Here is a 57,671-nt window from a genome sequence, read left to right on the forward strand (position 1 = left end):
ACTGGTCAAGTAAACCGGTTTCCCTTTCACCTGAACACTACTTGAGCGAATACAGGACAAGCCATGAAGGCACGTATCACGGTAACCCTGAAAAACGGTGTCCTTGACCCCCAGGGCAAGGCAATTCAGAACGCACTTGGCAGTCTCGGTTTCGACGACGTCAACGGCGTTCGTCAGGGCAAGGTTATTGATCTCGACCTGGCCGATATGGACAAGGCCACCGCACAAACCCGCATCAGCGACATGTGCGAGAAGCTTCTGGCCAACACGGTCATCGAAAACTACGCAATCGAGCTGGTCGACTGATCGGGCAAGCATGATGGACAGGCCTCCTGCACAGGATGACAGCGGACGCATTATCCGCTTCCTTCTGATCCAGGCGGCTGTTTTCATCATCCTTCCTCTTGGTCTCACCGCTCTGGCTGTCATTCTGTATTTGTGAGGGCTCTCCGGATGAAATCTGCCGTAATCCTCTTCCCCGGCTCCAATCGCGAACGCGACATGCTTTACGCGCTTGAGCAGATCTCAGGCCACAGGCCGCAGACGGTCTGGCACACGGAAACCGAAATCCCGGATGTGGATCTGATCGTTCTCCCAGGCGGTTTCTCCTATGGGGACTATCTCCGCTCCGGCGCTATTGCAGCCCGCTCTCCGGTTATGGATGCCCTGCGCGCCAAAGCGGATGCAGGCGTCCGCGTTCTCGGTGTCTGCAACGGGTTCCAGATGCTGACAGAAGCAGGCCTTCTGCCAGGCGCTCTGATGCGCAACAAGGATCTGAAATTTGTCTGCCGGGAAGTGAAACTGGAAGTCGCCAATGCCGACACCCTGTTCACCCGAAGCTACACGCAAGGCCAGATTCTGCGTTGCCCGGTTGCCCATCACGATGGCAACTATTTCGCTGAAGATGACATCATCAGACAGCTTGAAGATCAGAACCGCGTTGCCTTCCGTTACGCAGACGGCACCAACCCGAATGGATCAATCAACAATATTGCCGGCATTCTCAATGAACGCGGCAATGTGCTCGGTATGATGCCGCATCCGGAAAACCTGATTGAAGACCTGCAGGGTGGCACTGATGGCCGCGGCCTGTTTGCCAGCGCTCTGGACGTGGCTGCCTGACCAATCAAAGGCATAAGAACGTTTCGAGGGACAGCATCATCTGCTGTCCCTTTTTTTTGTTGAGCTCTAGGTTCAATCGACATTCAGTCTTCCCAAGTTGGGTACAGATGTGATTCATAGGTTTCCAGATTCGATGAACTGGAGATGCTTTGATGCCCAAGCGCTATGAATTGACGGTTTCGCAATGGCGTAAGATTGAAGGGGTTTTGCCGGGCAAGCCTGGAGATCCAGGACGTAGCGGCAGAGATAACCAGCTGTTCGTAAACGGTGTTTTGTGGGTTCTACGATCCGGGGCGCACTGGCATGATCTTCCTGAACGCTACGGCAAATGGAAGACAGTGCATAAACGCTTCACTCGCTGGGCCGAGGCGGGCGTGTGGGAACGGGTGTTCGAGCATCTGATCAAGGACCCTGATAACAGCTACGTCTCGCTCGACAGCAGCCTTGTGCGCGCGCATCAACAGGCGGCGACAGGCAAGGGCTCAAAAGGGGGGACCAGGCTTTGGGGCATTCCCGAGGTGGTCTGACGACAAAGATCCACCTCGCGACGGATGCTCTTGGCCGTCCTCTGCGTATCATCCTGACGCCAGGCCAGCGTGGAGATGCACCGATTGCACCTGATCTTCTGGACGGCCTGACACCGAAGCGTGTGCTGGCGGACAAAGCCTATGATTCCAATGCGATCCGTGCTTTGATCCGCGCAATGCGGGCTGAGCCGGTGATCCCGTCTAACCCGACACGAAAACATCGCATCCCCTACGACTTCGAAGCTTATAAAGTCCGTAATACGGTGGAGCGATGCTTCAACAAGCTCAAGCACTTCCGACGTATCGCAACACGCTTCGACCGAAGGGCCATATACTTCCTCAGTTTCGTCCAAATCGCAGCTGCAATACTATGGATGAGATGAATGTCGATTCAGCCTAGAGCATTTTGCGATGAACAGGATTCATACGCATGCTCTCTGTCTTTGATGACGCGAGTTGTTTGTCGCCAAACCGGTCCCCACTTAGGCGCAACACGCTCTAAACTGCTGCGGAACGGCGTGCACGACGTTCCTGAACCAGCGGGGCCAATTGCACCAGAAGGATGGCAAAAAGGATAGCCACACAGCCAAACCAGCCCTGTAGTGGCAGTCTCTCTCCCAGAAGGATCATCGCTGACAGAGCAGCAAACAGGCTCTCGGACGACAGCAGAATGGCAGCATCTGCTGCGGGTGTATACCGCTGGGCAATCGCCTGCAGGGTAAAGGCAACCCCGCCCGAAATGACGCCGGTATAGACCAGTTCAAACCAGGTGTCAGAAATTGAAGCAAATGAAACCGGCTCGAACATCAGACCGAAGGCAGTGCCAAGAACCGCCACCACGGCAAACTGCAAAGCCGCAATGACGATCGCAGCAGAAAGTTCAGCGATGATAATCCCAAGCAGGATCACCTGAAGAGCCCAGAACAGAGCGCTGAGGATCGTCAGAACATCTCCCCAGTTCAAGCCTGACAGCGCATGCCCCAGAAGCCAGGCACCCGCCAGAGACAGTGCGGCCGCAGGCCAGACAGCGATATGGACAGACTGACGGAAGATAAACAGCGCCACAAGCGGCGTGAACACCACATAAAGTGCTGTCAGAAAACCGGAATTGGTCACCGTTGTGTAGAGCAGGCCGACCTGCTGCAATGCCAGGCCAAGAAAGAAACAAACACCCGTTGCCAGGATCAGCCACACATGGCGCGGTTTGATTTCAGGGCGCAGGCGCCGGTATTCCAGATAGGCCAGAGGCGCAACAGCCAGCGTCGCCAGAACAAAGCGCAGACCAGTGAACGTCAGAGGCCCCATTGTATCCATGGCTGTGGACTGAGCCACAAAAGCAGAACCCCAGATCAATGCTGCAAGCAACAGCAATCCGTTTGCAGAAAACCGCGTCATTGTCATTCTATCCCGGCAGGAAATCAGGGGCACGACTATCGCAACCCGAAGCAACTTGCCTTATCAAGCCCCTCCAGATGTGTAAAGGCTAATCGAGGGTGAAGTAAGGCAACTACAATTCGTCTCCATCACCCGCTTTGGCCATCCCTGTGATATCATCATCCAGAAGCGGTAACACACCACCCGCAAGCGCTGCACCTGCAGCCAAACCCGCCGGTGACTGTTTCTGCGCAGGTTCATCGCCTTCTTCATCGGGGGAGGCCAGCCTGACCGTTACCTGACGGTGAGCGAACTTGATGTCTTCCTTCTCAAACAGCTCACGGATCTTGGCGTAAACATGCTTGCGGACCATGAACTGATCGCCTGGCTTGGTCATGAATTTGACCCGGAGGATCATGGCGGACTCCTCCATTTTATACACACCCTGCGATTTGAGCGGCTGCATGAACATGTGGCCGATGGCCTCATCCTCAAGCAATTGCTGGCCGAGCTTCTTGATGAGTTTCCGAACCCGCTCCACATCCGTGTCATAGGTCACACGCAGTGGCAGTTTCATCATCACCCAGTCGCGAGAGAAATTGGTCAGCTGCTTGATCTCACCAAACGGGATTGTGTGCAGCGGTCCATTATGATGGCGAAGCTGGAAAGAGCGGATAGAGATTTTCTCAACCGTACCCTTGACGCCACCAAGATCAATATACTCGCCCTTCCGGAATGCATCATCGAGAAGGAAGAAGAAACCGGAGAAAACGTCCCGGATCAGGGTCTGTGCCCCAAAACCGATGGCGAGGCCGACAACACCAGCACCGGCAAAGAGCGGACCGATATCAACGCCCATTTCTGACAGAACGATCATGCCAGAAATCGCAACGATGGTGACGACCAGGAAGTTCCGGAAAATCGGCAGGAGTGTCGCGAGACGGGACGCCCCCTGACCCATCATCTCTTCCATGTCCATGCCAGGCTGCACAGGGTCCTCCTCCGCTATCTGGCGGTCAATCCAGGTCTGCACCGCCCGATAGGCGAGATGAGCAAGGAACAGAACGATTGCGATATCGAATGTCCGAACAAAGATGCTGTCGCTCCGCTCCAGATCCACACCCCAGGACAGGGCCACATACCCGGCCCAGCACGCAAAAGCCACAACGCCAGCGGCATGATCGAACACTTCTTTGAACAGAGGCTCCTGTGGTTCCTGTTCGTCCTCAACAGAAAACCCGTCTTCGGTAATCATCTCCTCATCAGGCTCGCTGGAAAGCTCACGCGCCTGTGCCATCCTCGATGCATAGACACGGTCGATAATCAGCAGCAGAACAGCATAAAGACCGAGCGCGAGGAAAATTCCGTCAACGGGCGCTGTCACCAGCCCGAACGCATTCGGCAATTCCAAAACGAGACGGACAATACTCGCAGCACCGGCAGAGATGAAATAGACAATAGCCAGGCTCTCCCAGAAACGCCCGAGAAGGCGGACCGGAAGCCAGACCTGGCTTTCTGGCTTTCCACCATAAATCGCCTGACGAATAGGCTCGCGATGCCGCCAGGCAATCCAGCTCAGCCCAAAGGTGGTCAGAACAATAGCAATGATCAGCGTCAGCGCATGCGCCAGTTCATCAAGCCCCAGGAAGCCCATCCAGACGCAGATCCCGATAGCCAAAGCTGAGACAGCCAGAACACGGATCTGATCTCTGTAAAGGGCGCTTGCCGAATGATCATCCATAGCAATCATGCGATGGGATGGCGCGTCAGGTGCCAGCACATTCAGAAAGATAATCCGTCCCAGACGGAAACCAACAAACGTCAACAAGGCCACAACCATGGTGGTTCTGGACGGCGGGTGTCCCCAGTCCGCGATCAGCATCACAAGCCCTGCAGCAAACAGGAAACCGAACGTGTTGATCCCCATCAGCACGGTTCGGCTGAGGAGATACGCAATCTTGTCAGCACGGGTCGCCGGGTTGGGATTATAGAGACCCGCAAATGTCCGCCGCCCCCATTGATCGCACTTGGCCTGGACATATCGCCCGACAACAAAGGCAATCGCGATTGCCAGAACCGCATAGAGCAGCCAATAAAGGCCACCTTCCGGGCCGAGTTTCTGCAGTGTTGTTATAATTTCGGACGGGTAATCAGGGGTTTTGCTGAATATATGGACAAGGGCAGCCCGAGCGGGCAGCAGAATATCGGTGATGAATCCGCCAATATCAAACCCGGCCTCAGTCTCGGTCGCAGCCTTTTCTGACGGGTCAATGACAACAATCGTGGCGCCGCTCTCTCTTGCTGTATCCAGCACCGGTTCAAGCGTTTCCAGCACAGAGGTCTGATTCGTATCTGCCCCACTCTCCTGAGCCTGCACCGGCAACGCAAACCAGAGTGCCGAAACCAGCAGCAGTGAAAGGGCTTTCCCCCAGTTCAAAACAGTAAATGCACTGAAAAACCGGAACGCGGACATCACCTACCCCCAAAAGTGAACCAAACAGAGCGCCACTATAGCGAAACCGCGGGCAACTGCTATCTTATACCAAAGGAACTTAATATTGACCCGTGTGACCGAGATTTATCCGCGTTCTGACAAGGAGCAGTTGGTGATGTGGTATGGATACCATAAGCCAAATGCAACGCTGCTCAGAACGCGTAGAAATCCGGCCTTCGGTGTCTTTCAGTCGCCCACTGGACTGCGTTGTTCTTCTTGGCTGATGTACCAACATCACCCTTCGAAAAACGCCTTGCCAGCAGCCGCCTGAAAGGCATCACATGCGTCAATATTAAGTTCCTTTGGTATAATCATTGACGTTGAGGCTGTGGGGAACTAATTCCATAGCACAAAGACAGGGAAAGAGCGCCTGTGCGCTCGCATTATGACAGCGGATTTCCATGACCTTCGTAAACGATATCGAGATCACGCCGGAGCTCATCGCCGAACATGGCCTGAAGCCGGATGAATATCAGCGCATTCTGGACCTGATCGGACGCGCGCCGACCCTCACCGAGCTCGGTATCTTCTCGGCGATGTGGAACGAGCACTGCTCCTACAAGTCATCCAAGAAGTGGCTCCGTACCCTGCCGACCAAAGGCCCTCGCGTCATCCAGGGACCAGGCGAGAATGCCGGTGTCGTCGATATTGGTGATGGTCAGGCAGCCGTCTTCAAGATGGAAAGCCACAACCACCCATCCTATATCGAGCCGTATCAGGGTGCCGCAACCGGTGTTGGTGGTATTCTGCGTGATGTGTTCACAATGGGTGCCCGTCCGATTGCCTCTCTCAATGCTCTGCGCTTCGGCGAGCCGGACCACCCAAAGACGCGCCATCTGGTTTCCGGCGCGGTCGCAGGCATTGGCGGCTACGGTAATTCCTTCGGCGTGCCGACCATTGGCGGTGAAGTGAACTTCCATGCCCGCTACAACGGCAACATCCTGGTCAACGCCATGGCGATTGGCCTTGCGGATGCCGACAAGATCTTCCTGTCAGAAGCCAAGGGCGTTGGCCTTCCTATCGTTTACCTCGGTGCCAAGACCGGTCGCGACGGCATTCACGGCGCGACCATGGCATCTGCCGAATTTGACGATGACACGGACGAAAAACGGCCAACCGTTCAGGTTGGCGATCCATTCACTGAAAAATGCCTGCTGGAAGCCTGCCTTGAGCTGATGAAAACCGGCGCGGTCATCGCCATTCAGGATATGGGCGCTGCCGGCCTCACCTGCTCTGCTGTCGAGATGGGTGCCAAGGGCAATCTGGGCGTTGAGCTCGATCTTGAAAAGGTCCCGTGCCGCGAAGATGGCATGACACCATACGAAATGATGCTGTCGGAAAGCCAGGAGCGCATGCTCATGGTTCTTCATCCTGAAAAGGAAGCAGAAGCAGAAGCCATCTTCGTCAAATGGGGTCTCGACTTCGCCATCTGCGGCAAGACCACCGATGACCTCCGGTTCCGTATCCGGTTCCATGGTGATGAAGTTGCCAATCTGCCGATCAAGGAACTGGGCGACGAAGCGCCTGAATATGACCGTCCATGGGTCGAAACGGCACCGGCAGACACCGTTGAAGCCAGCAATGTCGCAGAACCATCCGACATGGCACAGACCATTCTGAACATGGTTGGCTCATCAGAGCTGTGCTCACGGCGCTGGATCTGGGAACAGTATGATCACCTCATCCAGGGCAATTCCATGCAGATCCCGGGCGGCGATGCCGGTGTTGTCCGCATTGACGGAACCAGCAAGGGGCTGGCTGCTACGGTCGATGTAACCCCGCGTTATTGTGAAGCCAATCCCTATGAAGGCGGCAAGCAGGCTGTGGCTGAATGCTGGCGAAACCTGTCAGCCGTTGGTGCAGAACCATTGGCCGTGACTGATAACCTCAATTTCGGCAATCCGGAGCGTGAGGAAATCATGGGCCAGCTTGTTGGTTGCATCAAAGGCATTGGTGATGCCTGCAACACGCTGGACTTCCCCGTCGTATCCGGCAATGTCTCTCTCTATAACGAGACAAACGGTCAGGGCATTCTGCCCACACCGGCTATTGGTGGCATCGGCCTTCTGCCAGATGTTACACGCATGGCCCGCGTGGCCTTTGCCAATGAAGGTGAGCGTGTTTTGCTTGTTGGCGGTCATGGATCTCATCTGGGCCAGTCCTCCTATCTGCGGATTGCGGAAGGGCGGGAAGAAGGCGACGCCCCTCATATCGATCTGGCTCTTGAGAAAAAGAACGGCGACTTCGTGCGCAGCCAGATCCGGGATGGCAAAGTTGCTGTCTGTCATGATGTGTCAGATGGTGGTCTCGCCATTGCATTGGCGGAAATGGCTCTGTCCGGTTCCATGGGAGCGGACATTTCAATCGACGCCGCTCAGCCGCATGTGGCACTCTTTGCTGAAGATCAGGCCCGTTATGTCATTGCAGTCTCTGAAGACAGTGTTGATGCGGTCCTTGAAGCCGCCAGCACCGCTGGTGTTGTGATCGTCAAACTGGGCAAAACGGGCGGTGCGGAATTGAAACTGGGGTCAACCTGTTCCATATCCGTAAAAGACCTTGTCAACGCCCATGAGAACTGGTTGCCTGATTACATGGCAGTTGCCTGAGATTACGAGACACAGCCATTTTAACAGATGGCAGGCCCTGAGCCGGGAGACTTGACGAATGCCAATGGATGCGCGCGAAATTGAGACTATGATCCGGGATGCTCTTCCCGACGCCACTGTCGAGATCAAGGATCTTGCCGGTGACGGAGACCATTATGCTGCGATCGTGGTATCGGAGCAGTTTCGTGGCAAAACCCGCGTGCAGCAGCACCAGATGGTCTATGAGGCACTCAAAGGTAATATGGGTGGAGCCCTTCATGCACTTGCCCTTCAGACAAGTGCACCCAGTTAGCATCACCTGACTGGCACGACATTATTCGAACCCCGCCGCCTTGAACGGTCGGTTTCACAAGGAGATAGACTATGAGCGAAGTCCAGAGCTGGATCGACAACGCTGTCAAGAATCACGATGTGGTGCTCTTCATGAAAGGCACACCGAGCTTCCCGCAATGCGGTTTCTCAGGACAGGTTGTCCAGATTCTTGATTATATCGGCGTTGAATATCAGGGCGTCAATGTTCTGGAATCCGATGATCTGCGCCAGGGCATCAAGGACTATTCCAACTGGCCGACCGTGCCTCAGCTCTACGTAAAGGGTGAGTTTGTTGGCGGCTGCGACATTGTCCGCGAAATGTTCCAGGCTGAAGAGCTGCAGAGTTACATGGCCGAGAAAGGCATTTCTGCGGCATCCTGACAGCAAGCGGCAGAGTGACACTTTTGTGACGGCAAGCATTCCAATGCTTGCCGTTTTCTTTTATAGCAGAGCCGTACGATCAGAACGCTTTTAGCGGTTCATGCCTACAATCAATAACTTGGACTGAAGATCTGATGCTCAATCATTCAGAACCTTTGCGGCTTTCATCTCACAAGCCGCTCTCTCATGGTTCAGAGAGCACTGTTTATTATTACCCGGAAAACCCGGACTGGCTTGTCAAGGTGATGGTGCCCAGTCGGCAGAATGCCGGCAAAGACAAAGCCAAGAAATGGTACAAACGCTTTCGAAGAGATCAGACTCACCGCTATGCACTCAGGCAGGTCAATGAGTATCTGTCTTACCAGTACAGGGGCAAATCTCACCTGAGGATATTCGCGGACTTCGTTGGGTTTGTGGAAACCGATCTCGGGTTTGGGCTGGTCGTTCAAAGAGTTCAGAACTTCAATGGAGAAACCTCGGAAACCCTTGAAGAGGTTGTCCGCCGTGAAGGTATCACTCCGGATATCCTTGAGATCATAGATACATATTGCGCAATTCTGTCTGAGCATCAGATTGTCATGGTGGACATCCGCGCCCGCAATCTCATGGTCGTCGTAGCAGAAAACGGCCAGCGCCGCCTCGTTGCCATTGACAGCTTCGGTGAACGCAATCTGATCCCGATGGCCACCAATATCAAATGGTGGAACACGCGCCATATCCAGCGACACAGGCAGCAACTGATGGACGAGCTGGCCCGACTTGCCCTTTAGGGCACCCGGAACGCGTCCAGCATCGCGTCCACCGCATTACAGCCGTCAGCTTCATCGAGCTCTTTTGACGGAGTGAGATTCATAAAGTCAAACAGAGACCTGTCCAGGAGATGGGCAGGCCTTGTATTCGTCAGTGCCCTGAAAATCACCTGAGAGCGCCCCGGAGCCTGCCTCTCCCACTCCTGAAGCATGGCCTTGACCTGTTGACGCTGCAGGCCGTCCTGAGAGCCACAGAGATCACATGGAATAATCGGGAATTCCATGGCTTGGGAAAATTTCTCCAGATCCTGCTCCGCGCAATAGGCAAGCGGCCGCAGGACCAGAAGATCCCCCTCCTCATTCAACAGTTTCGGAGGCATCGCAGCCAGTCGCCCGCCATGGAAAAGGTTGAGGAAAAACGTCTCAACAATATCATCCCGATGGTGGCCAAGAACAATTGCATCGCAGCCCATTTCCCGGGCAACCCTGTAAAGGTGCCCTCTCCTGAGCCTCGAACACAGGGAGCAGTATGTCTGACTTTCCGGGATCTTCGAGGTGACAACCGAATATGTATCACGGCGTTCGATATGATACGGGATCCTGTAACGCTCAAAAAACTCAGGCAGTACATGAGACGGGAAACCGGGCTGGCCCTGATCCAGATTAGCGGCCACCAGATCGACCGGCAGGAGTCCCCGCCATTTCAGGTCGAGCAGTACAGACAAAAGGCCAAAGGAGTCCTTCCCTCCCGACATGCAGACCAGCCACTTTGAACCTGGCTTGACCATGCCATAATCATCGAGAGCCTGGCGCGTCTGCCGAACCAGCCGTTTGCGGAGTTTCTTGAAGCCAACACTGTCGGGCGTTTCGACAAACAGCGGATGACAATCATCCTGCGTTACGACTGCATCGGCCATTGTGAGCTCCTAGGACCAGGACCTAAAGTATGTTGTGCTGAAAGGGCATCACACAACATGCTCTGTATTTTTGCTGAAGCGCGCTGTTCTCGCCAAACCGGTTCCCGCTTTGACGCAACGCGCTGTAGAATTTGTTGCTGCGCGAGCTTTTACCTGCAACAGGACAGATAACAGAAAAGGCCGCCGGCAAAAAGCGCGGCGGCCTTCTCAAAAATCGAAAGAGAACCTTAGCGGGAGTAGAATTCGACCACCAGGTTTGGTTCCATCACAACCGGATAAGGAACGTCGTTCAGCTGCGGTACACGGCTGAAGGTTGCGACCATTTTGTTGTGGTCTGCATCAACGTAATCCGGAACGTCACGCTCGGCACTGGCAACAGATTCCAGAACGATAACGAGCTGCTTGGATTTTTCGCGCACTTCGATGACATCACCAACGCGGCAACGGTAGCTGGCAATGTTGACCTTGCGGCCATTGACCATGACGTGACCGTGGTTGATGAACTGACGGGCAGCAAACATTGTCGGAACGAATTTCGCACGATAAACGATCGAATCCAGACGGCTCTCCAGCAGACCAATCAGGTTTGCAGGTGTATCGCCTTTAAGACGGACAGCTTCATCATAGATCTTGCGGAAAGATTTCTCGAGGATGTTGCCGTAATAGCCTTTCAGCTTCTGCTTGGCACGCAGCTGGATACCGAAGTCCGACAGCTTGCCGCGGCGACGCTGACCATGCTGGCCCGGGCCGTATTCACGACGGTTGGCTGGGCTCTTCGGACGACCCCAGATATTTTCGCCCATGCGGCGATCAAGTTTATACTTAGCACTATGGCGCTTTGACATCGCGTATGATCCTATCAATCAAGAAGGTTACACGCCCTCCTAGGCCCCGAGGAGCCGACAGAAACAGAGCGAGGCGCCCGCCTGTTTCACGGGTGTGCGAAAAAACATACGGGCCCGAAAGCCCGCATGGCGCGTTGCTATAACCTCATGCTTTGAATGTCAACTATTGACGCCTCAAAATCACGCATAACTGCGGCATTTTCCGGGAAAACTGTCAATCAGTCCAAACCGGCATCGATGAGATGGCTTTCTCTAACAAAACATCCAGCTTCACCAGACGCCAGAAACAGTCACAGTCACAGTCACAGTCACAGTCACAGTCACAGTCACAGGCTGTATATCACCAAGCAAACCACGTAAACAGTTCAGGAAATCTGCCCAACCGCCTAGATAATAATCATAATTATCCAAAAACACCCTAAGGCACCACACCCTAAAATCTATATTAACTGTATTACAAACAAAACCCGCGCTCTTCATCTATTAAGCTGCTGATATTCCAACCATTAACCTGTTACCGGGATACTACCTCCTGCGTCACGCGAGTAAGCAATTACTCAGACGCAGTGCGGGCAATGGGGCGGCGTTAACATGCAGAAGTGGGTAAAACGGCAGCCAGGTGGTGGCGCTGCGGCGAACAGCGTTCTTGAGCTGACTTTCGATATTGAGGAACCGGTTGCCTTCAGCAGGCTGTTTCTCGAAGAAATTCTGTCCGCTACAAATTATGCATTACAGCCAATCGTGGATGTCAATACAGGCGCAGTATACGCCTATGAAGCTTTGCTGCGCGGCCACCAGGCACTCGGTTTCAACCAGATTTCCGAAATCTTCGACACCGCCTATGAACATGACTGTCTTGTGGAGCTGGAAATCGGTCTGCGGAAGAAGGCCGTCAGCAAATATGCTGACCTTCCTAACGCGAAAGACCTCAAACTCTTTGTCAATCTGGACGGGCGGGTACTCAATGCGCCCAACCGGCTGCATATAGAAACAACGCGCATGCTGGCGGCACATAACCTCCCGAAGTCCGCTTTATGTGTCGAGTTGTCGGAACAGCACAAGAACTCAGAAGCCAACAATGCACAGGATCAGATGGACCTGATGCGGGAAAACGGCTTCCGTTTGGCACTTGATGATTTTGGACAGGGCTTTTCAGAACTGAAGCTCCTCTATGACATTGAGCCGGATTATGTGAAAATCGACCGGTTTTTCATAAAGGATATCCATACCACATCACGCAAGAAGCTGTTTGTGGCAACTGTTACCAATCTCGCACATGTTCTGGGTGCCAGCGTGGTGGCAGAAGGTGTTGAAACAGCCGAAGAGTTTCTCGCCTGCCGACAGATCGGCTGCGATCTCATCCAGGGTTATTTCGTTGAGCGGCCATTCCTCGATACAGACCTGGCCATGAAGAGCTATCATCATGTACGCCTTGCCACCCGGTCCGAACGACGGGGCAAGGAAAGTGATTCCCAGCTTATCCGCGAGGAAATGAGTTGGGTAAAACCGATCACAGATACTGCTGAAATCGCTGATGTCTTTGACCAGTTCAGGGAGAGCAAAGCAGAGCCCTGTGTCCCGATTGTCGACCAGCATGGCGAGCCGCGGGCCATCATCCGTGAAGCCGACATGAAGCACTATATCTATTCCGAGTTCGGTCGCGATCTTCTGATGAACAAGGGTTTGGGGAAACCTCTGCAGCGTTTCCAGTCCCGCTGTCCCGTGGCCGATATCAACAGCGATGTGGATACAATGCTGGAGATCTTCGCGAACAACGCAATCGAGACAGACGGCATCATCCTGACGGATCATGGGCAATATGCAGGCTTGCTGTCTGCCCAGTCGCTGCTCAAAATCATTAACGAGAAGCGCTTCAAGCAAGCGCAGGACCAGAACCCGCTGACCAAGCTGCCGGGCAACCAGTCCATTCATGATTTTGTAGCCTCCTCTTCGGAGCAGGCCGATACAGATCGGGCCTATTGCTATTTCGATTTCAACAATTTCAAACCATTCAACGATCGCTACGGATTCCGTCAGGGTGACCGGGCGATCATCCTCTTTGCTGACCTGCTCAAGAAGGCCTTTGGCCAGGGTGCGTTCCTGGGTCATGTGGGTGGAGATGACTTCTTTGCTGGCTTCAAGAATGCCGATCAAGCCCTGATCCGCCAGCAGGTTGAGACGCTCCTGACCACTTTTGAGCAGGACATCAAGTCCTTCTACGATCCGGAGGATCGGAAAGCGGAATATCTGGAAGGCCAGGACAGATCAGGACGCCCTGCCCGTTTCCCGCTGATGCGGTGCTGTGGTGCTATCCTGACCATTTCAAAAGGGGTACCGGTTCATGCCACCAACCACCTGTCACAGGCGATTGCAGAACTGAAGTCTATCTCGAAGCTGTCCGAGAACGGTCTTGCGATCAGGGACTACAGTCCTGCCCCGAACGCGGATGACAACTGACGGAAATTACGCACCTGCAACCGCATCGAGCCAATCAGGTCCATCACCTGAGCAGGTGGCTGCCTTCCGCTTGTGGCAGTAAACAGGCTCTCATCCTCACTCTTCCAGTCAGACAGGCCATGATAGATGATCAGATCCTTGACCCGCCTTGCTATGGCATCTGACGGATCGATCCAGATCACAGGCCAGGGCGCCATATCGGCCATAGGTTTCAGCAGAAACGGATAATGGGTGCAGCCAAGAACCACTGTATCGGTTCTTTTGCCATCCAGTTCGACAAAGCAGGGCCTGATTTCCTCAAGCAGGGCTTCTGTCTGAACCTCACCGCCTGTGACATAGTTTTCAGCCAGACGCGCGAGACCTGATGCCCCCACAAGACTTATCCTGATATCAGACGCAAAGTCCCGGATAAGATCGAATGTATAGTCCCGTTTGACGGTTCCCGGGGTTGCCAGAACACTGACCATACCTGTCCTGGTCTGCTCTGCCGCAGGCTTAATCGCAGGGACGGTTCCAACAAAAGGAACATCAAACCGCGACCGCAGGGCGGGCAGAACCAGCGTAGACGCGGTATTGCAGGCGATCACCACGCAATGGGGCATGAACAGCGCGATGGCTTTTTCCATGATCCGCACAATGCGGTTGGTCAAAGCAAGTTCGCCCCAGTCCCCATAGGGAAAACCGGCATCATCCGCCAGATAGGTCACAACAGCTTCCGGCATTTCAGCTCGAATAGACCGCAGCACGGACAGGCCGCCAATACCAGAATCGAAGACAAGGAGGCGGGGATTCGCCATCCCAGGGTCAAAACTCATTGCTCACGTCCATTCTGCGATAGTCATTTTTTCGTCCGGTGCGGCGGGGGTCCACAGGAAACCTTCCGGTTTTCAAGAATCTCCAACAAAGCCGGGCGGAAAAATGACCCCGCCTTTCGGGTTCATCCGGGAAGCTCAGCCTAACCACAAAGAACAGCTTGAATAGGTCCACCTGCCCGGCGCTCTTGTTTCTGCCCATTCTGAACTTCCCTGATGAACAGAATGGCCGTGAGCAATGAGACTTGACCCTAGTCAGCGCTCTCGTCGGATTTCTGCGCAGACGGTCTGGTTTCCCGTTTCTCAAGAGCCGCAATCACACCGCGCAGGGTCCGGATTTCCTGCTCGGAGAACTGCGCGCGTTGCAGCATGGTTCTGAGGTTCCGAACGATAGATGGTTTCTTTTCAGGTGGTCTGAAGAAATTCACCGCATCCAGTGCACGTTCCAGATGTTCGAACATCCGGATCAGATCAGCTTTCGGTGCCGCCTGGATAGCATCCGGCGTGGAGAACGGCGTCACCTCCTCCTCACCCAGAACCACCTTGCGCCATTCATAGGACATGACGAGCACAGCCTGTGCAATATTCAGTGACGCAAATTTCGGATCGACCGGCAGCGTGACGATTTCATCAGCCAGCGCCACTTCCTCATTGGTCAGCCCCCACCGTTCACGACCAAACAAAAGCCCCGTTCGCGATCCGGCCTGCTCATAACCGGCCAGGATGGATGTCGCCTCAACCGGTCCACGAACCACTTTCAACATATCCCGCTCCCGACGGGTGGTGGCCATGACAAATGAGAGATCCGCTACCGCCTCTTCCGTGGTGTCATAGACACGCGTACGGTCAGTGATATGCGTTGCACCACTTGCAGACGCTATGGCGCGCTCATTCGGCCATCCATCGCGCGGGTTGACCAGACGCAGGTCCACCAGACCAAAATTCGCCATGGCACGGGCTGCCGCACCAATATTCTCGCCCATTTGTGGTTCAACAAGAATAATTGCAGGAGACTTGGTCAATCCGGAGGGTGATACAGGTTGGGCCATGACAGATCCGATAGTCGATGTTTCAGCCAACTTGTGCCGGGTTCATCACCGGAAAGCAAGCCCGCAAGCACGATCAGATCTGGGGACAAGTCGCAAAACATTCCCCTCTCTTGTCTCCATACGACGTTCACGTCGTTTTCCGCGGCTTAAGGCAGGCTGTTTCAGATAGCATCACCCGGACAGGAGAAAAGGCGATGTGGCAGGCTATCAGGTCCTCGTGGACTCTTTTTATCGGCATGATCTTTCTGATGGTCAGTAACGGGCTTCTTGCCACACTACTGACTTTGCGCGCGGGCGAGCTTGGCTTCTCAGATACAATGATTGGCCTGATGCAGTCAGCATATCCCGTGGGAGCGTTTGCGGGCTGTGTTATTGCGCCGCGTCTGGTTATCAATGTGGGCCATATCCGTGCCTTCGCAGCTCTTGCCTCACTCGCCAGTATCGCGGCTCTGATCCACCTCGTGACCAGCGACATAGCGAGCTGGACCCTTATGCGCATTCTGGCAGGTTTCTGCTATTCCGGCCTTTATATTGTTGCCGAAAGCTGGCTGAACGGTCGCGCCACCAATGAAAACAGAGCCAGCCTTCTCTCAATCTACTTTCTGATCCAGACCGGAGGGGCAGCGCTCGGACAGGTTTTCCTGAACCTGTCCACGCCAGATGGAATCTTCCTCTTCGTTCTGGTCTCTATTTTTGTATCCCTCTCACTTATCCCTATTTTGACCTCATCCAGTGCCTCACCGCCGTTTGAGCTGCCAGAGCGCATCTCGATCAGAGAGCTGTTCAAACTGACGCCAATGGGGCTGACCGGGAGCTTTCTGAATGGCATCTCCCAGAGCGCGCTTTACATATCCCTCGCGCTTTACGGAAAGGGTATCGGCCTTGCTCCTGGAGAAATCGGCGGCCTGATCGGTGTCGCGACCCTGGGCGGCATGGTCTTCCAGTTTCCCATCGGGCGACTCTCAGACAGAATTGACCGTCGTCTTGTGATTACGGGGGTTGCGTTGCTGTCAGTGCCAATCTCACTGTTCATTTTCATGCTTGGCAGCCAGCCCGGAAACCTGCTCTGGGTCTATGCTGGCGTATTCCTGATCGGCGGCACGGCTTTCCCGATCTATTCTGTCTGCGTGGCTCATATGAACGATCATCTGCGCCCAAGCCAAATTGTGGCTGCCAGCGGCACCCTGACACTGGTCCTTTATACAGGCGTCATCATCGGCCCCAGCCTCAGTGCCATTGCCATAGATCAGCTCGGACACACGGCCCTGTTCATGTTTGTTGCGATCACTCAGGCACTCACAGTAACAACCGCCCTCTTCCGGTTCTGGAAAGGCAAGAGTGCCCCTGATGAACGGGGAACAGCCATGGCAGTGGCACAGTCGGCAACCCAGATGGCAGCGCACCTGAATCCGGAAGCAGAACGACCATATGCGGATGATAAATTATACGATTCTGCCGAAAAACAGGATCTGAGGCAATAAGGCACCTGTTAAACCTTCGGCCCCTATGCGAAGGCTTCCGGCAATGCTATACCGGCGCCGAACTTTCATGAAACACGCATGTGTGCGGCACAATCAGCCCTGTACCAAAGCCCCCATGCGAGCGAACGAGGTCAATACCCAATGGCAAAAATCAAAGTGGCCAACCCTGTTGTGGAGCTTGACGGCGACGAGATGACCCGGATCATCTGGCAGTTCATCAAGGACAAGCTCATCCATCCCTATCTCGATATTGATCTGAAATATTACGACCTCGGTATTGAAAGCCGCGACGCAACCGATGACCAGATCACCATTGATGCAGCACATGCAATCAAGGAACATGGCGTCGGCGTCAAATGCGCGACCATCACTCCGGATGAAGCCCGCGTTGAGGAATTTGGCCTCAAGAAGATGTGGCGCTCACCGAACGGTACCATCCGTAACATTCTTGGTGGTGTGATCTTCCGCGAGCCGATTATCTGTGAAAACGTTCCACGTCTGGTACCGGGTTGGACCCAGCCGATCATCGTTGGCCGTCATGCCTTCGGCGACCAGTACCGTGCGACTGATTTCAAATTCCCCGGCGCTGGTACCCTGACCATCAAATTCACCGGCGAAGATGGCGAGACTATCGAACATGAAGTCTTCCAGGCTCCGGGCTCCGGTGTTGCCATGGCCATGTATAACCTTGACGAATCCATTCGTGATTTCGCCCGCGCATCCATGAACTACGCTCTGCAGCGCAAGGTTCCCTGCTATCTGTCCACCAAGAACACCATCCTGAAAGCCTATGACGGCCGTTTCAAGGATGTGTTCCAGGAAGTCTATGAAGCCGAGTTCCAGGAAAGATTTGAAGCCGCTAAGATCTGGTACGAGCACCGTCTGATCGACGACATGGTCGCCTCTGCCCTGAAATGGTCCGGTGGTTATGTCTGGGCCTGTAAGAACTATGACGGTGACGTTCAGTCCGACACCGTTGCCCAGGGCTTTGGCTCCCTTGGTCTGATGACCTCGGTTCTGATGACACCGGACGGCAACACGGTTGAAGCCGAAGCCGCCCACGGCACAGTGACCCGTCACTATCGCCTGCATCAGGAAGGCAAAGAAACCTCCACCAACTCCATCGCCTCGATCTTCGCTTGGACACGTGGCCTCAACCATCGCGCCAAGCTGGACGACAATGCAGAGCTGGCCCGCTTCGCCGCGACGCTTGAAAAAGTCTGCGTTGATACCGTTGAAGACGGTCACATGACCAAGGATCTGGCCTTGCTGGTCGGCCCGGACCAGCCTTGGCTGTCCACCACAGGTTTCCTCGACAAGATCGACGAAAACCTGCAGAAAGCCATGGGCTGACCGCATTACACAGCGGATAAAATCAGGAAAACCGACGGCGCAGTTTTACTGCGCCGTTTTGTTTTTCCCATCTGCCATCATCAGTTCATCAAGGGTCATATCACCATCTTCAATGGCCTTGAAAACACGCTGACGATGCTCAGCAACAGATCTGATCCGCTGTCCGACTTCCTTCTTCTCATCCATCAGGTGATGAAGATCTTCAGAATCAAGAACAAGAAGCTGACTGTCACGCAAGGCCCGCACTGTTGCGGAGCGCGCAGTGCGCCTGAGAACGGCCACTTCGCCAAAGAATGCCCCCTCTTCAAGCGCCACCGTCTGATTGGCCAGTTCAATCTGAACCTCACCAGCCGCAACAAAATACATGCTGTGGGCAGGGTCGCCCCGTTTCACGATAACATCACCGCTGCGGACATTCCGGGCCTGAAGCAACTGCATGATTTCAGAGATTTCAGAAGCAGACAGATCACCAAATAGCGGCACACGCGCCACCATGGTCCAGGTCACAACAAAATCGCGCCGATGGATTTCTCGGGCAAAGGCCGTTGCTACAAGACCAATGGGCAAAGCAAACATGGCAAGACCGAAGATCATCACAACCCCGCCAACAATCTTGCCTGCCATGGTCACCGGCACAATATCGCCATAGCCAACGGTCGTCAGTGTCGCGAGGGCCCACCACATGGCTGCAGGAATGGAGGAAAAGACCTCCGGCTGAGCCTTGTGTTCCACCAGATAAATCAGCGTCGACGCAGTGAGAACCAGCCCGATCATAACGATCAGACAGGCATGCAGGGCATGCCGCTCGCTGCGTATTGCATTGGCGATTGACTGAAGGCCCGGCGAATAACGGGTGAGCTTGAGGAATCGCACCAGCCGGAAGAGACGCAAAACACGCAAGTCGAGGCCAGGAAATAGAACAGAGATATAAAAGGGCGCAATCGCCAGAAGATCAATTATCGCAAACGGCTGAAGCAGATAGGACAGACGGGCACGCCAGGGTCCGCGATCTCTGTGATGCCGGTGAAGATCCGAGACCCAGAACCGCGCCAGAAATTCCATCGTGAAAATCAGGATTGAGCCGACTTCAAACCAGAAGAACCAGGCCTGAAACCGGGCCTCGAAACGCGGCACAGTTTCAAGAATGATCGCCAGAACATTCAGGACGATCAGAATAACAAGACCACGGTTCAGCCAGAGCGACGCCTGATCATCTGCCGCATTACGCTCAAGCAGATCGAACACGCGCCGTCTGATGCTATCTCCGCTCATGCCCCGCCTTGCTTATCCTATGCGACTGCCTCAACTGCTACTGCAATCGCCTCAATAGCATCAGTTGCCTTTGCCCCATCCGGGCCGCCTGCCTGAGCCATATCCGGACGGCCGCCGCCACCCTTGCCGCCAAGGGCTGCAGCACCTGCCCGAACCAGATCAACAGCACTGAACCGCTCTGTCAGGTCGGAGGTTACCCCGACCACCAGACCAGCCTTGCCGTCATCTGTTACACCAACAATGACCACGATGCCGGATTCAACGCTGGCCTTACCGTCGTCAACAAGACCACGGAGATCTTTCGGCTGAATACCCTCAACGGACCGGGCCAGAAGTTTTGTGCCATTGATGTCCCTGATCGGATTATCGCCTGCACCGGCCCCGGAACCGCCGCCCAGAGCAAGCTGCTTCTTGGCCTCGGCAAGTTGGCGCTCAAGCTTGCGCCGCTCATCAACCAGCACAGCAACGCGGTCTGCGGCGTCTGCCAGGCTGACTTTCAGCACGTCGGCAACCGCCTTCAGTCGACGGTCCTGCTCTTCGAAATACTGCCGGGCTGCGTCGCCGGTCAGAGCTTCCACACGCCGGACACCGGCTGCAACAGCACCCTCGGACACAACGGTCACAAGGCCGATATCACCAGTCCGCTGCACATGTGTGCCGCCACACAGTTCGAGTGAGTAGGTTTTGCCCGCCTTCTCGCCTCGCAGGGCCGTCCCCATGGAAACAACACGAACCTCTTCACCATACTTCTCACCGAAGAGTGCCATAGCACCGGCTTCAATCGCATCATCAACGGCCATCAAGCGGGTTTCAACCGCACCGTTCTGCAAGATTATTTCATTGGCGATCTGCTCGACTTCCTCCAGTTCACCAGAAGCGATCGGCTTTGGATGGGAGAAGTCAAACCGCAAACGTTCAGGAGACACCAGCGACCCTTTCTGAGCCACATGATCACCCAGAACTTCCCGAAGAGCTTCATGAAGAAGATGGGTTGCGGAATGGTTGGCACGCAAAGACGACCGCAGACCATGGTTCACTTCCATTTCAAGTGATGTCCCGATCTCCAGGGTACCTTCTGAAACCTCGGTCAGATGAACGAAAACACCATCAGCCTTCTTGAGCGTGTCGGTAATAACAAGGCGCACGCCTTCACCGACCATCACGCCCTTGTCGCCGACCTGACCACCGGACTCTCCATAGAAAGGCGTCTGGTTGACGATGACAGCGCAGCTCTCGCCAGCTGCCACGGTTTCAACCGATGCACCATCTTTCACAAGAGCCGTAATCACACCTTCAGCGCGTTCCGTATCATAGCCGAGGAACTCGGTCGCCCCCACCTTGTCGGCAATCTCGAACCAGATGGTCTCTGTGGCCGCTTCACCGGATCCTGACCAGTTGGCGCGCGCTTCCGCCCGTTGCCGTTCCATGGCGACACCAAAGGCGTCTGTGTCCACTGCAATGCCGCGCGGGCGCAGGGCATCCTGGGTCAGGTCAAGCGGGAAGCCGTAGGTGTCATAAAGCTTGAAGGCCGTATCACCATCCAGCGTGTCACCCTCCTGCATGGCTTCAGTCGCCGTATCAAGCAGGCTCAGACCACGATCAAGGGTTTTCTTGAACCTGTTTTCCTCAAGCGCCAGCGTCTCCGTAATCAGAGCTTCGGCGCGCTGCAGTTCAGGGAAAGCCTGTCCCATTTCGCGCACAAGAACCGGGACCAGACGACACAGAAGCGGATCAGATGTACCCAACAGATGTGCCTGACGCATGGCGCGGCGCATGATCCGGCGCAGCACGTATCCCCGCCCTTCATTGGATGGCAAGACGCCATCTGCAATCAGGAAGCTGGATGACCGCAGGTGGTCCGCAATGACACGATGGCCGGCCAGCGCGTCACCCTCGGCAGCAACATTGGTCGCTTCCTCTGACGCCCGGATAATGGTCTGGAACAGATCGGTGTCATAATTGTTGTGTTTGCCCTGAAGCACCGCAGCGATACGCTCAAGACCCATTCCAGTGTCGATTGAAGGTCTTGGCAGATTGACCCGCTCTTCCAGTGTCAGCTGCTCATACTGCATGAAGACGAGGTTCCAGATCTCCACGAAACGGTCGCCATCCTCTTCAGGGCTGCCCGGAGGACCGCCCCAGATATGATCTCCGTGATCATAGAAGATTTCAGAACATGGACCACAGGGGCCCGTATCGCCCATGGCCCAGAAATTGTCTGATGTGGGAATACGGATAATCCGGTCTTCACTGAGACCCGCAATCGATTTCCAGAGACCGAACGCCTCATCATCTTCAGAATAGACCGTCACCAGAAGCTTGTCTTTCGGCAGACCATATTCACGGGTCACCAGGTTCCAGGCCAGCTCGATCGCCACATCCTTGAAGTAGTCGCCGAAGGAGAAGTTCCCCAGCATCTCAAAGAAAGTATGATGACGCGCGGTATAACCGACATTATCCAGATCGTTGTGCTTGCCCCCGGCCCGAACGCATTTCTGTGATGTCACAGCACGGGAATATGGACGCTGCTCAAGGCCCGTAAAAACGTTCTTGAACTGCACCATACCGGCATTGGTGAACATCAAAGTCGGATCATTACGGGGAACCAGCGGGCTGGATGACACCACCTCGTGACCGTTCTTGGCAAAATAGTCGAGGAAAGTGGAACGGATCTCTTTGACGCCTGACATGCGGGATATGATCTCTCGGTCTTACAGGATGCGCAAAGGCACGGGCCAGCGCATCGGCATTAGGTCTGGTTTGCCATCGGTTTTAGCGATGAGAAGGTCCAGTGTCCACACTCTCGATTAAGCCCAAGCAGAAAAGACAACAGGCGACCACATGGCCGCCTGCAAAGTCGTGTCTGATGCACAGGAGTACTGGCTTTATTCGTCGTCGCCATCATCTTCAAGGCCCGGACCCTCTTCAAGGATCTTTTCAGCGATAAGACCCGCATTCTGACGGATAGCCAGTTCAATCTTACCCGCTACATCCGGGTTCTCCCGAAGGAAGGTCTTGGAATTTTCCCGCCCCTGCCCCAGACGCTGACTGTCATAGGAGAACCAGGCACCGGATTTCTCGACAATCCCAGCCTTCACACCAAGATCAAGAAGTTCGCCGGTCTTCGACACCCCTTCTCCATACATGATGTCAAATTCCACCTGCTTGAACGGAGGAGCAACCTTGTTCTTGACCACCTTCACTCGGGTCTGGTTGCCAATCACCTCATCCCGATCCTTGATCGCGCCAATACGGCGGATATCAAGACGGACAGATGCATAGAACTTCAGCGCATTACCACCTGTTGTGGTTTCAGGGCTGCCGAACATCACGCCGATTTTCATACGGATCTGGTTGATGAAGATCACCATGCAGTTCGATCGGCTGATCGAGCCGGTCAACTTACGCATGGCCTGGCTCATCAGGCGTGCCTGAAGGCCTGGCTGATTATCACCCATCTCCCCTTCAAGCTCTGCCCGGGGCGTCAGGGCCGCAACAGAATCCACCACCAGAACATCAACAGCGCCGGAACGCACCAGCGTATCAGCAATCTCAAGCGCCTGCTCACCCGTGTCCGGCTGTGAGATCAGCAGCTCATCCAGATCAACTCCAAGCTTTCGGGCATAGATCGGGTCAAGCGCGTGCTCGGCGTCCACAAAGGCGCAGATGCCACCGGTCTTCTGCGCTTCGGCAACCGTGTGCAATGCAAGGGTGGTTTTACCGGATGATTCCGGACCATAGATCTCGACGATACGCCCTTTTGGCAGACCACCGATCCCCAGAGCAATATCAAGACCGATAGAGCCCGTGGAAATGGCCTCAATATCCATGGTCTGCTTCTGGCCCAACCGCATGATGGACCCCTTGCCAAAGGCCCGATCAATCTGACTTAAAGCCGCATCAAGCGCCTTCTGCTTATCCATACCATTCCCCTCGACGAGCCGAAGCGTATTCTGAGACATATCGCACCTCTATTTCACAGGGCATCGAACCTTTCAATTGAAACTATTTGTACCACTTTTGTTCTCTTTTGAAAAGAGGGTATTAAGATACTGATATAAAATGAAATTTCTATACATGTTCTATTTTTGTCTCACGCAGGTTGCAGAATTGATGAGCCAGATACACGGGCACGGTATGATAACGTTGATTCGCTTATCTGAACCTGATTGGGGGAGCATATGACACGCATCATCTGCATTGGTGGCGCACATCTTGATCAGATTGGCAGAACGCATGGCAAGGCAAAACTCCATACGTCCAACCCCGGCACCATGACCGTCCATGCAGGGGGTGTCGCGCGGAATGTGGCGAGCCTGCTTGTCCGTTCGGGTCATGCTATCGGCCTGCTCTCCGTGATTGGTGATGATCAGGACGGACAAACCCTGCTGTCCAGATGCCGGTCCGACGGTCTGTCAACAGAACTGCTGCATCAGGTTCCTGGCAGAGAGACAGCCCGGTATCTGGCCATTGAGGATGAAGCCGGAGATCTGGTGACAGCCATTGCCGCCATGGACATCTATTCCGCTCTGTCTGCAGACCTGATTTCAACGCATGCGGACATCATCCAGCAGGCGTCGTTGGTGTTTGCCGATACGAACTGCTCGGCAGACGCGCTCGACTGGCTCGCCTCTCTTGCACCACGTCCGTTCCTCGCAGTCGATGCGGTCTCAATTGCAAAAGCCAGGCGGTTAGAGAACAGCCTGACCGCCTTCGACCTTGTCTTTTGCAATCGGTCCGAAGCTCTGTCCCTGTTGTCTTGTGACGCCACCAGTACAGAAGAGCTGGCCAGTCAGATACAGGCGATCGGCTGCAAACGGGCCCTGATCACCGATGGTCCAAACCCAATTGCCTGTCTGGAGGGTGACACAATCGAGATGATACCCGTAACCGCAATCGCCCAGGTATCGGCAACAGGTGCGGGAGATGCGCTGATAGCCGGGGTTTTGAGCGGCCATGTGAATGGGCAGTCCCTTGCGAACAGCGTCCGGTCCGCCCTCTCAACTGCCAGACTTGCCTTGCAACAGCTAGGCAGTTTAACTACCGATCACATCTCATCCTGAAACCAAACCGGACAGCCGCGCCATGAGTGAAACACCCTTCAGAATAATCGAAAGTCAGGCTGTCCAGCAGGCCAAGGCACAAAAGCAGCCTATAGTGGCTCTGGAAAGCACCATTATCACCCATGGCATGCCCTACCCGCAGAATCTGGAAACCGCCCGAGAGGTCGAGCAGACAGTACGCGACAATGGCGCAATCCCGGCAACCATTGCTGTTCTGGACGGTCACCTTCATATCGGCCTTGAAGACGACGAACTTGAGCGACTGGCCCAGGCTAGAAAAGCAATGAAGCTCTCGCGGGCCGATCTGGCCTATGCAGTCGCCCTGAAGAAAACCGGATCAACCACAGTCGCAGCCACCATGATGGCCGCACATCAGGCAGGTATCGAGGTTTTCGCCACCGGCGGCATTGGCGGCGTTCACAGAGGGGCCGAAGAAAGCTTCGATATTTCCGCGGATCTGGATGAGTTCACCAAAACACCGGTCATTGTCGTCTCAGCAGGCGCAAAAGCTCTGCTTGATCTGCCCAAGACTCTTGAGGTTCTCGAGACCAGGGGCATACCGGTCATTTCTTATGGGACAGACAGTTTTCCAGCCTTCTGGTCAGCCAGTTCTCCCCTTCCCGCACCGCTCCGCTGCGACAGTCCTGAGGAGATCAGTGCGTTTCATGAAACCCGCAGGATACTCAATGCCGGCGAAGGCATGCTGGTGGCAAACCCTATCCCTGCGGATCACGAGATTCCCAGAGAAGAGATGGAGAACCATATCGCTGTCGCTCTCGGAAATGCCGAAGACGCAGGGATATCGGGCAAAGGTGTGACCCCTTACCTTCTACAGCGCATCTATGAACTGACAGAAGGCAGAAGCCTCGTTGCCAATATCGCGCTTGTGAAGAACAACGCAAAGCTCGCAGCAGAGATCGCTGCCAGACTAACCCGGGTCCACAACACATAAATGCCGACAGTCAGGCTGTTATCCTGCATTCGTCTCTGACAGAACTTCCTTCACCTTGGTCGCCAATTGCTTGAGCGAGAACGGTTTCGGCAGGAAATGGAATGTCTCATTCTCAGGCAGATTGCGCCGGAAGGCATCCTCCGCATAGCCTGACACAAAAATCACCTGCAGATCAGGGCGTTGCTTGCGCAGCTCGCCCAGAAGGGTCGGGCCATCCATTTCAGGCATGACCACATCTGAGACAACCAGATCGATCTGACCATCGGTCTCTTCCATGATCTCGAGCGCTTCTGTTCCCGTGCCCGCTTCATGAACCTTGTAACCACGAGAGGAAAGCGCACGGGCACCAAAGGCGCGGACAGCTTCTTCATCTTCCACCAGCAGAATGGTGGCATTGCCTGTCAGATCTGCCACCTGCGGCGGAGCCTCTGACAACTCCACAGGAGCTTTCTCGTCAGCCTTCTTCTCTTCCACATGGCGCGGCAGCAGAATACGGAAGGTCGTCCCTTCACCGACCGTACTAAGCGCGAAGATATAACCACCGGTCTGCTTCACGATGCCATAGACTGTGGACAGCCCAAGCCCGGTTCCCTTGCCAACATCCTTGGTGGAAAAGAACGGTTCGAAAATCTTGTTGAGAATGTCAGGTTCAATCCCGGTTCCGGTATCCTCCACCTCAATCATGGTGAAGTCCTGATCACTTTCCACCACTTCCTTGTGGCCAAGCGCAGAAACATCCTCTGCCGTGAGATTACTTGTCCGGATACGGACGCTACCGCCATCAGGCATGGCATCCCGGGCATTGACAGCCAGGTTAATCACCACCTGCTCAAGCTGGTTCAGGTCAGCCTTAATCGGCCAGACATCCCGTCCATGGGAAACATCCAGCTCAACCTTCTCTCCCAGAAGCCTGTCGAGCAGAATGGACAGGTCCGCCATCACATCCGGTAGAGCAAGCACCTGCGGGCGCAATGTCTGCCGTCTGGAGAACGCCAGAAGCTGCCGCACAAGTCCCGCCGCCCGGTTGGCGTTCTGCTTGATGTTCATAATGTCCTGGAAGGCTGCATCCGTTGGCCGGTGATTGGCCAGCAGCAGATCCGAGAACCCGATGATCGCTGTCAGAACATTGTTGAAGTCATGGGCAACGCCACCGGCCAGCTGCCCCACCGCCTGCATTTTCTGGCTCTGGGCAAACTGACTTTCCAGAGCCCTCTGCTCGGTGACGTCAAGGGCATAGACAATAACAGCTTCCCGCCCGTCATCCGTATCAGCATCTTCAACCGGATTGACAAAGAAACGGACGCTCTGGTCATCACCACCTTCAAAGGCCGCATCCACCGGGCTGACCGGACTTGATCCGGACAAAGCCGCCTCAATAGCAGCAGACAGGGCATCCCTGTCGCGCTCTGCAATACAGTCCACAATGGGAACACTGGCGCTGTTCTCACCTGTCTTGACCTTGTCGCCAAACAGCTTGAGGAATGGTGCATTCGATGAACAGATCACCCCGTTGCGATCCAGTCCGGCAATAGCAATCGGTGTGTTGTTGAAGAAACGGGCAAAACGCACTTCAGCCACGCGCAGGCTTTCAGAAACATCTTCACCGGGGCTGCGGTTCAGAACAAACGAGCGGGTGCTCATCGTCGCCCCTTCAGGAGAGGCCGCAACCCGGTGCAACACGCGGACCGGCAGGCTTTGACCATTTCGTTTCAGCAAATCGAGGTCAACGGTTTCCGTCCTTACGGACCCGGGCGCAGCCGAGATAGATGACAGAAGTGCAATCCCGTCACCGCTCACCAGATCGCTCATGGACAGAGATCCCGGCTCAAACTGGGCCAGATCATACCCAAGCCAGTCAGAAAGCGTTGCATTCACATAGATAACACTGCCATCGGCCTCTGTTGCCAGAAAGCCGGCCGGCGCGTGATCCAGATAATCAATGGCCAGCTGCAGTTCCTGAAAAATGTTTTCCTGCCGCTCACGGTCACGGGTGATATCGGCCACCTGCCACACCGTGTGGTTCTTCCTGCCATCTTCAAATGCCAGTGGCCTGACACGAATGCGATACCACCGTGCTCCGGTTCCATCGCCATTGACCGCACCGGGCAGTCTGATCTCCTCAAGTGCCCGCCGATCATTCTCGGCGGCCTGAGCAAGGCGATAAAGCGACTCGGCCGCATCAGTAAACCCGGCAAACACGCGTTCCACCGAGCGGACCGCTTGTGATTCGGAAAGGCCGGTAAGCTCGGCATAGGCTGCATTAGCATAGATGATATGACCATCAGGCGCGGTCACCAGAACCCCTTCGACCGAACTGTCGAGAAAGGCCTTAGACAGACTGTCATCCTGCTCCTTGGCCCCAAAACGCAAGAGACCGATCGACAATGCAAAAATACAGAGGATACCGAGCGCAGCCAAAATCCCCATAAAAATCAGGACGTAGAGATCTGATGTCTGGTTCTGGAGAAACACGATGGCAAGGATCGATACGATGACAACGACCAATGCAGGGATCAACCACTTCATCTTGAGTGAGCGCCCAGAATGTTCAACAACCGGCTTGGGATGTTCGATAAATTCCTGGTTGTCGGACATGCCTGACAATCCCCCGTCCTTTCAAACGCCGCCCCTACGGCATTATCTTACACTTCACCCGTCATTGGGTTGGTTTAACGCAGGTTGAGGTTCTTCAAAACCTTTTTTACCTGCGGGCAGAACTTTCATGCCTGTCCGTTCAGGACGCGGCCCATCCCCGCCTCTTTTTCAACCGCATAACGTAACTGATAACTTCAGCGACAGCCCTGTAATGTTCCTCAGGAATCGGCTCTTCCACGTCCACCGTGGCATGCAGGGCACGCGCCAGCGGCGGGTTCTCGATAATCGGAACTTCGGCTTCGCGACCCACCTGACGAATTTTCAGCGCCATCGTATCAACTCCTTTGGCCACACAGACCGGCGCAGGCATGCCAGCTTCATATTTCAGCGCCACAGCATAATGCGTCGGGTTGGTCACGATGACAGAAGCATCCGGCACGGCAGCCATCATGCGGTTCCGGCTGCGTTCCTGACGAAGCTGTCTGATGCGGGCCTTGATCGCCGGATCCCCTTCGGTGTCTTTGTATTCGTCTTTCAGTTCCTTGAGGGACATTTTCTGCTTCTCAAACCACTGATGACGCTGCCAGAGAAAATCCGCTATCGCGACCACAGCAAGAATCGCAATCACGCCGCCAATCAGCTTGAGTGCCTCAAACTGGATGAAGCCCATCAACGCTGCCAGATCCATTGTGATCAGGCCTTCAAGGCGTTCCCGTTCCGGCCACATCAGAACGACCATGACAGCAGCCACGATGCCGATCTTTGCCAGCCCTTTGACGAAATTCATCAGGCTGTCTTTGGAAAACAGACGTTTAAAGCCAGCCAGCGGGGAAACTTTATTGAACTTGGGCTTGACCTTTTCAATGGTCAGGACCGGCTTGTGCTGCACCACATTGCCCGCGACAGACAGGAGCGCAAGCAGCGTCAAAGGCAGGAGGATCACACCAAACAGGTTCGCCCCGACATTATCGATCAGGGACAGGAGGCCACCCTGATCAATCGGGAACTGATGCGCATGTTCCAGGAAGCCCCGCATGGATACAGCCATACCGGAACTCATGCTGGAGCCGAAAATCATCAGAGCCAGAGCAATGCCAAAAACACTGAACCAGGTCGTTACCTCCTGGCTTTTCGGAACATCGCCCTTCTTGTGAGCCTCCTCAAGCTTTCGTTGGGAGGGGTCCTCAGTTTTCTCCGACTGGTCGGTCTCGTCAGCCATAAGGCCTCATCTCCAAAACGCACAATCGAGCCTGTCTCGTCAGACCAGAAAGCGCCCGAACATCTCTTTCACATATTCGAGGTACCACATCATCATGCCTGCAAGCAGGAAGATGAAGAGCATCAAGCCGAAGCCGATATTGGCAGGCATTGCCACAAAGAAGATCTGTGCCTGTGGCATCAGCTTCTGCAACAGGCCAACACCGAGATAAAACAGCAGACCGAAAACAATAAACGGAGCTGATATCTGGGTACCAATACGGAAGGATTCAGAAATCGCCTGGATTGCCATCATCAGCAGATCTCCGCTTGGCAGACCCTGCCCTGGCGGGAACAGCATGAAGGAATCATGGAAGCCCGCAATCAACAGGTGGTGCAGGTCGACCTTGAAAATCATCACGATAGCCAGAAGGGTCATGAATCCATCAAGCACAGTGCCCTGAATACCAAGCGTGGCGTTGAAGCTCTGGGCAAAGCTGATTCCAATCTGGAATGCGATAATTGTGCCTGCCAACTGTACCGCGGCCAGAACAAGCCGGATGGACAATCCGATAAACAGACCAATCACAACCTCACCAACAAGAATCGGCAGAATACCGACCACCGACGATGGAAAGGCCGTGTAATAGGGTCCAACAAGAGGATACAAAACCAGCACGGTGACAATTGCAAAAGCCAGGCGAATGTTAATCGAAACGGTCTGCTCGCCCACTCCGGGCATCAACATCACCATTGTACCGACCCGCGCAAAGATCAGCATAAAGACAAAGGCAATCTGGGGCAGAACCGAAAAGGTCATTCTGGTCCCTACCCTGAGATAATGCGTTCCATGATACGAGTCATAAACCCGCCCATGGTTTGTCCCATGAAGGGAAGCGACAACATCAATATGAAGAAAACAGCAAGAATCTTGGGAACAAAGACAAGCGTCATTTCCTGGATTTGCGTCAGAGCCTGGAAGAGGGCAATCACCACGCCGACAACCAGACCAACGATCAGTACAGGCCCCCCGACTTTAATAACGGTCCAGATCGCGTCTCGCGACACATCAATGACTTCGGCGCCTTCCATCGGTTTTGCTCCCGGCCAGAGGCACCCTGCAGCCTCATTCCCTACTAGATCGGCATCCGCATAACGGTCTCATAAGCAGAGATCATCCGATCCCGCATCGATACCATTGATTCAAGCGCAACCTCGGTCTCAGCCACTGCAGTCACAACATCAACCACATTGGCTTTTCCCTGAAGCATGTCAGCCGCCTTCTGGTCAGATACCTTACCCGATTCGATGACACTGCCTGCGGCTTCTTTGATAATCTGCCCGAAATCCATACCGCCTGTAGCGGCAGAAGAAAGTCCCTGGCTTGTTTCCGTCGGGTTAGAGAGCTGACTGATAGCTGAATAAGCATTAGCGGCGGACAATGGGCTGGTCATGGCTGGGTCTCTTCAGTGATCTTGTGGAAATATGACTGTGAGGTTCAGGCGCGAAGGATTTCAATGGTTCGGCTCAACATCCGCCGCGTTGCGGAGATGACGTTGAGGTTAGCCTGATAACTCCGCTGGGCCTCCTGCATGTCCACGGTCTCAATCAGCGAGTTGACGTTGGGAAGCTTGACATATCCATTTGCGTCTGCGGCCGGATGACCTGGCTCGAACCGACTGCGGAACTCGGACTTATCTTCATCAATACGACCCAGCTGAACAGTCTGCGCCTGCAGTTCCCGGTCGAATTTTGATTCAAATGTCGGGATCTTACGCCGGTAAGGATCCGCATCCGGTGTCGACGCGGTCGATGAGGAATTGGCGAGGTTTTCGGCAATAACGCGCATGCGACCGCCCTGGGCCTTAAGCCCTGACGCCGCAATGGCCATGGATTTCATAAAGTCCATATCATTCACCCTTGAGTTATCCAGCCACATTGGAGGCAGGCCGGATCATGAATTCGCTATCGGCGCGTAACAGCCGTTTTCAACATTTTCAGCCCGCGCTCATACAAAGAGGCAGCGGCCTGGAAATCCATCTGGTTGGCGGTGACTTTCATCATCTCTTCTTCAAGAACCACACGGTTGCCTTCCGGCGTAATCTCGAAGGTCCCGGTTTTCTGCGACTTGAACGCCCCCGTCCCACCAAGACCTGCAACCTTGATATGCTGCCTGTCTGTAACTGCCGTTGAAAAGCCGGACGGTGCGGCCTCTGCCATAACCTTGGAAAAGTCGAGAGCCTTCAGGTCACGGGCGCGGTAACCAGGCGTATCGGCATTAGCAACGTTTTCGGAAAGAACACGCTGGCGGCTCTGGTGCCATTGCATCTTTGCCTTCATCTTGGCAAAAAACGGCATGTCTGTGAGTGCCATAAGCCCCTCCGGAAGAAATCACTGCTTCAAAGCCCCGGCCACTGAACCGTCGCAATCCGCGTCACTTAGGGAAAATTTTGCCTACAACTTGGTTAACAAAAGATTAATACGGCACGACAACCATGTTTGGACATTTTGTCTTTTTATAGTATTTTCATGGAGTTATGATGTTTTTCAACTTTTTAACGGTTCATTAATTCGGCAAATTCTGCCGAACCTGTTAAATAGTTTGAAGAAAATTGCTCGAATCGTCATTTTCAGAACCTGAAAATGACTTTCGGTACCGCATTTATGAATCAGGAGTCACGAGTATGCGGGAAGCACTGGCAAATCTGTTTGGCGAAGAAGGCGGCCTTGCGGCTTATGTTCTGATCGCCCTGATCCTTGTCGTTCTGGCCATTCTGTTGTTCGGTTGGGTCTTGCGCCGAATTAAAGGCATCAAGGTTACAGGCCACACACGGAACAGGCAGCCTCGCCTGGCTGTGATGGACAGCGCTCCGGTAGATGGGCGCCGTCGCCTGATTCTCATTCGCAGAGACAATGTGGAACATCTGGTAATGGTCGGCGGCCCTACCGATATTGTGGTCGAACCAGGGATTATCAGAGGTGCACCGGCAGCCATGCGGCCACCACGGCAGCAACAGGCTCCGATGGCTCATCCATCCCAGATGCAGCCCCCTCCAATGCAGGCCCCTCAAACGCCGCCGGTGCAAACACCTCCGACAACTGCGGCACCTGTGCCACCTGCTCAGCCCGCACGGTCACCTGGCGCATCAGCACAAGCCGCTTCGGCTGCCTTGTCGGGCATGACAGCAGCCAACCAGACAACCAGTCAGGCGGCCAATCCGACAGAACGTCGGGAACAGGATCCTTCCGCTCCCAAGCAATCAGGTTCTCCTGCGATTGCGACAGATCCGCTGGCAGCCTCTGCGGTCAGGACTGATCCCCGGGTTCAGACAACGCCACCACAGGCAGCTCCATCCGTGGTGTCCCCTGCGGCCGCACCGCGATCTGGTACGCAGCCGTCAACAGCACCGTCAGCGACCAGTCCGTCTGCGCAACGCGCATCACAACCGGTAACAGAAGCATCCAGAAGAGTTGCGGCAGCGGCAAAACCTGCAGCAACCAAAACACTCGATGACACTAAGACGGAAGCCAAACCGGCTTCAGCTCCCGTCGCGGCCCCGACGCCGACCCCAACATCGACAAAGTCAACTGCTCAGGCCTCTTCTCAGGCGCCTAAACCTGTCAGCCAGACACTTGACCCTGCACCAGCGCCGGCCATGCCGGAACCGGAAGCAAAGACAGCAAGACGTCCAATCTTTGGTGCTGGCCTGCAAACAGAACGCCGAACATCAGAGCAGAAGACAACAGAGCAACCCGATCAGAACAGCAAGGCAAAAGACAAGGGTGCACCGGAAGTCAAGTCAGATGGAGACGCAAAGAAAGGGAACCAGCCTCCCAAAGCTGCAGCTTCTGGCAAGCCGGAAGAGGCAAAGGCACCTGCTCCACAAGAACAGACACAAGGCGTAGCCAAAGAGACTGCTTCAAAAGCGGAAACCAGCGCAAAGGCAGAGAAAGACGCTCAGAAACCCAAGTCCCCTGCCCAAGAGGCGAAGAAGACGGTTTCCGAGGAAAAAACAGACAATTCAAAAGCGCCTGACCCGGCTCCAAAAGTAGCGGGCGCAAAGACACCGGCTGCCGAGGACAAGCAGACCGACACACCTTCCAGTGAGCCCGACAACCGCCAGAAAAACAAGGCGGAACCTGCTGCAGCAACGTCAGGAAAGGCACCAGCGAAGAGCAAGCCATCCGCTGACGCCTCGTCCAAGACAAAGGACGCCCCGGAACCCGCTGCTGAAGCCGGACAACAGGAAGAAGACGAAGGTATTATCTCCGCTGAATCCGTTGCACGGATGGAAGAAGATCTGGCTAATCTGCTGAATGTGGTTGCAAACCGCGACCCGGCTCTGGATCAAGGCAATAAAGCACCATCTGTACGTCCGGAAGGGCAACCGAAGCAGGACGCTGCTGAAGCCAGCGCTGACGATAATAAAGGCGGTTCATCCGAGACCGGTGCACAGAAGAAAAAGACCGATCCCATTGAAGACGAAATGGCCAAGCTTCTTGGCGAACTGAGTGCGAGTATCAAATCCTGAACTGGTCACACCGGGCTCTCATAGGAGAGCCCGGCACGGAACCCGAAGAGGCTTCGAATATATGACTGCTCGCATGCTGCTCCTCGGGTCTGCATTCCTGACAGGATTGCTGTTACTGGTCCCGATTGCCTCTGCCCAGGACATCACCATAGGCCTTGGAGACGAAGCAACGGTCACAGAACGTGCCGTTCAGCTCATCGCACTGGTCACAGTCCTCAGTCTGGCACCATCCATCCTCGTTATGGTCACCAGCTTCACCCGTATTGTTGTTGTACTGTCACTGTTACGATCGGCTATCGGCCTGCAGTCTGCGCCACCCAATACGGTGATGATCAGTCTGGCACTGTTTCTGACGGCCTTCATCATGGAACCCGTTCTGTCCAAGGCCTATGAGGATGGTGTTCAGCCGCTCATCAACAATGAGATCGAGCTATCTGAAGCGTTTGAGCGCGCAACGGTTCCCGTCCATGAGTTCATGCGCAAACACGTTCGGGAAAAGGATCTGGGCCTCTTTATGGATCTGGCAAAAGTTGATCCACCGGAAACCCCGGAGGCCATCCCTTTGCGTGTTCTGGTCCCGTCTTTCATGATCAGTGAATTGAGGCGGGCCTTTGAAATCGGCTTCCTGCTCTATCTGCCCTTTGTGATTATCGATCTGGTGATCGCGTCAATCCTCATGTCCATGGGTATGATGATGCTGCCGCCTGTGGTGATCTCGCTCCCCTTCAAGCTGATCTTCTTCGTGCTTGTGGATGGCTGGCATCTGCTTGCGGGGTCACTGGTGCAGAGTTTCGGTTAAAGCGTGTTACGCTAAAACGGAAACGCATACGGTTACGATTCAACCGGCTGTTCGGGCGCATTCTCGTCATCGCCTGCAGCCCTGCTTCCCCTGTTTGCACCATAGAGATGCCGATAATCCTTGAGGAAAGTCTCAAGCGTGTCGACGGATGCAACCTGACTGGCAATCGCCCGGAAATCAAAGCCCTGGCTGTTGATGGGTTGCGTCACTGATTCAAACGCGGTCGCCTGTGTGGTTTCAGCCATTTTAGGCTGATATTTGGACCGAATGCGCCCAAGCCCCACTTCATCACCGGCCAGAGAGTAACCGATCGCCATACGGAGCAGATCACGCTGTTCATCAGTTTCCAGAGGAGCCGGATCAGACCAGCGATTGGCATACATGCTCTCAAGTTGCTCCGCAGCATCCTGCCAACGCTCCGCACCCCAGTAAGTATCAGCCCGCAACCGGTCCGCCTCAGGGCCTGTCATCGGCTTCAGCAGTTCAAGTGCCAGATCTGCACGCTTCATGTCCAGAAGCGCGCGGGCTTCAACAATGGTCCGTTGACGTTTCAGCGCTGGTGGCACCTGAGATTGCTTGGTGCGACGCAAAACGTTCAGTGCCAGATGCGGTTTCTTGTCCATCAGGTAAATGACACCAAGATCCGCTGCAATCTGGGCGCGGGCCGCACCCTTCAAACGGTTCTCAACCTGATGAGAGAGGAGCTGAGCAGCCTGATCGAGCAGTTCGATCTCAACCAGCCGGTCTGCAAGCCGGCGTACCATTTCATCTCCACGCCGGCCGATCGGCGTCAGTTCACGGAAATCATAGTAGAGACTGAGAGCTTTTACGGCTGGAAGCTTGTCAGCCTTGCCTTCCAGAAACAGGGATGCAAAGACCCCGTTCATTTCGTTCTGCAGCAATTGCGTGGTCTGGGCATCAGCGTCAGCAAAGACCGCGGACTTCATAGCTTCAAAAGCCTGCCTGTAATCGCCCTGCTCTGCCTGAAGGCGAGCCAGCATCCGCAATGCAAACAACTCGGTCTCGTCACCCCGCCACCGCGTCGTGAGCTGTGCAAGCTCTTCAATTGCATCTTTTCTTTCAATCATTCCTTCACGGAACCGGATGCGGGTCAGTTCATAGGAAGCCTGCTCGGAAATCGGCAAATAACGGGATGTCTTGGCCTGTTCATAGGCGGCAATCGCTTCCTTGGGCTTGCCCCCGGCATCAGCAAACTGTCCACGAAGAAGATCGTAGCGGGCCAGCATAGCCTCATTAAGATAGCGTGGTTCAATCTGCGACATGTAACGACGGGCACTGCCGAAATCATTCACGTCAATAGAACCGGCAACCGCTGCCAGAAGGAAACGGGATCGGATATCCTCAGGATAGGAATTCAGAATGGCATAGCCGCGGTGAATACTGTTCCGAACCAGCTGCCAGTCCCGCAACTGGTCAGCAGCGAGGGTCCGCCAGACGGCAGCATCCGGGTTTTTGCGAAGCTGGCTGTCATTCAAGAGACGCAAGGCTTCTGTCGGCCGATTGGCAAGAACCAGCGCAGCGCCCTCAATCGTGTTGAAACCGGCATCCTGCTCAAAACGCGGGTTATCCTGCCGCATGATGCGGAACAGTCCAAGAGCTTCCACACCACGCTGGTTGGCAATCAGAAACCGCGCTTGCTGCAGACGCCATCCGGTCCGTTCTTCTTCATCAGCGGCGGCAATTCTTGACTGCAAATGGGCCAGTGCAGACGAATAAAGGTCAGGCCGCGCAACCTGCCATTCAGAAAAATCGAGGAATCCAGGGCGATCAAACGCCTTACGGCCAGACTTTTTTCCACCAGAAGACCGCCCTCCAACGGCAGAAATATTCAAACCCTGTTTCCGGGTGAGGATCAGCTGGTCATCTTCGAAATAGGCACGCAAGTCATCCACATGGGGGACGACGGCAATACCATGGCCGGAAATCAGTGATTCAAGCTCCACAAATCTGTGCGGTCTGATCAGGCCACGCGCTGGCCCCAAAGCCGTGGTCGCAATAATGGCATCCAGGCCATCCACATCATCAATCCGGTGGATCTTGCTATGACCGGTCAGCTTTGCCTTCAACATGGCGCGACCATCTGCCAGCACACCGCGTGACAGTTTAAGCGGCTTGGTCGGCTCCAGGATCATATCACCAATGGTCACCAGCCATCCGGTTCCATCCGCTGCAATGGTCGCAAGCTGGGGGCTGTCCAGCGCCACACGGACGACTACGCTGCCACCAGACTGAACAACACTTAAATCACGCAGGCTCTCGCTCAGCGCATCACGCATCGCAGCCAGATCAAGCGTCCGCTCCGTGTCAAAGATCATCCATACCGCATTGCCGCGACGGAAAAGAGCAGATGGCGTAGGTTCAGCAAACGGCAGGCTGACGCGCACCGCTGCACCAATGCGGCTGACCTGAGCACGAATGGTGTCATTCAAAGTGGAATCATCCAGCGTCGGCGTCTGTTCAGGATTTCCACGACCAACCGTCTCATCCGCAACAACCGGACGCTCTGGCGCAGGCTCTGGAGTCTCCTGCGTCTCGACCTCTTCCGGTTTCTCCTTGGGCGTAACCAGTGCATTCAGATCATCAAGAGATAATTCACGCACATTGGTTGAGCGTACCAGGTCAGACACCGGATCAGATGTCTGGTCATCTTCATCACGACGCCCTGGCGCAGTCACTTCTTCCTTGGAACCGCCTTCGGTCGACGCTCCAGCCTTCTTCATGGCATCGCCAGCGAGCTTGGCAGCCGTTTCCTTCTTGTTGCGAGCGCTTTTGCCAGACACATCGACAACATAGGTATTGTCTTCGCGGAATGCCCGAATATCAGCCGTGGGCTCAATACCCATCACAACCTTCAGCTTGCCCTCATCGCTGATTGCGTCAATGCCGGTCACAAGCCCTGGCAGATCCGATCGAACCTCGCTCAAGTCGATCTCAATATCATGGTCAAAGGAGATTGTGACAAAGTCGTCTTCACGAATGAAAGACGTTCCAAACGGCACATTCCAGGCAAAAACGAAACGTGTGAAGGTCGGATGGCGTCCAACACGCAACTCGACCTGCGCCAAAACCTGGCGACCGGCTCTGCGGCGTTTCTCTGCTTCCGCAGCTTTCAGAGCCGCTTCAGCCCGACGGGCAAGATCCCGGACAACATCTTCCGGCAAAGCTGGTGGCAAGCCATCCCAGTTCCGCGGCAGAAAATCGATAAACAGCTTCTCGCCCGCTTCCATGGTGTTGACGCGGACGCCGCCCAGAAGCGCCAACCGAAACCCTGTGCCTGTAGGATCAGCCCGGGCAATCGAGACATAGTCAGCAAGTTCTTCGACAACATTTTCCAGAGACAGGTCAGCAGGCGAGCTGAACGTCACCACCAGGATATTGTTCTGGGCTTTAACGCTATGCTCCGGCAGGAGAGACAGACCATCAAAGGTCAGCACCATGCGCCCATATCCCTTTTCATTGGATACATCAACCTGGACAGCCTGACGGGCATGAGCTGTTTCAAGACCCGTAGAGAGAAGAAACGCAGCACTCAGACACAGCAGCATAAAGGCAAAAACAGCACGTTGCCGACACAGATCTCCGTATCGCCATGCTGTCACCTGCATCTTGTCAACCAGTTGCGTCACGTGCCTGCTCAACTGTCTCCCCAAAAAATCAGCCGGACGATCATATCCCGCCCGGCTTAACACGCACTTACCAGGGTCAAGGGTGTGCCCCTAAACTGACCATCATTAACCGGCTGTGTCCTGACCGATTTTCGGCAACTCTGCCAGTGGTTCAGCAGACGGGGTCTTCTCCTGCCCGCGCCGTGCAATTTCAATCGTCAGAGCCTGAGCGACCTCTGGTGCCATTTTCCCGAGAATTGCTGCCATTTTGGCCGGTTTCATGTGCCGAACCACATCAACCAGAATTCCAATATCAAGCTTGTCGAAGATACGGGCTGCACTGGCCGGTTTCATCTTCTCATACATGGCAATCAGGGTTTTGACGTCAGCAATCCGCTGTTCTTCTTCCTTCTTCAGTGCGACCCCGATCCGCGTCTCAAGCTTCTTCAGCTCTGCAATCCGCTTCTCAATACGTTTTTCAGCTGCTTTCAGAAGAGATTCGCGAAGCTCCAGCTCCTTCTCGCGCTTCTCTATCGTTGCCCGAGCATTTTTCAGTCGATTGACGATGGAAGTCTCAGAGCGAGAGACCTTTGTCGGCGTGACATCCCGCCCCTCATCAAGGCTGACAGGTTTTTTGGTCTCAGCCGTCTCCTGTCCATCACCTTCAGCTTTGGGGGCTTCCCCCTCTTTGGGAGCTTCAGCCGTATTCTCTTTCTCGGTTGCAGGTGTTTCCGCATCCTGAGCCGTTGCAAGGGTCGATCCCAGAAGAACGTAACCACCGCTCGTCATGAGACCGATGCTCTTCAGCGCTGCCAGGACCGCAATGGACAGCACCACAAGAGGAAGAAGACGGATCTGCTTCACGCTGCTACTCCATTGGTTTCGCGAATAGACCGCAGACGGCTTGTGGACTGCTCCGCAGCCTTCAAAAGCATATGCGGGGTCATCGGGATGGCCTCGGCGGGTGCCTGCGCAACAGGGTTTCTCGCAACCGGAGCTGCAACAGGCTGGGCCTGCATGGTCTGTTGCGGACGGCTCGGCAAGGATGAGACGGGCTCAGTGCGCGGCGGCATCGGTGCCTGTGCAGCTCTGGTAATCTGGGCCAGGCGATTGACCACAGCATCACCACCTTCGATCTGCTGTTTCAGCGTGACACAGAGGGTCGATGCCTCTTCAAGGCGCGTCGACAAGGTCTGATCACAATCATTGGCCGTTGATTTGAGACCCAGAATGGCCCGCTCGGCAATTTCCGTGGCCGTAATCAACTCACCAATCGTCGCCCGCATCGCTTCCTCATCGGCACGGAGGCGTTTCAGACGGGAATTCAACACGATACAGTACACAATGGTCAGGATGAGGAGTACCGCAACCAGACTTTCAATAATCAACCCCAACGGCATCATGACCCCGCAACCTCCATCGTTGGCTGAGCAGCTTGCTCAAATGCTTCATATGTTACTTTCGGCTTCTTCAACGGCCGATTGATCCGAACGGAAACCTGCTCGCCGAAACGTCCCATCGTCCCTTCGGTCAGCAGAACGTCTCCACACTTGATCCCCACCGGATCCTGCGGCGACACATCAAAAAGCAGAGTATTGCCGACTTCAAGTTCCAGAACTTCAGAAAGCGGGATGTGGCGTTCGAACAGAACAGCATCTACATCCATATCCGAGTGAAAAATTTCCGTCGCCAGGTGCCCTTCCCAGATCGGGTCACGACCGAACTTCTCCCCCATGAACATCTGAAGCAGAAGCTCACGGATCGGCTCAATAGTCGCATATGGCAGAAGCAGCTCGATCTTGCCGCCGCGATCTTCCATATCAATCCGGAGCTGAACCAGAATAGCCGCGTTGGCAGGCCGTGAAATGGCAGCAAAGCGCGGGTTCGTCTCAAGACGGTCCAGACTGAAATGCACCGGCGTCAATGGCGCAAAGGCGCGCTCGGCGTCAGTCAGGATGATCTCGATCATCCGGCGCACAAGGTTGGTTTCAATCGTCGTGTAAAGGCGACCTTCAACACGAATAGCCGCAGTTCCCCGACCACCGCCAAGCAGCACATCAATAATGGAGTAGATCAGGTTCGAATCGACCGTAACAAGACCGAAATTGTCCCACTCCTCTGCTTTGAAAACAGACAGAATCGCTGGAAGCGGAATGGAGTTGAGATAGTCCCCGAAACGAACCGATGAAATCGAATCGAGTGATACCTCAACGTTGTCAGACGTGAAGTTTCTAAGACTTGTCGTGGTCTCACGCACAAGACGGTCAAAGACGATCTCGAGCATCGGCAGACGCTCGTAGGAGACCATGGCGGAATCGATAAGAGCTCTGATGCCGCTCTGCTCACCGGCAAGGCTGTCATCAACGTTGAAGCCGAGGAGGTTATCTATCTCTTCCTGATTGAGAACACGGTCAGCCCCTCGACCACCGTCATCATCATCGCCACCGGCATCGTCGATCATCGCGGCCCATTGGGCCGCCATCTCATCAGCATCACCCGCGCCCTGCTCTTCCAGAGCAGCGCCCCATTCCGCCGCGAGATCCCCGCCTTCAAATTCCTCTTCGCTCATCGGTACACCATCATTGCAGCAGGATCTGCTTGAACAGAACGCCATCCACTTTGGATGGATAGATTGCCGTGTTGATTCTGCGCAGCAACTCTTCCTTCAGACGAAAGAGACCGGCAGACCCTTCAAGATCGGTTGATCTCAACTCCCTCAGATAGACCTGAAACGCATCCAGAATGCGTGGCATAAACGGCTCAATCGCGGCTTTTGTATCTTCATCCGGAAGCTCAAGTGCGACACTGAGCTTCAGATACTGCGCACGCTGATTTGCTGAGCTCAGATTCACCGTCAGTTCAGGCAAATCGTAAAAAACAACCTCTTTCGGCGGCGGCAAAGCCTCCACCTGACCAGCCTCGGCATCGCCGCCCGCGCTTTCAGGCTCGCTGTCAAACACACCAAGAAAGAAAGCCGCAGCCCCACCGATAATGACCAGCAGCAAAACCGCAGCGACAATGATGATCAGCTTCTTCTTACCACCACCGGAGGACCCTTCCTCCTCGCCTTCACCTTCAGCTGCCGCACCTTCGGCTTCTTCTGCCTCTTCGGCCATTCACCGCCCCCTTCGAGAGAGGGGAAAGCCACTTCCCCATAGACATTTAAAATAGGGAGAAAAAGGTTAACAAAAGGTTTCCAAATCCTTTCCACCGATGCCGGGCAGTAAGTTCCTGGTAGGAGTTTTTGGCAGGAAAATTCTGCCCATTGCTGGGAGATAAAATGGAATAATCGTTGATTTTATTGAGTTTTTCAAATTGGCACGCCTCATGCTTAACAATTTACGAACGGCCCGGTTGGGGAACCGGATCGTTCTCGGGGAGCATAGAAACGGTTAACGGCCATGGAAAACGCACAGCTTATAGGCTTATCACGACAAGTCGTCCTCAGACGTCAGCTTGATGTGGTTGCCAACAACCTCGCGAACCTCAACACAACGGGGTACAAACGCGACCGGATGGTCTTTGAAGAATTCGTCATGCCGACAGCGCGCATGAATGAATTCGAAAATCGCGACAAGCGACTGTCATTCGTTCATGACCGCCTGACATTCCACGAATTTGCCCCTGGGGCGATTACCCAGACTGGCAACCCTCTCGATGTGGCACTGGGCGGCAACGGTTATTTCGTGGTTGAGGGCGAGAACGGCGGCGAGCTGTTCACCCGGGCCGGAAGTTTCGTTACCAACGAGCTGGGCGAGCTTGTCACACTGGAAGGTCGCCGCGTTCTCGGCGAAGGCGGCCCAATCACATTTTCCCCGACAGATACAGACATCACCATCTCCGGCGACGGCACCATCTCCACAAGCGAAGGTGTCCGCGGGCAGCTTCGTGTGGTGCAGTTCGAAGATGAAAACATCCTGAAGAAAGCCTCTGCCTCCCTGTTCTCCGGAGAAGGAGCTCAGGCAGCACAGAATGCCCAGGTCATTCAGGGCTCTATTGAGCAGTCAAACGTCCAGGCTGTTTCAGAAATCACCAAAATGATTGAGGTCTCCCGCGCCTACCAGTCCGTCGCCCGGATGCAGGAGCAGGCCTCACAGCTGAGACAGGACGCAATCGACAAACTGGGCCGTGCCGACTCCTAGGCGGCACACTGAGGAGATGATAATATGAAAGCACTCTATACTGCAGCCACCGGCATGCTGGCCCAGGAACGCAATGTTGAGGTTATCTCGAACAACATCGCCAACCTTCGGACAACCGGCTTCAAACGGGCCCGGGCTGAATTCCAGGACCTGCTCTATGAAGACCTGCGCCGGGTTGGCACGACCTCATCTGCAACAGGCACAATTCTGCCGACCGGCGTTCAGATCGGCTCTGGTGTCAAACTCGCCGCTACATCACGTGTCATGTCACAAGGCAGCGTCCAGTCGACGGAACGAGACCTCGATGTTGCTATCCGGGGTGAAGGCTTCTTCCAGGTAAACCTGCCCGACGGCAGAACCGCCTATACACGAGACGGCTCCTTCCAGCTCAATGCCAACGGCCAGCTGGTTACCGCCGACGGCTTTACGGTTGTCCCCGGCATCACCGTTCCGAACAACGCCTCATCCATCACAATCAATGCTGAAGGCAGCGTTCAGGCGGTCATCGGAAACGGCAACCCGACTGATCTCGGCCAGCTGAACCTGGCAAAATTCGTCAACAAGGCTGGCCTCGACGCGATTGGGGACAACCTCTTTCTCGAAACGCCCGCCAGCGGCACACCGCAGATCGGCAACCCGGCATCCGCCGGTTTCGGAAACCTGCTCCAGCGTCACACGGAATCCGCCAATGTGAACGCGGTCGCCGAAATCTCCGACCTGATCTCCGCACAGCGCGCCTACGAGATGAATTCCCGTGTCATCCGGGCCGCTGACGAAATGCTCTCGTCCACAGCGAACATTCGATAAGGAGGGTCTCGTGGTACTTCTTGATATGCTTTACAGAACCGGTCTTGTCATTGTTCTGGCCTTTGTGTTTCTGACAACTCCCACCTCCGCAAACAGCTTCGAGCTTGAAGAGCTTGACGGAGAAATTGTCCCGCGCCTGAGAACATCGGTTCAGGTCGATTCCTACTATGTCACGATCGGTGATCTTTTTGAGAACGCCGGTGTTCTGTCAGAAAAGGCAATCTTCCGCGCACCAGATCTCGGCACCAGCGGTCGTGTACGGGCAGAAACAGTTGCAGCAGCAGCCCGCCGTGCCGGAATGACCCGGATGGACACAGACAACGTTATCTCGGTAACAGTTGGTCGCAACAGCAAGCAGATCACCGAAGATCTGATCAAGGACATTGTTGCTGATGAGGTTCGCAGCCAGAGCCGCCGCGTCATTGACCGGGAAATTACCGTGACAGTCGATGAATTCCCGTCAGTCCTTCATGCAGATCCGACCTCAGCCACGCCGGTGAGAGTGGCACGCTTTCGCCATGCGGACCGCAACGGCCGGTTTGAGCTGGCTCTGATCATCGACCAGGGTATGGAAGACAGACGCATCACAGTGTCAGGTCGCGCCATCGAAACCGTTGAAGTCGCGACACTGGCCCGTGCCCTTGGCCGCAGCGAGGTGGTTCAGGAAGGGGACATCATCCTGCAGCGGATTCCTGTTCGTCAGGCCTTGCGTATCGACCCTGTCAATCCATCAGAACTGGTCGGCATGGCATCCAAACGTCCGCTTCGCGCCGGTGCCCAGGTGGCAAAGGGAGATTTCACCCTGCCCGTTATCGTACCGCGCAACAGCATTGTTTCCATTCTCTTCAAAGCAAAGGGACTAACCCTTTCTGTTCGCGGACGCGCTCTGTCAGATGGCGCTGTCGGCGACACGATTACAGTTCTGAACGCACAATCAAAACGCACATTACAGGCAGTTGTTGAAGCGCCCGGCCTTGTTACGGTCGGTGGCGGCATCGGCCCGGTTGCATCTCTTGGGGGAGAAATCCAGTGAGCCGTATGAAATCTCTTCTTGCCGCAGGGGTAACCTGCTCACTCCTCGCCGCCTGCAGTGCAGCCGACCGTCTCAGAAATGTCGGCGAAGTCCCGAACCTGTCCGCGATCGAAAATCCGGTGACCCAGGCAGGCTACAGACCTGTTCAGATGCCGATGCCTGATCCCGAACCGGTGGTCAGAAGTCCGAACTCTCTCTGGCAGAACGGCTCCCGGGCTTTCTTCAAGGACCAGCGCGCCGCCCAGGTCGGCGATATTCTGACAGTCAATGTCCGCGTGGAAGACGAAGCCAATATCGACAACCGGACAACACGCAGCCGGACCAGCAGTGAAAATCTGGGCGCAACCGGTGCAGTCGGTAACCAGCTTCTCAATATCCTGCCGAGCGGTACAAACCTGTCATCCATTGCAGATATCGACGGATCCGGGTCAAGCGAAGGCTCTGGCGCTGTCGAGCGGTCAGAAGAACTCACAACATCGGTTGCTGCCGTGGTGACCCAGGTTCTTCCCAATGGCAACATGGTGATTGAAGGCCGCCAGGAAATCCGCGTGAACTTTGAGGTTCGCGAGCTGATCGTGGCAGGCGTTGTGCGTCCTGAGGACATCACCGCTACCAACACCATCGATTCTCAGAAAATTGCCCAGGCCCGCATTTCCTATGGCGGCCGTGGTCAGATCACCGACGTCCAGCAGCCGCGCTATGGCCAGCAGGTGCTCGACATCATCCTGCCATTCTAAAAAACAAGGACATCCTCTCAACAAACCGTCTCTTTCCCGAAGCGATCCTTCAGGATCATCATGGTCGATCCGGCATCCCCAGCCAGATTGCTTCGGTTCCCCAGCCGCTCCTGCTCTCCCCAACCCTGGGAGCGGCAAAGCAAAGGGCGCGATCCTTTCCCCAAGGATCGCGCCCCTTAAATATCTCGACTATTCAGGACCAATCAGTCATCCCGATAAACACGTTCACGACGCTCATGCCGCTCCTGCGCTTCAATTGACAATGTTGCAATCGGTCGCGCATCCAGACGTTTCAGACTTATTGGCTCACCTGTTTCCTCACAGAAGCCATATGATCCGTCGTCGATCCGCGCGAGCGCTGCATCAATTTTTGAAATCAGTTTCCTCTGCCGGTCACGGGCACGAAGTTCAATCGCCCGATCTGTTTCGGATGAGGCACGGTCTGCCAGATCCGGATGGTTCTGGCTTTCATCCTGCAGAGCCTGCAAAGTCTCTTTGCTCTCTTGCAGAATATCATCTTTCCAGCGCAGTAGCTTCTTCTTGAAGTACTCCCGCTGGCGCTCATTCATGAAAGTCTCATCGTCAGAAGGACGATAATCATCATCGATTTCAACCGTCATACTTTACCCCTGACACCTCCGTTGGGACGCCGGACTATAGCCATGAGCGCAGAGCACGACAATCTCTGAAATTGTGAATTTTCTGTAAGAAGCCAACGGGCACGGGAAAAGTTCTATAAAACCCTTCTCAAGCAATGACTTGAAACAATCATCAATTCGTCAGTCAAAGCCGGTAAAAACCCGTAATGTGGTGCTGAAATGCTATGTTTTGCGCGCCTGCTCGAGCTTCGCAAGTTCTACGCGCGCTCTCAGTTCTATGTCATTGAGAAGTGAGTCGAGCTTTTCATCGCCACTTCGCTCCTGACGCCCGACTTTGGTGACGAGTGACTGCAACCGGGACTCAGGCATCTGGCCGCTCAGAAGATCCAGCCGGACCTTGTCCAGATCGTCCAGCATATCGAAGCCGTGCTGCACTGCTCTTTTGCGCTGACGCTGGAGAGGGTCTTCAACAGCCTGCAGAGCCAGCAACGCGTCAAGCCCACCAACAGCTGAGACACCGCCAGCAGAAACCGATGGACCAGAGGAAGGTGCGTCATCGTTGGAAACAGAAAAAGTCGAACCACCCTCTGTCTTACGCTTATCTGTACGAGCGCGGCCAACCTGTGAGGTCCGGTTTTGAGAATCGATGCGCATGGCATTGTCCGACTGCAGAGAAGTGATACGGTCAGACTTACCCCTTATGGTTAACAAAGTGTTAATTTGCCCGGCAATTTCTGCCCTCAGCAGCGCAGGAGGCACGACGGCCATCGGCAAAACAACATTAAAAACCCTATCCCTATCAACGCTCTAAAAGAAAGCCACGCTGACTTTCGGGTTCTGGCACGCTTCTCGCTTAGAAAGGAGCGGGGAACAAAGGAAATGGCCATGACACGTGTTTTGACATCTGCCAGATGGGTGATGACGGCAATTCTTACCGTCGCATTTCTCCTGCAGGTCACGCCGCAGATATCACCAGCCCATGCTCTGTCTCGGCTGAAGGATATCGCTGATTTTGAAGGCATCCGCGAAAACCAGTTGATCGGCTACGGTCTGGTCGTCGGCCTGAACGGCACCGGTGACACACTGGATAATGCACCCTTCACCAGGCAAAGCCTTGAAGCCATGCTGGAGCGCCTGGGTGTCAACGTCCGGAATACAGACCTGACCACAGACAATGTGGCTGCGGTTATGGTCACCGCGAACCTCCCCCCCTTTGCCACACAGGGTACCCGGATTGATGTCACCGTAAGCGCCCTTGGCGATGCTGACAGCCTGCAGGGCGGCACGCTTCTGGTTACTCCGCTTCTGGGCGCTGATGGCGAAGTCTATGCCATTGCGCAAGGAACCGTTGCCATTGGCGGCTTCACGGCACAGGGCGATGCGGCCAGCGTTACACGTGGTGTTCCAACAGCCGGTCGCGTCTCCAATGGCGGCCTTGTGGAACGTGAACTGCCATTCAATCTGGCAGCAATGACCCAGGTCCGCGTTGCCCTCAGAAATCCGGACCTCACCACATCGCGCCGAATTGCCAAAGCAGTAAACGATCTGATGGGCACCCCCACAGCGGAGCCAACCGACCCGTCAACAGTCACCGTACGCCTGCCAGACGGTTTTGACGGCAATATTGTCGACTTGCTCACCGATATCGAACAATTGCTTATCGACCCGGACCTTCCGGCCAAGGTTGTTATTGATGAAAGCTCCGGCATCATCGTTATGGGCAACAAGGTTCGTGTCAGCACGGTCGCCGTCGCCCAGGGCAACCTCACAGTTACCATTACCGAAAGCCCGGCAGTGTCACAGCCAAACCCGCTGGCCAACGGTGATACGGTTGTTGTGCCGCGCACAGATATCAATGTGGATACAGATACAGAGCGCAAGGTGGCCGTGGTTGATAGCGGCGTCACCCTGCAGGAACTGGTTGATGGTCTGAATGCACTGGGTATCGGCCCGCGCGACCTCATCTCCATTCTGCAGGCCATCAAAGCCGCAGGTGCTCTTCAGGCAGAGATAGAGGTGATCTGATGCTTGAGACAAACGCCCTCACCTATCTGCAAGGCCAGCTGCCCAGAGCCAATGCCGCAGCGTCCAAGGATCACGCGAAGGCCTGGCAGACAGCCCAGGAATTCGAAAGCGTTTACCTGTCGACGGTTCTGTCCTCAATGTTCAGCGGCATCAGCACAGAAGCTCCGTTTGGCGGCGGCCATGCGGAAGAAACCTATCGTGGCCTGCTGATTGAAGAATACGGCAAGTCAATTACCGGCGCCGGTGGTGTTGGCATTGCCGACAGCATCTACAGAGAACTTATTTCAATTCAGGAAGGAGCCCAGTCATGACTCTCCCTTCGGCCCTGATGAACCAGGAAACAGGTCGTCTTGAACGCCCTTCTCCTCAGACCAAGACAGACTCAGAGAGCCTTTGCCAGAACCTCATGCTTCTCATGGACAGTCTGACCGGTGTGCTGGATGAAGAGAGCCAGCTGGTTCGATCCGGCTCTCTGATGGAGGCAAGCGAGCTGTCAGAACGCAAGACAGGGATAGCAGGCGAGTTGATGGCGATGATGGTCTATGCAGGAGAGCATGCATCCGTTATCGAGCATTTCGCGCCGGTTACGTTCCGCGCTCTCCGTGAGGCACATGAAAAGCTGAAGACGGATCTTCAGATAAACCTTTCCGCCCTGGCTTCAGCTCGTGATGTTTCAGAAGTTCTACTGGACGATGTGGCCAAGGCTGTGAACGGTGCCCAGACGCCAAAGGTGTATGGCGCGACAGGCGGTATGGCTGGAAACCATGCTCTTAACTACGGGATTTCCGTCAACAGAGCCTTATAGATCTCCAATATGATTCAGAATTCGCGAGCAACTTTGCAGTTTTCCAGAGCAAAACGTTAACGCGGATTTACGGGTATTAAGAAAGGATTCAGACTCCTTTCTCAATTTGCAACCAATTCTAACAATCTATGCTAGGATTTTGGTGTTGATCCGGCTGCCTGACTTTGCCCGGCTTATTTATCCGGATGAACAACCCATGCTCTGGACCTGCCAGAGACACAAACACCCCCAATGACACCCGTTTTATTGAAACGGTAACTGGAGGAGAGGGAGAAATCCCCCTCCTCCAGCGATCTATTGTGCCTGCCGAACAGCACAGACCTCATCTGCCGGACTGATTCCCGCTTCATTTTCAACAGCTTCCAAAAGTGTAAACGGAGGTCTTCAAAGGGTAACGCAGGATTAACCTAAACACCCGTTAACCATATAACTTTACTGAATGATTCCAGTCACCTGCCAGTTTTGACCCACGCCATCCAGGACGGATGGTTGGGGATGTTTGAACCTTAGGAAAAGGTATTAAGACAATGGGTGACATTACACTTACATCAGCAGTTCGCGAGAACCTTTCTTCTCTGCAGAACACAGCGGACCTGCTGAACAGAACACAGAATCGTCTCGCGACAGGCAACAAGGTGAACTCCGCTCTGGACAATCCGAGCTCCTTCTTCACCGCTTCCGGCCTCCAGAACCGTGCAAACGACCTGTCCGGCCTGCTTGATGACATTGGCCAGAGCGTTCAGACGCTGCGCGCAGCTGACGAAGGTATCAAGTCAATCACCAAGCTTGCAGAATCTGCCAAAGCGAAAGCCAACCAGGCTCTCCAGACCAACAGCCAGGCAGAACGCCGCGGCTTTGCTCAGGAATATAATGAGCTGCTGACCCAGCTTGAAGACATCGCGAAAGATGCAAGCTTCGGCGGCAAGAACCTGCTCGGCGGCGCTGGCAACGATCTGACGGTTATCTTCAACGAAACCAACACATCGAAACTGGAAATCGGTGCTGTTGACTTCACCGACACAACCAACAGTGACGGCCTCAACCTTCAGGATCTCACAGAAGGTTCTTCAGGTGCTGTCTCCTTCCAGCTGGCTGGTGGTTCCGCAACAGAAACCTCTGACTTTGCAGGTCTGAAGACAGAATCGCTTGTTTCTGACTCCAGCTCTTTTGAAGTTGGCGACGTTCTTCAGCTCGAGACACTGCCTGCCGGTAGTGGTTCAACTGTCGCTAACTCCAGCATTACAATCTCTGCGGATACAACCGTTCAGGATGTTGTAGACACACTCAATGGTGTGGCTGGTGTCGAAGTAACGTTTGACGAGGCAGATGGTTCCTTGACCATTAACTCTTCGGAAAACGTAACCCTTCGGAACACAGATGGAGGTGCAGCAACGCCCTCACCGACTGATCTTCTGACAGTATCCGCATCCAATTTTAGCGCTGGATCCGACCTTCTGGCCGGAAGCGGTGGCATTTCTGCAGGTGATACGCTGACCTTCACCGATGGTAACGGCTTTGAAGTCGGCACACTGGAAGTGGATGAAACAACCACTGTTAACGATCTGACGACAGCCCTGAGTGATGGAAATGGTGTAACAGCCAGCTTCAACTCTGGTACAGGTCAGATCACAGTGGAAAGTGATGTGGATCTGACAATCTCGTCAGATAACGCCAACTTCAATTCACAAACCGGTTTCGTAGCGGACACCAATGGCGGTGTACAGCTGAACGCAGACGACTCCGGCTTTGCCAGCGACTCTGACATTGAAGGTGCTATCGACCGCGTAAACGCCGCCCTGAACACACTTCGTTCACAGGCATCTACCTTCGGCACAAACCTGTCGATCGTGGAAAACCGTCAGGGCTTCACGCGGAACCTCATCAGCACTCTGGAATCCGGTGCAGGCAAACTGACACTTGCCGATACGAACGTGGAAGGTGCCAACCTGCTGGCTCTGCAGACACGACAGCAGCTGTCCTCTTCAGCTCTATCCCTGGCAGCGCAGGCAGACCGGAACGTTCTCAGCCTCATCCGATAAATGGTCAGGCAGATATTACAGAAAGGGCGGGATTTCCCGCCCTTTTTTTTGTAACCATGCCCCTCACCTCAATTGCCAGGGGTTAAAATCATAGAATTAAGATCCAACATATAAACGCAATCAAAAAAACACATCACCGATGGCAGATGATTTCGGCACACATCCAACATCATATTTACAATATTAATTAATTATCAATAAATATTAATGCTTATTATTAATTTTTATTATTGAATAAATAAAATATTTACTAAATAAATTCCAAAAATCAAAATAAATACTGAAAAATATAGTTCAAAATAAAGAATAAGTCCGTCAATTTTATGAAACTATTCGCATTTATGGTAACCAAGCAGTAAGGTTAACAGAACACAATCCCCTTCAACTGCTCAGGATGAGCGGTGCGTAACCTAGAAGGGGAATAGTATTTATGTCTGATATCACGCTCACCTCCGCGGTGCGGTCGAATCTTCTGTCCTTGCAGAACACGGCCGATCTCCTCGGACGGACCCAGAACCGGTTGGCTACGGGTAACAAGGTCAACTCGGCTCTCGATAATCCAGGTGCGTTCTTTACCGCATCCGGCCTTCAGAATCGCGCCAGCGACCTCTCAAATCTGCTTGATGACATCGGTCAGGGCGTCCAGACAATCCGGGCGGCTGATGACGGCATCTCAGGCATTACCAAGCTGGTGGAATCCGCTAAAGCCAAGGCCAACCAGGCTCTCCAGACACAGAGCCAGGAAGAGCGCCGCGAATTTGCCACCCAATATAACGAGCTGCTTGGTCAGATCGAAGATCTGGCGAAAGATTCCAGCTATGGCGGCAAGAACCTTCTCGGTGGGGACGGCAACGACCTGACTGTAATCTTCAATGAAGACAACACCTCCAGCCTGACCATCAATGCTGTCGATTATACCGATACAACATTGTCCAATGGCTTGAACCTGCAGGATCTGACAGAAGGCTCCAACGGTGCCGTAACCTTCAATCTAACAGGTGGCAGCGGCACAGAGACATCTGACTTTGCAGGCCTTAAGACCGAATCCCTGCTGACCGATTCAAGTTCTTTCGAAGTTGGTGACGTTATTGAGCTCCAGACGCTGCCTGCTGGCAGTGGATCGCAGGTCAGTGGCTCAAACATCACGGTCTCAGCGGACACCACCGTGCAGGATCTTCTGGACCAGCTCAACAGTGTTGCGGGCGTTGAAGTCACCTTTGATGAAGGCGACGGCTCCCTGACCATCAACTCCTCGGAAAACGTAACTCTGCGGAACACCGATGCAGGTGCAGCAACACCATCTCCAACGGATCTCTTGACAGTTAGTGCATCAGCCTTCAACCAGGGTACTCAGCTTCTATCTGGAAGCGGTGGTATCTCTATCGGTGACACACTGACCTTCACAGATGGAAATGGGTTTGAAATCGGCACTCTGGAAGTTGATGAGACAACCACTGTTAACGACCTTACCACAGCGCTGAACGACATTGACGGGGTTAACGCCCAGTTCAACAGTGGTACAGGTGGTGTGACCCTTGAAAGTACGGTTGATTTCTCAATCACCTCCGACAATGCCAATTTCAACTCCGGTACAGGCTTTGCCGCAGACCCAGATGGCGTTACGATTGATGCGGATGACAGTGGCTTTGCCAGCGACTCCGACATCAATGATACCATCACACGGTTGAACTCAGCCCTGAACAACCTCAGGGCCCAGGCTGGTACCTTTGGTACGAACCTGTCCACCGTGGAAATCCGTCAGGACTTCACCAAACGGGTCATCAACAACCTCGAAACAGGTGCAGGCCTGCTGACACTGGCAGACACCAACCTCGAGGGTGCAAACCTGCTGGCCTTGCAGACACGACAGCAGCTGTCTTCATCAGCTCTGTCCCTGGCAGCCCAGGCTGACCAGTCAGTGCTGCAGCTCATCCGATAAGTTCGGACAAACAAAATATCGAAGGGCGGGTTTTTCCCGCCCTTTTTTGTTGTCTGTTTTTGCACGCGTCCGTAACGTTTATTCATGTGTCAGGCAAGCGTTCACGCAGAAGAACCGCCCAGGATCACGGCTCACGAATCGCACTTCATCCGGCAGCTATTCCCTCATCCGACAAGGCAGAAAAATCGGGAAACGTATCGATTTTAGGAAGTTCCAACACGTCAAGTGCCCTCCCCTTCGGTCCATCAAGAAAGCCACGTTTCGTTGTTTGAAAGTTTTTCTTAATATACCCGCCCATTCAGCCATTTTGTTAACCATTTGGTAGGGTTAACAAACCATTATCCTCTTTAACTGCTCAGAATGAGCGGCAATGGACCTAGAAGGGGAAAGTTTTAATGTCTGATATCTCGCTTACCTCCGCGGTGCGGTCGAATCTTCTGTCCTTGCAGAACACGGCCGATCTCCTCGGACGGACCCAGAACCGGTTGGCTACGGGTAACAAGGTCAACTCGGCTCTCGATAATCCAGGTGCGTTCTTTACCGCATCCGGTCTTCAGGATCGCGCCAGCGACCTCTCAAATCTGCTTGATGATATCGGCCAGGGCGTCCAGACAATCCGGGCGGCTGATGACGGCATCTCAGGCATTACCAAGCTGGTGGAATCCGCTAAAGCCAAGGCCAACCAGGCTCTCCAGACACAGAGCCAGGAAGAGCGCCGCGAATTTGCCAATCAATATAACGAGCTGCTTGGTCAGATCGAAGATCTGGCACGGGATGCAAGTTATGGCGGTAAGAACCTTCTCGGTGGGGACGGCAACGACCTGACCGTGATCTTCAATGAAGACAACACCTCAAGCCTGACTATTGATGCTGTTGATTACACCGATACAACATTGTCCGATGGTTTGAACCTGCAGAATCTGGATCGCGGTGCCAATGGTGCCGTAACGTTCAATCTAACAGGTGGTAGCGGCACAGAGACATCTGACTTTGCAGGCCTTAAGACCGAATCCCTGCTGACCGATTCAAGTTCTTTCGAAGTTGGTGACGTTATTGAGCTCCAGACGCTGCCTGCTGGCAGTGGGTCACAGGTCAGTGGCTCAGATATCACTGTCTCAGCAGACACCACCGTGCAGGATCTTCTGGACCAGCTCAACAGTGTTGCGGGCGTTGAAGCCACCTTTGATGAAGGCGACGGTTCACTGACCATCAACTCCTCGGAAAACGTAACTCTGCGGAACACGGATGCAGGTGCTGCAACACCATCTCCAACGGATCTCTTGACAGTTACTGCATCAGCCTTCAACCAGGGCACTCAGCTTCTGTCAGAAAGTGGCGGTATCTCTGTCGGTGATACGCTGACCTTCACCGATGGTAACGGCTTTGAAGTCGGCACACTGGAAGTGGATGAAACAACCACTGTTAACGATCTCACCACTGCACTGAATGATCTTGACGGGGTTAACGCCCAGTTCAACAGTGGTACGGGTGGTGTGACCCTTGAAAGTACGGTTGATTTCTCAATCACCTCCGACAATATCAACTTCAATTCCGGCGCAGGCTTTGCTGTGGACAGCGATGGTGTGAACATTGATGCGGATGACAGTGGCTTTGCCAGCGACAATGACATTAATGATACCATCACCAGGCTGAATGCGGCTCTGAACAACCTCAGAGCCCAGGCTGGCACCTTTGGTACGAACCTGTCCACCGTGGAAATCCGTCAGGACTTCACCAAACGGGTCATCAACAACCTCGAAACAGGTGCAGGCCTGCTGACACTGGCAGACACCAACCTCGAGGGTGCAAACCTGCTGGCCTTGCAGACACGACAGCAGCTGTCTTCATCAGCTCTGTCCCTGGCGGCTCAGGCCGACCAGTCAGTACTGCAGCTCATCCAGTAAGGTTGCGCGGAACACGATACAGAAGGGCGGGACATTCCCGCCCTTTTTTGCTACAATTTGATTAAGAGTTTAAGGTTTCTCAGGATAAAGTTTTTAAGTTCATTGAGTAGGGTAGTGAGTCAGTTTCGACAATCGCACCAAGCAATGAGCCATGGCAGACGGATCGATCACAAATCGTACAGCGCCAATTCAATCGGGTTTCGGCCAAACCGAACCCGGTGCTCTACCGTTGAAAAAACGCAAATCCAATGATCATCAGGACGACGATACCCCTGACGAGCACAAAGATCAGTATGACAAATCAGCTTTTGTCTTCGCATTTCTGAATGCAGCAATGGACAATCTGTCCGGGTCTTATGTGGAAACAGATCGCGAGCGTCAGCCTTTCGTTGATCTGAAAGCAATACTTACTGATCTGGAAAAATCGCTTACCTTTTTTGCAAGGCGTGCACCAAAAGATCTGCTTCCATCTCTGGAAGCCGTTGAGAAATACAGTTCTGCAAAGATGACCGCCGATCATCATATCCAGGCTTTTCCGGAACTGTCAGAAAACCCCGCCTTTCTTGAGACCTATAAGACCGTTCCCCCTCGCCTTTTGCAGTTTGATCTGCAAGAGCTTGGCTCATTACTGACCAGCATAGACAAGCTGAAGAAAATCCTGTCAGCAGAAGTAAAGAGTCATTCAAACGGGATCGATCCGCTGTCCAAACTTGAACAGCTTTTGCCAGGTGACACTCATATCGCATCAGCAGGAGATGACACCGCTGAACGGTGTAGTCACGACCTGATTGACGATCTCAAACGGGCGCGTACGAGCATCAGTTCGACGACAATGATGCACCTGCTCAAACAGCTGTAAAAACATAGAAAAACAGCCGTTTATCGCCATTTTTACCGTGCTTTTTCCCACCGATTCGCTACACTGAAAACAGTGATTCGCAGCTGGAGATTCAGCACATATGGCACTCAAGGTCGAACTGAAACCTGGTGAAAAAATCATTGTCGGAGACAGCGTTCTCACCAATGGCGACCAACGAACTCGCCTGTTTGTCGAGGGTCAGGCCCCAATTCTGAGGGAAAAAGATATTCTGACCCCGGGAACAGCCAACACACCAGCAAAACGGATCTATCTTGCAATTCAGATGATGTATCTCGATGGAGACCTCGAGCGACATCATGATGATTACTTTACACTGGTGAATGATTTTATTCAGGCTGCGCCAAGTGCGATGCCGTATATTCAAAAGATTAACAACACAATCTTAACCGGAACGTTTTATAAAGCATTGAAGGATGCACGCGAGCTTATCGCCTATGAAGAGGACTTGATTCAGAATGCACTATCAGTCAGTAGCGGCGTATCAGACAGCAAGTAAAGCCGCATCCGATCCGCGTGAACTTGAAAGCGGCCTGCTGTTGAAAGCGGCTGCCCGGTTGAACGCGATCCGCGATAAATGGGATGAAATGCAGGGCGATCTGGATGAAGCACTTGTCTTCAACCGCAAGCTTTGGACAATCTTTGTGACGTCAGTGACGCAGCAGGATAACCCACTGCCCAGCGAGATAAAGCAGAACATCGCCAATCTCGGCATCTTCATTTTCAATCAGACAATCCAGATCCAGGCGCAGCCTGCACCGGAAAAGCTGGATGTTCTGGTGTCGATCAACAAAGACATTGCCATGGGCCTGCGCGGCCAGAGTTGATCGACAAAACAGTTCTGAAATGAGGAAGGCCGGAATTCTCCGGCCTTTTTTGTGTCTGCAAAAAATGCCCCGTTCAGGTTCGGGGCACATCAAGCAATACAGTCAGGGTGGTTTTCAACGATTTTCGCAAAGCCGAACCGGAAAACACCTCCGTCCCCACCGTCGCTACGACAGGTTAAATGGAAAGGCGAAAACTATACGGCTGAATCCTACAGCGTGCTTCTGAAAAGTTGATAGACTTTTCAGACAAAAGCTCGCGCAGCAATAAACTCTTAAAGCACCGCTACCAATTCAAATTAAAGATTTGGGGCTTAACGGAGGAAGTTGGTCAGGCGAAGCTCTAGAAGGGTTGCTGAAGCCTGGAAGGACGCCTGCAAACGCGTCTGGAGACTACGCAGGCTCACCACTGTCTCGGACAGGTCAACACCCTTTTTCTCCTCGAGCGTTGTCAGCAATGTTCCACGAACCGCTGTATGCCTTTCCTTCAGCACATCTGCCGTCTTGAAAGCGGCGGCCAGTTCGATGCGGATCTGGTTGACGGTCCCCTCGCCCTGATCATCAGCAAGACGGTTGTCCAACCGGTTGGCCAGCGCATCATAGCGTGATTTCTCCGTGGCACCGCCCGCTGAAAAGTCCTGTGCAATAAAAACAGCAAGATCCTGGACAAGCTCCCGCAGGCCTTCTTCATTCGCTCGGATGCCATAGTCGACGACCACGTTGTCATCCACGCGAACCGACACGCTTTCGCGAGCGACACCGGCACTGTTTTCACCCTTGTACCATTCAACTGTGTTGGTCGTTGTTCCATCAACCAGTGCAGTTGAAGTATTCAACGGAGATCCGGAAACCCTCTGGGGCGCGGCACCATTCGCCGTGTTGAAGAAGTTCTCGCCAGCCACCAGAGAGGATGCCGCAACCAGCTTGCGGTCGGCGGTCTCAACGAGCTTGGCATTCAAAGCGGCAGTAAAATTTGTTGCCGTATCCGTTGGGGTTGCTCCAATGGTGAAGCTGTCATCAGGAGCTGGAGAGGCAATTGTTGCCTTCAACTCAACGGTTTCCGAGGTGCCGTCGGGAAGATCAAGTTTGACCCGGAACACATTGCCGGCCACCGGCTGGTTGGTGAAATCAACAGAGATGGATTCAGGCGTACCGCTCGGCCCGGATACGGTCGTGGTGGCTGATGATGTGGAGATGGAATTGACCTTGAAGCCAAAGGGGCTTGGGTCAGCATCTTCAGCAATATCCACCACACCGGCCGATGGAGAAGATACGACAAGACGTCCCTTCCCGTCCGCCCCCAGATCAGCCTGCTGACGCTCGGAGATAATCTGGCGCAAACCAGCCTGGGTTCCATTGCCATTGAGAATGGTATCAAGATCAGTCACAGGCGGTGCATCGGTCGCCGATCCACCAAAGATGTAT

The 57,671-nt window shown here is 54.2% G+C and carries 52 protein-coding genes and 1 pseudogene (2 of these 53 running past the window's edge); 29 read left to right on the forward strand and 24 right to left on the reverse strand.

The window, feature by feature from the left end:
* The 5 genes and pseudogenes from purC to RA157_RS02000 all read left to right on the forward strand — a co-directional run.
* Positions 1-13, forward strand: the 3' end of a protein-coding gene (purC, locus tag RA157_RS01980; RefSeq protein ID WP_350334808.1) for a phosphoribosylaminoimidazolesuccinocarboxamide synthase. The gene continues 752 nt to the left of window position 1, outside the view; the window shows 13 of its 765 coding nt (coding positions 753-765); its start codon lies off the left edge, out of view; the stop codon is at positions 11-13.
* 50 nt (positions 14-63) lie between these two features.
* Positions 64-306 carry a phosphoribosylformylglycinamidine synthase subunit PurS gene (purS, locus tag RA157_RS01985; protein ID WP_350334809.1) on the forward strand — a complete coding sequence of 81 codons (243 nt, stop codon included), beginning with the start codon at positions 64-66 and terminating at the stop codon, positions 304-306.
* 10 nt (positions 307-316) lie between these two features.
* Positions 317-442 (forward strand): phosphoribosylformylglycinamidine synthase-associated small membrane protein, encoded by a 126-nt coding sequence (locus RA157_RS01990; RefSeq protein ID WP_350334810.1) that lies wholly within the window; start codon positions 317-319, stop codon positions 440-442.
* An 11-nt stretch (positions 443-453) separates the two neighbouring features.
* Positions 454-1,122 carry a phosphoribosylformylglycinamidine synthase subunit PurQ gene (gene purQ / locus RA157_RS01995; protein ID WP_350334811.1) on the forward strand — a complete coding sequence of 223 codons (669 nt, stop codon included), beginning with the start codon at positions 454-456 and terminating at the stop codon, positions 1,120-1,122.
* Between the two features lie 152 nt (positions 1,123-1,274).
* Positions 1,275-2,032 (forward strand): annotated as a pseudogene (locus RA157_RS02000) (IS5 family transposase).
* A gap of 115 nt (positions 2,033-2,147) precedes the next feature.
* Here RA157_RS02000 and RA157_RS02005 read toward each other — a convergent pair.
* Both RA157_RS02005 and RA157_RS02010 read right to left on the reverse strand, forming a co-directional pair.
* Positions 2,148-3,044, reverse strand: coding sequence for a DMT family transporter (locus RA157_RS02005; RefSeq protein WP_350334812.1), 897 nt, complete (start codon positions 3,042-3,044; stop codon positions 2,148-2,150).
* Positions 3,045-3,156: 112 nt separating this feature from the next.
* Positions 3,157-5,496: a mechanosensitive ion channel family protein gene (locus RA157_RS02010; protein WP_350334813.1), complete on the reverse strand. Its 2,340-nt coding sequence runs from the start codon at positions 5,494-5,496 to the stop codon at positions 3,157-3,159.
* Between the two features lie 422 nt (positions 5,497-5,918).
* Here RA157_RS02010 and purL point away from each other — a divergent pair, with 422 nt between their 5' ends.
* The 4 genes from purL to RA157_RS02030 all read left to right on the forward strand — a co-directional run bounded on the left by purL (position 5,919) and on the right by RA157_RS02030 (position 9,586).
* Positions 5,919-8,123: a phosphoribosylformylglycinamidine synthase subunit PurL gene (purL, locus tag RA157_RS02015; RefSeq protein WP_350334814.1), complete on the forward strand. Its 2,205-nt coding sequence runs from the start codon at positions 5,919-5,921 to the stop codon at positions 8,121-8,123.
* A 58-nt stretch (positions 8,124-8,181) separates the two neighbouring features.
* Positions 8,182-8,415, forward strand: coding sequence for a BolA family protein (locus RA157_RS02020; protein ID WP_350334815.1), 234 nt, complete (start codon positions 8,182-8,184; stop codon positions 8,413-8,415).
* A 71-nt stretch (positions 8,416-8,486) separates the two neighbouring features.
* Entirely contained in the window at positions 8,487-8,816 is a 330-nt protein-coding gene (gene grxD, locus RA157_RS02025) for a Grx4 family monothiol glutaredoxin (RefSeq protein ID WP_350334816.1), read from the forward strand.
* 134 nt (positions 8,817-8,950) lie between these two features.
* Positions 8,951-9,586, forward strand: coding sequence for a YrbL family protein (locus tag RA157_RS02030; protein ID WP_350334817.1), 636 nt, complete (start codon positions 8,951-8,953; stop codon positions 9,584-9,586).
* Here the strand turns inward: RA157_RS02030 and ttcA are convergent.
* On the reverse strand, positions 9,583-10,482 hold the full coding sequence (ttcA, locus tag RA157_RS02035; RefSeq protein WP_350334818.1) for a tRNA 2-thiocytidine(32) synthetase TtcA: 900 nt from the start codon (positions 10,480-10,482) through the stop codon (positions 9,583-9,585). The genes RA157_RS02030 and ttcA overlap by 4 nt on opposite strands.
* Before the next feature lie 227 nt (positions 10,483-10,709).
* Positions 10,710-11,327 carry a 30S ribosomal protein S4 gene (gene rpsD, locus RA157_RS02040; RefSeq protein WP_350334819.1) on the reverse strand — a complete coding sequence of 206 codons (618 nt, stop codon included), beginning with the start codon at positions 11,325-11,327 and terminating at the stop codon, positions 10,710-10,712.
* Positions 11,328-11,918: 591 nt separating this feature from the next.
* On the opposite strand from rpsD, the gene RA157_RS02045 reads away from it, so the two are divergent.
* The gene (locus RA157_RS02045) at positions 11,919-13,784 is read left to right on the forward strand and encodes a GGDEF domain-containing protein (RefSeq protein ID WP_350334820.1); all 1,866 of its coding nucleotides are present in this window, start codon (positions 11,919-11,921) and stop codon (positions 13,782-13,784) included.
* Here RA157_RS02045 and murI read toward each other — a convergent pair.
* Both murI and RA157_RS02055 read right to left on the reverse strand, forming a co-directional pair.
* Entirely contained in the window at positions 13,751-14,599 is an 849-nt protein-coding gene (gene murI / locus RA157_RS02050) for a glutamate racemase (RefSeq protein WP_350334821.1), read from the reverse strand. The genes RA157_RS02045 and murI overlap by 34 nt on opposite strands.
* Positions 14,600-14,847: 248 nt before the next feature.
* Positions 14,848-15,645, reverse strand: coding sequence for an RNA methyltransferase (locus tag RA157_RS02055; protein ID WP_350334822.1), 798 nt, complete (start codon positions 15,643-15,645; stop codon positions 14,848-14,850).
* A gap of 236 nt (positions 15,646-15,881) precedes the next feature.
* On the opposite strand from RA157_RS02055, the gene RA157_RS02060 reads away from it, so the two are divergent.
* Both RA157_RS02060 and RA157_RS02065 read left to right on the forward strand, forming a co-directional pair.
* Entirely contained in the window at positions 15,882-17,126 is a 1,245-nt protein-coding gene (locus tag RA157_RS02060; protein ID WP_350334823.1) for an MFS transporter, read from the forward strand.
* Positions 17,127-17,267: 141 nt separating this feature from the next.
* On the forward strand, positions 17,268-18,479 hold the full coding sequence (locus RA157_RS02065; RefSeq protein ID WP_350334824.1) for an NADP-dependent isocitrate dehydrogenase: 1,212 nt from the start codon (positions 17,268-17,270) through the stop codon (positions 18,477-18,479).
* Between the two features lie 45 nt (positions 18,480-18,524).
* Here the strand turns inward: RA157_RS02065 and RA157_RS02070 are convergent, their stop codons facing one another.
* The 3 genes from RA157_RS02070 to recA all read right to left on the reverse strand — a co-directional run bounded on the left by RA157_RS02070 (position 18,525) and on the right by recA (position 23,713).
* Positions 18,525-19,751 (reverse strand): cyclic nucleotide-gated ion channel, encoded by a 1,227-nt coding sequence (locus RA157_RS02070; RefSeq protein ID WP_350334825.1) that lies wholly within the window; start codon positions 19,749-19,751, stop codon positions 18,525-18,527.
* 17 nt (positions 19,752-19,768) lie between these two features.
* Positions 19,769-22,441 carry an alanine--tRNA ligase gene (gene alaS, locus RA157_RS02075; RefSeq protein ID WP_350334826.1) on the reverse strand — a complete coding sequence of 891 codons (2,673 nt, stop codon included), beginning with the start codon at positions 22,439-22,441 and terminating at the stop codon, positions 19,769-19,771.
* Positions 22,442-22,636: 195 nt separating this feature from the next.
* Positions 22,637-23,713, reverse strand: a complete 1,077-nt coding sequence (gene recA / locus RA157_RS02080; protein ID WP_350334827.1) for a recombinase RecA — start codon at positions 23,711-23,713, stop codon at positions 22,637-22,639.
* Between the two features lie 219 nt (positions 23,714-23,932).
* On the opposite strand from recA, the gene RA157_RS02085 reads away from it, so the two are divergent.
* Together RA157_RS02085 and RA157_RS02090 are read left to right on the forward strand one after the other, a co-directional pair.
* Positions 23,933-24,814, forward strand: coding sequence for a carbohydrate kinase family protein (locus tag RA157_RS02085; RefSeq protein WP_350334828.1), 882 nt, complete (start codon positions 23,933-23,935; stop codon positions 24,812-24,814).
* Positions 24,815-24,836: 22 nt separating this feature from the next.
* A complete protein-coding gene (locus RA157_RS02090) occupies positions 24,837-25,766 on the forward strand; it encodes a pseudouridine-5'-phosphate glycosidase (protein ID WP_350334829.1) in 930 nt (309 codons plus the stop codon).
* An 18-nt stretch (positions 25,767-25,784) separates the two neighbouring features.
* Here RA157_RS02090 and cckA read toward each other — a convergent pair whose 3' ends face one another.
* From cckA to flgB, 7 genes are all read right to left on the reverse strand, one after another.
* Positions 25,785-28,361, reverse strand: coding sequence for a cell cycle histidine kinase CckA (cckA, locus tag RA157_RS02095; RefSeq protein ID WP_350334830.1), 2,577 nt, complete (start codon positions 28,359-28,361; stop codon positions 25,785-25,787).
* A gap of 139 nt (positions 28,362-28,500) precedes the next feature.
* Positions 28,501-29,580, reverse strand: coding sequence for a flagellar biosynthesis protein FlhB (flhB, locus tag RA157_RS02100; protein WP_350334831.1), 1,080 nt, complete (start codon positions 29,578-29,580; stop codon positions 28,501-28,503).
* A 39-nt stretch (positions 29,581-29,619) separates the two neighbouring features.
* Positions 29,620-30,378 carry a flagellar biosynthetic protein FliR gene (gene fliR / locus RA157_RS02105; RefSeq protein ID WP_350334832.1) on the reverse strand — a complete coding sequence of 253 codons (759 nt, stop codon included), beginning with the start codon at positions 30,376-30,378 and terminating at the stop codon, positions 29,620-29,622.
* A gap of 8 nt (positions 30,379-30,386) precedes the next feature.
* Entirely contained in the window at positions 30,387-30,650 is a 264-nt protein-coding gene (fliQ, locus tag RA157_RS02110) for a flagellar biosynthesis protein FliQ (RefSeq protein WP_350334833.1), read from the reverse strand.
* Positions 30,651-30,694: 44 nt separating this feature from the next.
* Positions 30,695-31,012, reverse strand: a complete 318-nt coding sequence (gene fliE, locus RA157_RS02115; protein ID WP_350334834.1) for a flagellar hook-basal body complex protein FliE — start codon at positions 31,010-31,012, stop codon at positions 30,695-30,697.
* A gap of 44 nt (positions 31,013-31,056) precedes the next feature.
* Entirely contained in the window at positions 31,057-31,467 is a 411-nt protein-coding gene (gene flgC, locus RA157_RS02120; protein WP_350334835.1) for a flagellar basal body rod protein FlgC, read from the reverse strand.
* 56 nt (positions 31,468-31,523) lie between these two features.
* The gene (gene flgB, locus RA157_RS02125) at positions 31,524-31,931 is read right to left on the reverse strand and encodes a flagellar basal body rod protein FlgB (protein WP_350334836.1); all 408 of its coding nucleotides are present in this window, start codon (positions 31,929-31,931) and stop codon (positions 31,524-31,526) included.
* A 311-nt stretch (positions 31,932-32,242) separates the two neighbouring features.
* Here flgB and RA157_RS02130 point away from each other — a divergent pair, with 311 nt between their 5' ends.
* Both RA157_RS02130 and fliP read left to right on the forward strand, forming a co-directional pair.
* On the forward strand, positions 32,243-34,090 hold the full coding sequence (locus RA157_RS02130; protein ID WP_350334837.1) for a hypothetical protein: 1,848 nt from the start codon (positions 32,243-32,245) through the stop codon (positions 34,088-34,090).
* A 61-nt stretch (positions 34,091-34,151) separates the two neighbouring features.
* Complete coding sequence (gene fliP, locus RA157_RS02135) at positions 34,152-34,889, forward strand: flagellar type III secretion system pore protein FliP (RefSeq protein WP_434058460.1); 738 nt, start codon at positions 34,152-34,154, stop codon at positions 34,887-34,889.
* Positions 34,890-34,921: 32 nt separating this feature from the next.
* Here the strand turns inward: fliP and RA157_RS02140 are convergent, their stop codons facing one another.
* The 5 genes from RA157_RS02140 to RA157_RS02160 all read right to left on the reverse strand — a co-directional run bounded on the left by RA157_RS02140 (position 34,922) and on the right by RA157_RS02160 (position 41,631).
* On the reverse strand, positions 34,922-38,536 hold the full coding sequence (locus RA157_RS02140; protein ID WP_350334838.1) for a hypothetical protein: 3,615 nt from the start codon (positions 38,534-38,536) through the stop codon (positions 34,922-34,924).
* A gap of 105 nt (positions 38,537-38,641) precedes the next feature.
* On the reverse strand, positions 38,642-39,379 hold the full coding sequence (locus RA157_RS02145; RefSeq protein WP_350334839.1) for a MotE family protein: 738 nt from the start codon (positions 39,377-39,379) through the stop codon (positions 38,642-38,644).
* Positions 39,376-39,915 carry a DUF6468 domain-containing protein gene (locus RA157_RS02150; RefSeq protein WP_434058515.1) on the reverse strand — a complete coding sequence of 180 codons (540 nt, stop codon included), beginning with the start codon at positions 39,913-39,915 and terminating at the stop codon, positions 39,376-39,378. Before RA157_RS02150 ends, RA157_RS02145 begins: the two co-directional genes overlap by 4 nt.
* Positions 39,915-41,084: a flagellar motor switch protein FliM gene (gene fliM, locus RA157_RS02155; RefSeq protein WP_350334841.1), complete on the reverse strand. Its 1,170-nt coding sequence runs from the start codon at positions 41,082-41,084 to the stop codon at positions 39,915-39,917. Before fliM ends, RA157_RS02150 begins: the two co-directional genes overlap by 1 nt.
* A 10-nt stretch (positions 41,085-41,094) precedes the next feature.
* On the reverse strand, positions 41,095-41,631 hold the full coding sequence (locus RA157_RS02160) for a flagellar basal body-associated FliL family protein (RefSeq protein ID WP_350334842.1): 537 nt from the start codon (positions 41,629-41,631) through the stop codon (positions 41,095-41,097).
* 285 nt (positions 41,632-41,916) lie between these two features.
* Between RA157_RS02160 and flgF the strand changes: the two genes are divergently transcribed.
* The 4 genes from flgF to flgH are packed head-to-tail and all read left to right on the forward strand — an operon-like array spanning position 41,917 to position 45,234.
* A complete protein-coding gene (flgF, locus tag RA157_RS02165) occupies positions 41,917-42,657 on the forward strand; it encodes a flagellar basal-body rod protein FlgF (protein ID WP_350334843.1) in 741 nt (246 codons plus the stop codon).
* A gap of 24 nt (positions 42,658-42,681) precedes the next feature.
* Positions 42,682-43,464: a flagellar basal-body rod protein FlgG gene (flgG, locus tag RA157_RS02170; protein ID WP_350334844.1), complete on the forward strand. Its 783-nt coding sequence runs from the start codon at positions 42,682-42,684 to the stop codon at positions 43,462-43,464.
* 10 nt (positions 43,465-43,474) lie between these two features.
* A complete protein-coding gene (gene flgA, locus RA157_RS02175) occupies positions 43,475-44,497 on the forward strand; it encodes a flagellar basal body P-ring formation chaperone FlgA (RefSeq protein ID WP_350334845.1) in 1,023 nt (340 codons plus the stop codon).
* Between the two features lie 5 nt (positions 44,498-44,502).
* Positions 44,503-45,234 (forward strand): flagellar basal body L-ring protein FlgH, encoded by a 732-nt coding sequence (gene flgH / locus RA157_RS02180; protein WP_350336255.1) that lies wholly within the window; start codon positions 44,503-44,505, stop codon positions 45,232-45,234.
* A 203-nt stretch (positions 45,235-45,437) separates the two neighbouring features.
* Here the strand turns inward: flgH and dksA are convergent, their stop codons facing one another.
* Both dksA and RA157_RS02190 read right to left on the reverse strand, forming a co-directional pair.
* Positions 45,438-45,854, reverse strand: coding sequence for an RNA polymerase-binding protein DksA (gene dksA, locus RA157_RS02185; RefSeq protein WP_350334846.1), 417 nt, complete (start codon positions 45,852-45,854; stop codon positions 45,438-45,440).
* Positions 45,855-46,055: 201 nt separating this feature from the next.
* Positions 46,056-46,487 (reverse strand): flagellar assembly protein FliX, encoded by a 432-nt coding sequence (locus RA157_RS02190; protein WP_350334847.1) that lies wholly within the window; start codon positions 46,485-46,487, stop codon positions 46,056-46,058.
* Positions 46,488-46,751: 264 nt separating this feature from the next.
* Here RA157_RS02190 and RA157_RS02195 point away from each other — a divergent pair, with 264 nt between their 5' ends.
* From RA157_RS02195 to flaF, 9 genes are all read left to right on the forward strand, one after another.
* Complete coding sequence (locus tag RA157_RS02195; RefSeq protein ID WP_350336256.1) at positions 46,752-47,858, forward strand: flagellar basal body P-ring protein FlgI; 1,107 nt, start codon at positions 46,752-46,754, stop codon at positions 47,856-47,858.
* Positions 47,858-48,169: a rod-binding protein gene (locus RA157_RS02200; protein ID WP_350334848.1), complete on the forward strand. Its 312-nt coding sequence runs from the start codon at positions 47,858-47,860 to the stop codon at positions 48,167-48,169. The genes RA157_RS02195 and RA157_RS02200 overlap by 1 nt, the downstream gene beginning before the upstream one ends.
* Entirely contained in the window at positions 48,166-48,663 is a 498-nt protein-coding gene (locus RA157_RS02205; protein ID WP_350334849.1) for a hypothetical protein, read from the forward strand. Before RA157_RS02200 ends, RA157_RS02205 begins: the two co-directional genes overlap by 4 nt.
* Positions 48,664-49,190: 527 nt before the next feature.
* Positions 49,191-50,702 carry a flagellin N-terminal helical domain-containing protein gene (locus tag RA157_RS02210; protein ID WP_350334850.1) on the forward strand — a complete coding sequence of 504 codons (1,512 nt, stop codon included), beginning with the start codon at positions 49,191-49,193 and terminating at the stop codon, positions 50,700-50,702.
* Positions 50,703-51,132: 430 nt separating this feature from the next.
* Entirely contained in the window at positions 51,133-52,641 is a 1,509-nt protein-coding gene (locus tag RA157_RS02215) for a flagellin N-terminal helical domain-containing protein (protein ID WP_350334851.1), read from the forward strand.
* Between the two features lie 395 nt (positions 52,642-53,036).
* A complete protein-coding gene (locus RA157_RS02220; protein ID WP_350334852.1) occupies positions 53,037-54,545 on the forward strand; it encodes a flagellin N-terminal helical domain-containing protein in 1,509 nt (502 codons plus the stop codon).
* Between the two features lie 151 nt (positions 54,546-54,696).
* Positions 54,697-55,404, forward strand: coding sequence for a hypothetical protein (locus RA157_RS02225; RefSeq protein ID WP_350334853.1), 708 nt, complete (start codon positions 54,697-54,699; stop codon positions 55,402-55,404).
* A 100-nt stretch (positions 55,405-55,504) separates the two neighbouring features.
* Positions 55,505-55,921 carry a flagellar biosynthesis repressor FlbT gene (flbT, locus tag RA157_RS02230; protein ID WP_350334854.1) on the forward strand — a complete coding sequence of 139 codons (417 nt, stop codon included), beginning with the start codon at positions 55,505-55,507 and terminating at the stop codon, positions 55,919-55,921.
* Entirely contained in the window at positions 55,881-56,249 is a 369-nt protein-coding gene (flaF, locus tag RA157_RS02235) for a flagellar biosynthesis regulator FlaF (RefSeq protein WP_350334855.1), read from the forward strand. The genes flbT and flaF overlap by 41 nt, the downstream gene beginning before the upstream one ends.
* Positions 56,250-56,560: 311 nt before the next feature.
* On the opposite strand, the gene RA157_RS02240 is transcribed toward flaF, so the two are convergent.
* Positions 56,561-57,671, reverse strand: partial view of a flagellar biosynthesis protein FlgL gene (locus tag RA157_RS02240; RefSeq protein WP_350334856.1) — the 3' portion only. The gene runs 401 nt beyond the window's last position; 1,111 of the gene's 1,512 nt are visible here — the last part of the coding sequence; its start codon lies beyond the right edge, outside the window — the gene reads right to left on this strand; the stop codon is at positions 56,561-56,563.

The sequence above is a fragment of the Coralliovum pocilloporae genome (genome assembly GCF_030845175.1).
GTDB classification, from domain to species: Bacteria; Pseudomonadota; Alphaproteobacteria; order Rhizobiales; family Cohaesibacteraceae; genus Coralliovum; species Coralliovum pocilloporae.

What these genes read in the sequence shown, in the direction of transcription:
- purS (WP_350334809.1), top strand. Translation starts at nt 64, where the DNA reads ATGAAGGCACGTATCACGGTAACCCTGAAAAACGGTGTCCTTGACCCC.
- RA157_RS01990 (WP_350334810.1), top strand. Translation starts at nt 317, where the DNA reads ATGATGGACAGGCCTCCTGCACAGGATGACAGCGGACGCATTATCCGC.
- purQ (WP_350334811.1), top strand. Translation starts at nt 454, where the DNA reads ATGAAATCTGCCGTAATCCTCTTCCCCGGCTCCAATCGCGAACGCGAC.
- RA157_RS02005 (WP_350334812.1), bottom strand. Translation starts at nt 3,044, where the DNA reads ATGACGCGGTTTTCTGCAAACGGATTGCTGTTGCTTGCAGCATTGATC.
- RA157_RS02010 (WP_350334813.1), bottom strand. Translation starts at nt 5,496, where the DNA reads ATGTCCGCGTTCCGGTTTTTCAGTGCATTTACTGTTTTGAACTGGGGG.
- purL (WP_350334814.1), top strand. Translation starts at nt 5,919, where the DNA reads ATGACCTTCGTAAACGATATCGAGATCACGCCGGAGCTCATCGCCGAA.
- RA157_RS02020 (WP_350334815.1), top strand. Translation starts at nt 8,182, where the DNA reads ATGCCAATGGATGCGCGCGAAATTGAGACTATGATCCGGGATGCTCTT.
- grxD (WP_350334816.1), top strand. Translation starts at nt 8,487, where the DNA reads ATGAGCGAAGTCCAGAGCTGGATCGACAACGCTGTCAAGAATCACGAT.
- RA157_RS02030 (WP_350334817.1), top strand. Translation starts at nt 8,951, where the DNA reads ATGCTCAATCATTCAGAACCTTTGCGGCTTTCATCTCACAAGCCGCTC.
- ttcA (WP_350334818.1), bottom strand. Translation starts at nt 10,482, where the DNA reads ATGGCCGATGCAGTCGTAACGCAGGATGATTGTCATCCGCTGTTTGTC.
- rpsD (WP_350334819.1), bottom strand. Translation starts at nt 11,327, where the DNA reads ATGTCAAAGCGCCATAGTGCTAAGTATAAACTTGATCGCCGCATGGGC.
- RA157_RS02045 (WP_350334820.1), top strand. Translation starts at nt 11,919, where the DNA reads ATGCAGAAGTGGGTAAAACGGCAGCCAGGTGGTGGCGCTGCGGCGAAC.
- murI (WP_350334821.1), bottom strand. Translation starts at nt 14,599, where the DNA reads ATGAGTTTTGACCCTGGGATGGCGAATCCCCGCCTCCTTGTCTTCGAT.
- RA157_RS02055 (WP_350334822.1), bottom strand. Translation starts at nt 15,645, where the DNA reads ATGGCCCAACCTGTATCACCCTCCGGATTGACCAAGTCTCCTGCAATT.
- RA157_RS02060 (WP_350334823.1), top strand. Translation starts at nt 15,882, where the DNA reads ATGATCTTTCTGATGGTCAGTAACGGGCTTCTTGCCACACTACTGACT.
- RA157_RS02065 (WP_350334824.1), top strand. Translation starts at nt 17,268, where the DNA reads ATGGCAAAAATCAAAGTGGCCAACCCTGTTGTGGAGCTTGACGGCGAC.
- RA157_RS02070 (WP_350334825.1), bottom strand. Translation starts at nt 19,751, where the DNA reads ATGAGCGGAGATAGCATCAGACGGCGCGTGTTCGATCTGCTTGAGCGT.
- alaS (WP_350334826.1), bottom strand. Translation starts at nt 22,441, where the DNA reads ATGTCAGGCGTCAAAGAGATCCGTTCCACTTTCCTCGACTATTTTGCC.
- recA (WP_350334827.1), bottom strand. Translation starts at nt 23,713, where the DNA reads ATGTCTCAGAATACGCTTCGGCTCGTCGAGGGGAATGGTATGGATAAG.
- RA157_RS02085 (WP_350334828.1), top strand. Translation starts at nt 23,933, where the DNA reads ATGACACGCATCATCTGCATTGGTGGCGCACATCTTGATCAGATTGGC.
- RA157_RS02090 (WP_350334829.1), top strand. Translation starts at nt 24,837, where the DNA reads ATGAGTGAAACACCCTTCAGAATAATCGAAAGTCAGGCTGTCCAGCAG.
- cckA (WP_350334830.1), bottom strand. Translation starts at nt 28,361, where the DNA reads ATGTCCGACAACCAGGAATTTATCGAACATCCCAAGCCGGTTGTTGAA.
- flhB (WP_350334831.1), bottom strand. Translation starts at nt 29,580, where the DNA reads ATGGCTGACGAGACCGACCAGTCGGAGAAAACTGAGGACCCCTCCCAA.
- fliR (WP_350334832.1), bottom strand. Translation starts at nt 30,378, where the DNA reads ATGACCTTTTCGGTTCTGCCCCAGATTGCCTTTGTCTTTATGCTGATC.
- fliQ (WP_350334833.1), bottom strand. Translation starts at nt 30,650, where the DNA reads ATGGAAGGCGCCGAAGTCATTGATGTGTCGCGAGACGCGATCTGGACC.
- fliE (WP_350334834.1), bottom strand. Translation starts at nt 31,012, where the DNA reads ATGACCAGCCCATTGTCCGCCGCTAATGCTTATTCAGCTATCAGTCAG.
- flgC (WP_350334835.1), bottom strand. Translation starts at nt 31,467, where the DNA reads ATGGACTTTATGAAATCCATGGCCATTGCGGCGTCAGGGCTTAAGGCC.
- flgB (WP_350334836.1), bottom strand. Translation starts at nt 31,931, where the DNA reads ATGGCACTCACAGACATGCCGTTTTTTGCCAAGATGAAGGCAAAGATG.
- RA157_RS02130 (WP_350334837.1), top strand. Translation starts at nt 32,243, where the DNA reads ATGCGGGAAGCACTGGCAAATCTGTTTGGCGAAGAAGGCGGCCTTGCG.
- fliP (WP_434058460.1), top strand. Translation starts at nt 34,152, where the DNA reads ATGACTGCTCGCATGCTGCTCCTCGGGTCTGCATTCCTGACAGGATTG.
- RA157_RS02150 (WP_434058515.1), bottom strand. Translation starts at nt 39,915, where the DNA reads ATGCCGTTGGGGTTGATTATTGAAAGTCTGGTTGCGGTACTCCTCATC.
- fliM (WP_350334841.1), bottom strand. Translation starts at nt 41,084, where the DNA reads ATGAGCGAAGAGGAATTTGAAGGCGGGGATCTCGCGGCGGAATGGGGC.
- RA157_RS02160 (WP_350334842.1), bottom strand. Translation starts at nt 41,631, where the DNA reads ATGGCCGAAGAGGCAGAAGAAGCCGAAGGTGCGGCAGCTGAAGGTGAA.
- flgF (WP_350334843.1), top strand. Translation starts at nt 41,917, where the DNA reads ATGGAAAACGCACAGCTTATAGGCTTATCACGACAAGTCGTCCTCAGA.
- flgG (WP_350334844.1), top strand. Translation starts at nt 42,682, where the DNA reads ATGAAAGCACTCTATACTGCAGCCACCGGCATGCTGGCCCAGGAACGC.
- flgH (WP_350336255.1), top strand. Translation starts at nt 44,503, where the DNA reads ATGAAATCTCTTCTTGCCGCAGGGGTAACCTGCTCACTCCTCGCCGCC.
- dksA (WP_350334846.1), bottom strand. Translation starts at nt 45,854, where the DNA reads ATGACGGTTGAAATCGATGATGATTATCGTCCTTCTGACGATGAGACT.
- RA157_RS02190 (WP_350334847.1), bottom strand. Translation starts at nt 46,487, where the DNA reads ATGCGCATCGATTCTCAAAACCGGACCTCACAGGTTGGCCGCGCTCGT.
- RA157_RS02195 (WP_350336256.1), top strand. Translation starts at nt 46,752, where the DNA reads ATGACGGCAATTCTTACCGTCGCATTTCTCCTGCAGGTCACGCCGCAG.
- RA157_RS02200 (WP_350334848.1), top strand. Translation starts at nt 47,858, where the DNA reads ATGCTTGAGACAAACGCCCTCACCTATCTGCAAGGCCAGCTGCCCAGA.
- RA157_RS02205 (WP_350334849.1), top strand. Translation starts at nt 48,166, where the DNA reads ATGACTCTCCCTTCGGCCCTGATGAACCAGGAAACAGGTCGTCTTGAA.
- RA157_RS02210 (WP_350334850.1), top strand. Translation starts at nt 49,191, where the DNA reads ATGGGTGACATTACACTTACATCAGCAGTTCGCGAGAACCTTTCTTCT.
- RA157_RS02215 (WP_350334851.1), top strand. Translation starts at nt 51,133, where the DNA reads ATGTCTGATATCACGCTCACCTCCGCGGTGCGGTCGAATCTTCTGTCC.
- RA157_RS02220 (WP_350334852.1), top strand. Translation starts at nt 53,037, where the DNA reads ATGTCTGATATCTCGCTTACCTCCGCGGTGCGGTCGAATCTTCTGTCC.
- RA157_RS02225 (WP_350334853.1), top strand. Translation starts at nt 54,697, where the DNA reads ATGGCAGACGGATCGATCACAAATCGTACAGCGCCAATTCAATCGGGT.
- flbT (WP_350334854.1), top strand. Translation starts at nt 55,505, where the DNA reads ATGGCACTCAAGGTCGAACTGAAACCTGGTGAAAAAATCATTGTCGGA.
- flaF (WP_350334855.1), top strand. Translation starts at nt 55,881, where the DNA reads ATGCACTATCAGTCAGTAGCGGCGTATCAGACAGCAAGTAAAGCCGCA.